The following is a 56,615-nucleotide window of genomic DNA, read 5'->3' on the forward strand; positions in this document are numbered from 1 at the left end:
CGGGCCGACCCAGGGCTTGAAGCTGTAACCGAAGGTATGGAGATCGCTGTCCGAGCGAATGCCGGGATAGCGATGCGTGCTCCACGTGCCGCCGAACGTCGCCTGCGTTTCCAGGATGACGTAGCTCGTGCCGGGAAGCTGCTTTTCGATGTGATAGGCGCTGCCGATGCCGGAGATGCCGGCACCGACGATCAGCACGTCGAAATGTTCAGAGGCCTGTTTGGTTGTGGCGTGACTGCGGACAGCGACATTCATTGTTGCTTCTGTGCCTTGCTTGTTTTTGTGGCCGTCCTTGACCGGACGGCGCGTTTCCTCCGCGACGGGCGTGGTCGCCCATCGCGCTTCCGCATTAAAATGACATAGATCAATTCGTGGTCAAACTATAACGCCGCACCCCAGCTCCGCGCGGTCTGCAAAATCCAGTCGCGATAGAGCGTGAGCGGTGTGACGCCGGTCAATCCGCCGCAGCCGGCGGCGCCGTTCGGCCCCGTGGACCAGCTGATGACGCCGACAAGCACCGGACCGTTCGGCTTGTCCTCGAACACCGGACCGCCGGAATCGCCGGTGCAGGCGCCAATTCCGTCGCGAACACCGTTGGTTACGGGATCGACCAGCCGGATCTGGAACGTGCCGGGCTGGCCCGTGGCCACGAGCCCGGCAACGCGCGTCGCGCCGCCGCTCTTGCCGTCGCCACGCACGGTGACGCCGATACCGGCGATGACAAAGCGGCTGCCGACCTGGATTGGAATGGTCGGCGCACCGACCGACACCGTCGATTTTCCCTTGAGTGGAATTTCCAGTTGCAGCAATGCCACGTCCGCGGTGGCGCGATGCGCCTGCATTGCCTGCATGTTGAAGTTCGGATGGATCGCGACGGTGCGCACATTCAGCAATTGCGGCGTACCGTCAGCGCCGCGATCGACGATCTTGTAGTCCGCGCCCGGCTGCACGCAGTGGGCGACAGTCAGCACGACCTTCGGGGCGATCAGGCTGCCGGTGCAGAAATTGCCACGCGAGCCGACGATGGTGACGACCGCGCGCGCGACACCATCGGCCTGCGGCGTGCCGCCGCCGACGATGGCGTGTGCGGGCGTGGCGAGCAGCAGCGCGGCTGCGATGAGGGTTGCAAGCTTCTTCATGGGAACACGCCTTGGCGTCAGCATCGGTGACGGCGGGGATTGCTTCGGACTGGCCCTTGCCGATAGCGCATGCTAGCGCTCTTGGGAAGGAATTGACGAGGGCGGGATCTTGACGATCGAGGCTGTGATCTTTGATTTTGGCGGCGTGCTGACGAGCTCGCCATTCGAGGCGTTCGCGCGCTACGAGGCCGAGCGCGGTCTGCCCGTCGACATCATCCGGCGCACCAACGCCGCCAATCATCTGGAAAACGCCTGGGCCAAGTTCGAGCGAGCCGAGGTCGATATCGACACCTTCGACAAGCTTTTCGCCGAGGAATCGCGCACGCTCGGCGCGGAGGTGCGCGGCCGCGACGTGCTGCCGCTGCTTCAGGGCGATCTGCGTCCCGAGATGGTCGAGGCCCTCAAGCGCATCAAGGCGCAGTTCAAGACCGGCTGCATCACCAACAATCTGCCCGCCAACGCGATCGGCAGCATGACCGGGCGCTCACTCTATATCGCCGAGGTGATGGTTCTGTTCGACCATGTCATCGAATCCGCCAAGATCGGCCTGCGCAAGCCCGACCCGCGCATCTACAAGCTGATGGTCGAGACGCTGAAGGTCGACCCGAAGAAGTGCGTCTATCTCGACGATCTCGGCGTCAACCTGAAGCCCGCGCGCGAGATGGGCATGACGACGATCAAGGTGACGAGCGGCGCGCAGGCGATTGCGGAGCTTGAGGCGGCGACGGGGCTGAAGTTGGGGTAGCTGGCGCGTCATTCTCCGTCATTGCGAGCGCAGCGAAGCAATCCAGACTGTCTCCGCGGAGGCATTCTGGATTGCTTCGCTGCGCAATGACTGCGCTGCACGGTCTTGCCTGGCTGACTGACTACTCCGCCGCGGCTACAATCCGCTCCGGAAATGCCGCCGCGAGCGAGGCACGGTCGGGCTTCAGCACGCCGCGTTCGGTGATGAGGCCGGTGACGAGACGTGCCGGCGTCACGTCGAACGCGTAATTCGCGACCGGCGAGCCCTCCGGCACGATGCGCACCGTCTCCAGCCGGCCGTCCGCCGTGCGGCCGGTCATGTCGGTCACCTCCGCGCCGCTGCGCTGCTCGATCGGAATGTCGCGGATACCGTCATCAACAGCGAAATCGATCGTCGGCGACGGCAACGCGACATAGAACGGCACGCCGTTGTCGTGCGCTGCAAGCGCCTTCAAATATGTGCCGATCTTGTTGCAGACATCGCCATTAGCGGCGACGCGGTCGGTGCCGACGATGGCGAGATCGACCATGCCGTGCTGCATCAGATGTCCGCCGGTGTTGTCGGGGATGACCGTGTGCGGCACGCCGTGATGACCGAGCTCCCAGGCCGTGAGCGAGGCGCCCTGGTTGCGCGGACGGGTCTCATCGACCCAGACATGGACCTTGATGCCACGCTCATGCGCCAGATAGATCGGCGCCGTTGCGGTGCCCCAGTCGACGGTCGCAAGCCAGCCCGCATTGCAATGAGTCAGCAAATTGACCGTCTCGCCCGGCTTCTTCTTTGCGACGATCGCCTCGATCAGCTTCAGCCCGTTGCCGGCGATGCCGCGGTTGATCTCGACGTCCTGCTCGACGATCTCGTCGGCGCGCGCGTAGGCCGCCTCCGCCCGCTCGACCGGATCGACCGGCGCGAGCGCCGTGCGCATCTCGTCCAGCGCCCATTTCAGATTGATCGCGGTCGGCCGCGCCACGACCAGCGTGTCATAGGCGCGCTTGAGGCCGGCGTCGGATGAGTCCTCGCGCATGGCGAGCGCCATGCCATAGGCCGCGGTTGCACCGATCAGCGGTGCGCCGCGCACCAGCATGTCGCGGATCGCGACCGCTGCGTCTTCGCATGACGTCAGCTTCGCAACGATGAACTCATGCGGCAGCCGGCGCTGGTCGATCGCACCAACCGACCAGCCACCGCGTTCGCGCCAGATGCTGCGGAAATGCTTGCCGTCAACCTTCATGGCATTCTGCCTTTCGTATCACGCCCGCAGGATGCGCCCGGCCACCGCATCGAGCTTCTTCAAGAGCTCGGGATCGCGCGCCTCGGGCGCCGTGATCAGCGCGGTGTCGAGCGCCCGGTCCGAACCGATCGGGCACGGCTCGTGCTCGCGCGGAAAGTCTTTCGCGAGCCGCGCCACCAGCGCCTTGGCCTTGTCGGCGTTCGAGCTCAGCACGCGGATGATGTCCTGGACGGTGACGGCGTCGTGGTCGGGATGCCAGCAGTCGAAATCCGTCACCATCGCGACCGTGGCGTAGCAGATCTCGGCCTCACGCGCGAGCTTTGCCTCGGGCATGTTGGTCATGCCGATCACGGAATAGCCAAGAGTCTTGTAGGTCATGCTTTCCGCGTAGGTGGAGAATTGCGGCCCCTCCATGCAGACATAGGTGCCGCCACGCGCAAACGCGATGGCCTCGGCTTCAGCTGCCGCCGCAAGATGGATGCGCAGCCGCGGCGAGACCGGATGCGCCATCGACACATGCGCGACGCAGCCCCTGCCGAAGAACGAGCTCTCGCGCTTGTGGGTGCGATCGACGAACTGGTCGACGAGAACGAAGGTGCCAGGTGGCAGCTCCTCCCTGAACGAGCCGCAGGCCGAGAGCGAGATCAGGTCGGTGACGCCGGCCCGCTTCAGAACATCGATGTTGGCGCGATAGTTGATGTCGGAGGGCGACAGCCGGTGCCCCTTGTCGTGCCGCGGCAGGAACACGATCGGCAGGCCGGCAATGGAGCCGCGCCGCAGGGGGGCCGATGGCTCGCCCCAGGGGCTCTTGATCACCTCTTCGCGCGCGCCCTCAAGACCCGGCAGATCGTAGATGCCGGAACCACCGATGATGCCCAATACCGCCTGCGTCATGCCTGCTCCACCCGCTCGCCATATGCGACATGGTTAAGCTATGCCAGTTTTGCGGCGGTTTTGGAACGGGGGCGGTGGGGCGATGCCGGTGCTGTGAGGGGCCTGGAGTGCTCGCCTCACTCTCAGTGTCATCCCCGCGAAAGCGGGGACCCATAGCCACAGGGCGCAGTTTGGCGAGGATTCGTCGTTCTGTACCGCGACCTTCAACGATCGATAGATTCCGCGGTATGGGTCCCTGCGTTCGCAGGGACGACCCGGGGAGAGATAGGTACGTCTAATTAAGCCGCCGTCGCCAGCTGCAGCTGGGTCGCGACCATCCGCTGCAGCGTCTCGACCGACTGGAAATTCTCGGGCGTGATCTCGGATTGCGGGATAGTGAAGTCGAACTCGGCTTCGACGCCGAGCATCAGATTGACCATGTCCATCGAGGTCAGGCCCGCATCGACGAGCTTCGCCTGTGGCGTGATATCCGCGGCGAGCGAGTTCTGCTCGAGGATGCCCTTCACCAGCTTGATGATGCGATCGCGCAATTCGGTATCGAAGGCCTGCATCGGTAAATTCCCATCTGTCTATTCAACGGTCGGACCGGCTGCCGGCTACGATGGGCACGACGGGCCGATCCCACAATGGGCGCCACCATTACTTCGCCTTTCTTAGTAAACGATGACTCAGATTGTCTGGAATTCCGGGTTCTTCCAGATCCCTAACGCGATCGCGGAAATTCCGGCGATGCAAACAACCCGACCTTAACTGTTCGTTCGGAATTGGGCTTTGTTTACCCTCTATTTCATCGACGAATTTGAATTAAATCCGTAGCCTCGTCTCACAACTAAAGATGGTCGGAGGATCGCTTCAGCGGCATCGCGAATGATGCTGGCGATCCTGAACGGCAAACCGGAGGCGGACGAGTATGAACGTGCGTGAAGCAGTCCTCACTGTCGACGAAACGCAAACGAGCTTTCTCGAACACGGCCCCTCCCTCATCGAACGCGCCACCCGGACAGCCGCTGCGGCGGCGGCCGACGCGGACGGGGTCGATCGCGACGCCCGCTTCCCCCACAAGGCTTTCGAGGTCGCGCGCGAGCAGAAACTGCTCGGCGTCATGATCCCGGTCGAGTTCGGCGGCCTTGGCGCTTCGATCTACGACGTCACCGACATCTGCTACACGCTCGGGCGCGCCTGCGCCTCGACCGCGATGATCTATGCGATGCACATCACCAAGGTCGCCTGTGTCATCAGGCACGGCCATGGCATCCCCTGGATGGAAACGATGATGCGCCGGGTCGCCCGCGACCAGTGGCTGCTCGCCTCCTCCACCACCGAAGGCCAGAACGGCGGCAACATTCGCGCCAGCGCAGCAGCAGTCGACCACGCCGGCGACGCAGTCTCGCTGGTGCGCGACGCCACCGTGATCTCCTACGGTGCGGAGGCCGACGGCCTCGTCACCATCGCCCGCCGCGCCACCGAGGCCGCCGCCTCCGACCAGGTTCTGCTGGCCCTCGCCAAGGACGATTATTCGCTGAAGCAGACGCAGGGCTGGGAGACGCTCGGCATGCGCGGCACCTGCTCGACCGGCTTCGAGCTCAAGGTCGATTGCCCGGCCGACCGCATCTTCCCGGAATCCTATGACAAGATCCATGCCCAGACCATGACGCCGTTCGCGCATCTGTGCTGGTCCTCGGCCTGGGCCGGCATCGCCGCTGCGGCCGTGACCCGTGCGCAGGCTTTCGTTCGCAAGGCGGCCCGCAGCTCGGGCGGCCAGATGCCGCCGGCCGCGGCGCATTTCACGGCCGCGAAGATGTCGCTGGCCAAGCTGCGCGCGCTGATCGCAGCCAATGCCGACACCTTTGCCCGCGCCGAGCATGACGAGCGCGCGCTGAGCTCGCTCGATTTCCAGTCCTCGATCACGCTGTTGAAGGTGCAGGCCTCCGAGCTCGCGGTCGAGACCGTGATGCATGCGATGCGCACCGCGGGCCTCTCCGGCTACCGCAACGACGGCGAATTCACCATGGGCCGGCACCTGCGCGACGTGCTGTCCTCGCCGATCATGATCAACAACGACCGCATTCTCGCCAACGCCGCCACTGCGACGCTGATGAGCGGCATTCCGGCAAGCCTTCGAGACTAGAAAGCCTTCGCGACTGACGTGCCTTTCGGCCAAAAAGAACAATTTCAGATAGCAGGAAGTCGAACATGAACATTGCTGTTCTCCCCAGCTCGCCCGAGACCGCGCCGCAAATCGCGGATCCGCTCGATCATCTCGCCGACAAGCTGTTCCACCCCATGGGCTCGGACGGCGTATACGCCCGCACCGCGCTCTACGAGGGCGTCGTCGAGCGTCTTACCGCCCTGATCACGAGCCATCGCGAGACCGGCACCGAGGTCATGCGCTTTCCGCCGGTGATGAGCCGGGCACAGCTCGAAAAATCCGGCTATCTCAAGAGCTTTCCCAACCTGCTCGGCTGCGTCTGCGGCCTGCACGGCACCGAACGCGAGATCGACGCGGCGGTCAGCCGCTTCGATGCCGGCGGCGACTGGACTTCATCGCTCTCGCCGGCCGACCTCGTGCTGTCGCCCGCCGCCTGCTACCCGGTCTATCCGATCGCGGCGAGCCGCGGAGCTTTGCCGAAGGGCGGCCTGCGCTTCGACGTCGCCGCCGACTGCTTCCGCCGTGAGCCGTCGAAACATCTCGACCGGCTGCAATCGTTCCGGATGCGCGAATATGTCTGCATCGGCAGCCCCGACGACGTCGCCGATTTCCGCGAGCGCTGGATGGTGCGCGCGCAGGCGATCGCCCGCGACCTCGGCCTGACCTTCCGCGTCGACTATGCCAGCGACCCCTTCTTCGGCCGCGTCGGCCAGATCAAGGCGGTGAGCCAGAAGCAGCAGCAGCTCAAATTCGAGCTCCTGATCCCGCTCCGCTCGGAGGATCAGCCGACCGCCTGCATGAGCTTCAACTATCACCGCGAGCATTTTGGCACGACCTGGGGCATCCAGGACGCCAATGGCGAACCCGCGCACACCGGCTGCGTCGCCTTCGGCATGGACCGCCTGGCCGTCGCCATGTTCCACACCCACGGCACCGATCTCGCCACCTGGCCCGCCAAGGTGCGGGAGATCATGGGCATGCAGCCGTTAGCCACGGCCGACGCCCATGGTGAAGGCTGGCGCTAGAGCATGATCCGGAAAAGTGCGGGACGGTTTTCCGAAAAGATCATGCCGAAACGATAGAGCGAACGAGGCCTCCCATTTCCACGGGTAAAACCAGCGTGATCCACACCAAGGTTCGATGCCGCGAGATCACCGAGGCCGACGTCGATGCGGTCGCGGACCTGCTGACGCGCGGCTTCGTCGGCCGCTCGCGCAACTACTGGATCCAGGGCCTGCGCCGGCAGGCCTTCCGGCCCGTGCCGGAGGGCTATCCGCGCTTCGGCTACATGCTCGACAATGACGGCGCGCCCGTCGGCGTGCTGCTGCTGATCTACACGGCGCGAAAGCACGGCGAAGAGACCGCCATCCAGTGCAATTTGTCGAGCTGGTATGTCGATCCGGCCTACCGCAACTACGCCCCGTTGCTGACCAAGATCGCGCAGCGGCACAAGGATGTCACCTATCTCAACATCAGCCCGGCGCCGTGGACCTGGCCGATCATCGAGACGCAAGGCTTTCGTGCCTATTGCCACGGCATCTTCTTCTCCGTGCCCGCACTCGCGCGCCCTCCGCGCTGGAGCAAGATCGAGGTCATCTCGCAGCACGCCAAGACGATCGATGGGCTGACCGACGACGAGACGCAGCTCCTCACGCGGCATGCCCGCTACAATTGCCTCAGCCTCGTCTGCCGCACGCCGAAGGGAACGTTCCCCTTCATCCTGCAGCCGGTGCGCATCCGCCGCGGCTTCATCGCACCGCCCGCGATGAAGCTGATCTATTGCCGCAGCGCCGCCGAATACGCCGCCTGCGCAGGCCGCATCGGCCGGCTGCTGCTGCGACTCGGCAAGATCTCGGTGGCGATCGATTCCAATGGCCCGATTCGCGGCCTCCCCGGCATCTACACCGAGCGGCGCGGCCGTAAATATTTCAAGGGTCCGCACCGGCCGCAGCTCGGCGACCTCACGGACACGGAACTCGTGCTGTACGGGCCGTAGGGGATCGGCTCAGAGCCCGCACCTTAGTCCCGTCATTCTGAGGTGCTCGTCGTGCGCAGCGCGGCGAGCCTCGAAGGATGAACGGCCGGGATGCAGCCGGGCCGTCGCCCTTCGAGGCCTCCGCTTCGCTCCGGCACCTCAGGATGACGGCGGTAGGTCGGTGCTCGCGGTACGACCTCGCCATTCAGATGCCGAACGCGTCTTCGAACGTCTCCCCGGCACACACTCTACGCATCGCCGGTCACCCTCCGTAAACTACGGCGCTTAAGGGAATTTTCCCGCCTCTTCGCTACCCTCCGCGGTTGAATTACGTTGCGTTAGGTCTATTGCCCGGCGAGACCCTGTCGATCCCATGACGTCGCCCCGCGACAACGAACTTGGAGCACGCCGCGAACAGGGCCCGCAGGCCCTGGTCTCGCTGAGCCAGCTCGCGCTCGACCGCATGGAGCAGGGTGTCTGCGTCTACGATGCCGACAACCGGATCGTGCTGGTCAACCAGCGCTATCTATCGCTGTTCGACATGTCGGCCGACATCGTGCATGTCGGCACGAGCTACCGCGAGGTGCTCGCGCACAGCGCGGCGCGCGGGAACTTTCCGCAAGACGAGGTCGACGCGCTGTATACGAAGCGGATCGCGCAGATCGCAGGCGGGAAGCCGTTCCGCACCGAACAGACACTCGCGAGCGGACTCGTCATGGCGCTCGAGCTGAAGCCGCTTCCCGGCGGCGGCTGGATGACGATCTGCGATGACGTCAGCCGCCTCGCCCGGCTCGAGGCGGAATTGCGCGTGCAGACGGAGCGCAGCCAGCACGCGCTCGCCAACATGTCGCATGGCCTCATCATGTACGATGCCGACAGCCGTGTCGTCGTCTGCAACGAGCGGTTCCTGAACCTCTACGATCTCGATTCCGACATTGTGAAGCCGGGCGTCGCGCATTGCTCAGTGATCGAACACTGGATGTCGCGTGGCAACCTGCCGGGCATGCCGAGTGACGAGTTCCGCCACACACGCCTGGAGGACGCGCGCGCTCGTAAGGCGAAGACCCTGCTGGTGATGCGCTATGACGGCCGGATGGTGCAGGCGGTGTCCCGCTTCCTGCCCGACGGCGGCTGGGTGACGGTGCATGAGGACGTCACCGAGCGGTTGCAGTACGAAGAAGCGCTGCGGCAACAGAACTTCATCCTCGATGCGGCGCTGGAGAACATGGCGCACGGGCTCGCCTTCTACGACAGCGACATGCGCTTGCGCGTCTGCAACACCACCTACCGCAAGATCTACCGGCTGTCGCCGGAGGAAACCAGGCCTGGCACCCATCTCGGCGAGCTGATCGAGCGGTCGATGGTGAACGGGGCGTTCGCCTCCGAATACAGTCCGCGACAGCTGCTGGAAGCCGCCAGCGCGAGGATCGCGAACCACGATTCCTCGCCGATGCGGCGGCGCATGTCGAACGACACCGTGATCTCGGTGCGCTACTGCGCGCTGCCCGAGGGCGGCTTCGTCGCCACCTACGAGGACATCACCGACCGCGAGCGCGCGATCGAAGAGCTGAGCGAGCAGTACCGCCGCTTCGACGCGGCGCTGAACAACATGAGCCAGGGCCTGTGCATGCTCGATGCGAGCCTGCGCGTCATCGTCTGCAATCGCCGCTACATCGAGATGTATGGGCTGTCGCCCGAGATCGTGAAGCCCGGCGTCTCGATGCGCGAGATCATGCAGCACAGCTGCGATCTCGGCATCCACCCGAACACGACCGCCGCGAAGATCTATGCCGACTATGTCGAGAGGCTGCGCGAGGGCGAACACACGCTGCACCGCCACCTGAACGACGGCCGCATCATCAAGCTCAATCACAAGCGGATGGAGCATGGCGGCTGGGTCGTCACCTATGAGGACGTCACCGAGCGCCACAAGGCCCAGGCCCGCGTGGCGCACATGGCGCAGCACGATTCACTGACCGACCTGCCCAACCGCACGCTGTTCCGCGAGAAAATGGGCGAGGGACTGAACCAGGTCGCGATCGCCGGCGGTGCGATGGCCGTGCTGTGCTTCGACCTTGATAATTTCAAGATCGTCAACGACCGCCTCGGCCACGCCGCCGGTGATCGGCTTCTGCGCTGGGTCGCGGCACGGCTGAAGGAGAATGTCGGCGAGCATGACACCGTCGCCCGCCTCGGCGGCGACGAGTTCGCCGTTCTCCAGCGCGGACCGCAGCCGCAATCGGCGGAACGGCTCGCTCGCCGCCTGGTCGAGATCATCGGCCACCCGCCGCCGCTGGAAAGCCAGTCGATCCATGTCGGCGTTTCCGTCGGCATCGCGATCGCGCCGGATCACGGGCTCGATGCCGACGAGCTGATGAAATGCGCCGACCTCGCACTGTACCAGGCCAAGGCCAAGGGGCGCGGCGCCTACCAGCTGTTCGAGCCCGAGATGGAGGAAGAGGCGCGCAGCCGGCACGCGCTGGAGCACGATCTGCGCAGCGCGCTTGAAGCACGCGAATTTCACCTCGTGTTTCAGCCGCAGGTGCGGCTCGACACCACCGAGCTCACCGGTTTCGAGGCGCTGCTGCGCTGGAAGCACCCCTCGCGCGGCTTCGTCTCCCCCGCCGAATTCATTCCGCTCGCGGAAGAGAATGGGCTGATCGTCCCGATCGGCGAATGGGTGCTGCGCACGGCCTGCGCGACCGCGGCATCCTGGCCCGATGTCACTGTCGCGGTCAATTTGTCGCCGGTGCAGTTCCGCGCGCGCGGACTGGTGGCGATGGTCACGAGCGCGCTTGCGGAAGCCGGCCTGCCGCCGCGGCGGCTCGAGCTCGAGGTCACCGAGACGGCGCTGCTCGACGACAGCGAGGCGACGATCGAGATCCTGCATCAGCTCCGCGCGCTCGGCGTACGCGTCAGCCTCGACGATTTCGGCGTCGGCTATTCCTCGCTGAGCTATTTGCGCAAATTTCCGTTCGACCGCATCAAGATCGACCGCTCGTTCGTCGGCACGCTCGGCGAAAGCCCGGAGAGCGTCGCCATCGTCCGCACCATCGCCAGCCTCGGCTCCGTGCTCGGCGTCGAGACCACGGCGGAAGGCGTCGAGACCATCGAGCAGCTCGACTTCGTCCGCGAATGCGGGTGCACCGCAGTCCAGGGCTATTATTTCGGCAGGCCGTGCCCGGCAGCCGAGGTCGGCCACGCGATCGAGCGACTGAACGCGGTCAGGCGCGTGGCGTGACGCTCCGCTTCACCTCGCCGCTCTCTCTATCGTTACGCCCGACACGACCTCAGGCGATTGAGCGTGGCACGATCGGCCGATGCGAGCGCATTGCTCCACTCCCGTTCGGAGAGGTCTCCGACCAGGCTGGAAAGGCTGATGGCAAGCGCACGAAGCCGCGCATTCTCCTCAAGAAGCAAGAAAACGTCGTTCGACGGGGATTCATCGTCAGAAAAGCTAGCGCCTTCGCAGAGCTGCTGCGACAAGAGTTCGAAAGACTCATCACGCACGATATCTTCGGCAGTGGAAATCAGCTTCTGTCTCTTATGACGCACTAAATCTTCATCACTCATGGCAAATTCCCCAACTCAGGACATGCCTCCAACCGCATTTGGATACATCGATTGAGTCGGCGGCGGATTTGAGTCCGAAATGGGCTCGCAGGGTGTGCGCCTCGTGTCCCCCGCCGCCTCACTTGCTCATTCGTTCGCTTCACCGGCGTCTTTCAGACCGGCTCGCAGTGCGGTCACGACGCGATGGGCCACGTCGATATCCCTGACCGACAATCCATCCGCAAGGCCGTTGACCCACGGGACCTGCAAACGGCCGGCGGCATCGTAGACCTGCCTGCCGTTGTCGGTGAGGACCACGAGCTGCGCCCGGCGGTGATGCGGGTTGACCTCGAACACAACGAGACCATCGCGCGCGAGGTCGTTGACGATGCGCTGCACGTTCTGGCGATTGGCGCCGAGATTGCGGGCGAGCCAGGCGACCGGCTCCGGCCGCTCGGCGTCGGCGATCGCCCCCAGTATCTGCCAGCGCGCGCTGGTGAGACCAAGCGACGTCACCAGCCGGTCGCCGGCGGTCAGAAGCAGGCTGTTGGCACGGAACAGGTCGAGGATGAGGCCGGTCAGGGCTTCGCCCGCCGGGGTCCGCTTGGCCTTGTTCATTTGGCACTATTGCTCCGTATTGACACCATGATGTCAAATACCTATATCCGGGACTGTCGAATTGACATTATGACACCAAATTGACCGGAGCAATGTCATGCCTCACATGCGTCCCCTCGACCCTGCCTTCCCGATCGACCGTCAGATCGCGCTCGAAACCGGCCCCGTGGTGCTCATCAACGTGTTCACGCTCGACGCCGAGGATGAGCAGGGCTTCCTCAAGACGTGGCAGGACGACGCCACCTTCATGAAACGCCAGCCCGGTTTCATCTCCACCCAGCTTCACCGCGCCGTCGGCGACAGCCCGACCTATCTGAATTACGCGGTGTGGGAATCCAACGCGGATTTCCGCGCCGCTTTCACCCACCCGGAATTCCGCGCAAAGATCGCCGCCTACCCCGCATCTGCCGTCGCGAGCCCGCATCTGTTCCAGAAGGTCGCGGTGCCCGGTATTTGCGTGGGGTAGCGGCCACATCGTCATTGTCCGCGCAGCGAAGCAATCCAGACTGCCGCGGGGGAAAGATTCTGGATTGCTTCGCTGCGCTCGCAATGACGGAGGAGAGAGTCGAGCCCACAAGCGCAATCGTACGGTCGGCAAAGGCGCGCTTGCGCCGTGCCCTCCATCTCTCTCGCCGTGTGGTGTCGATGGTGGGCACGCTTCGCTTTGCCCACCCTACGATATCTCAGCTCGCCGCAGGCAGCACGTTATCCGGCGGCGTGCCCCATGGGCGGTCGGCTGAGGCGAGCCCGATCAGGCGGCCCTGGATGTAGTCGCAGCCCCAGTCGCGCAGCATGGCGGCGGCCTCTCCGTCCTGCACCCACTCGGCGACCGTCTTGATGTCGAGGCGGCGGGCGAGGTCGATCAGGGTCTGCACGAAGGCGCGGTCATCGGCCGAACGGGTGATGTTCTGCACGAAGGCGCCGTCGATCTTGACGATATCGACGCCGAGCTTGCGCAGGTTTCGGAACGAAGTGTAGCCGGCGCCGAAATCGTCGATGGCGATGCGGCTGCCGAAATTCTTCAGCCGCGTGACGAAGCCGCGCACGTCATCGATGTCCTGGATCGCGACCGTCTCGGTGATCTCGACGATCAGCCGCTCGGCGACGCCGGGGTGGGCCAGCATCAGCGACTCGATTCCCGCCCACCAGTCCGGATCCATCGTCGTATCAGGCGAGATGTTGAGGCTGAGGCAGATGTCGGGCGCGGCCGCGAGCTCGGCGACCACAAGCTCGAGCACGCGGTGATCGACCAGGCGGATCAGGCCGAGCCGTTCGGCAACCGGCACGATGTCGGGAGCCAGCAGCACCTGGCCGTCGCCCTGGTCCATCCGCACCAGGCATTCGTGGAACGCGCGCTCGTGCGAGACGGCCGAGACAACCGGCTCATAGGCGAGCTTGATGCGGCGCTCGTTCAGCGCGGTGACGATCTCGTCGGTGACACGGATGTTGACGCGGCGCTGTGCGTCACGCGCGGCATCCGGGCGCCACGCCGCGAACGAACCGACGCGGCGTTGTTTTGCCGCGTCCAGCGTCTCATGGGCGCGATTGACGGCCTCGTCGGTGTTGCGGGCGTAGCGCGGCACGCTGACCGCGCCGATCGACGCCGTGACCGAGACCGGGCCGGATTTGGTCGGCACCACCTCGTCGCGGATGCCGGCAAGGAAGCGCTCGGCGGCGACGTTCATGTCATCGACGGTGCAGTTCTTCAGGATCAGGCCGAACTTGTTGCCGGAGAAACGGCCGAGCACGTCGCCGCCGCGCAGGCGGGCGCGGATGCGCTTGGCCACGTCGAGGATCACGGCGTCCGCGACATCGAAGCCGAAAGCGTCGTTGACGCGGGCGAGATGATCGATGCCGACCAGCATGAAGGCTGCGGTCGAGCGGAAGCGGGTGGTCTCCTCGATCGCCTCGGCCAGCGCCGCGATCAGGTGGGAACGATTGAGCTCGCCGGTCAGGGGATCAAGCCGAGCCAGCTTGGTCAATTCCTCGTCGCGGGCGTGGCGCTCATTGTTGATGCGGATGGAGCCGATCGCGCGCACCGGGCGGCCATCGGGGCCGGCGAACCAGCGGCCGGTCTCCTCGATCCAGACCACGGGATCGGCGGCGCTCATGCGCACGCCGTATTCGACCCGGTAGGGCGTGCCGTCGGCGCCGTGCACCGGCGAGGTCTGCGCCAGCGCGGCGGTCCGCAGCGTCTGCGCGGGCTCGATCAGCTTGGCGAATTCGGCGCCAGTCGCGAGCCGCTCGGGCGGGATGCCGGGAAAGACGCTGGCGACCTGCTCACCCCACACGATGGAATCGCTGGCGATGTCCCAGGCGAAAACGGCCTGACCAAGAGCGGCCAGGATGTCGGAGGCTTGCGGCAATGCAGGGGTCAAAATCGCCTCGTTTCGGGACAGCGGGGAGTCCTGAGTCGGCACAGAATACGGCCAGATTCGACTCCGACTCTAGGCAAAGTTCATAAACAATTTGGAAACCATGTTTCGCAGGCCCGCGGAACCAAACCGGCCCGGCCGGCATAGGCCTTGCGAGTACATGACACGCACCGGCGCCGGCGTCTCGAAACGCGACAGGCCTCGCCGGATCAACGGTGATTGCGATGTTAAGTACTGATCGATCGGACGGCGCGGACAACGGCACGGGCACGGCCCTGGTGACGCTGCTGCCGACGTTGCAGTGGGTCCACAAGGCGCCGCTGCCCCGTCCCGATCCGAGCTTCGTCACCCAACTCATCGCCAACGCCGAGCACCTGCCCCAGGCGAGCCGGCTCCGCCGCGCCTCTTCCGAGGATGCGCAGATGGCCTATGGCGACAAGCGCCCGCTTCCGAGCGTCACCGCGCGCACGCGGCAGGTGGCTTGAAGTAGAGGTGGCTTGAAGCAGATCAGCGCGGCGCGTCGGGAGACGGCGGCGTGCCGTTGCCCGGCTGCAAGTCCGGCGATGGGATTTCCGGCGAGGGCGGGTTCACCGGCTTCGGCGCGGGGTGATCCTTCAGCACGGATTCGGCGACCGACTGCGCGGAAGGCGCGGGTGGCACCGCCGGCGCAGACACCGGCTCGAACTTGGATTCGGACGCCGCATCGTCCGTTGCCGCTTCGGCCTGGCGCTTGGCCTTGCGCGGCGCCGGCACTGCCGTCTCCGCGACATAGGTGACGCGGCGGCGCGTGCGCTGGGCGATACCGCCGAGGAAATCGGCCATCGCGAGCAGCACCAGCAGGAAATAGGTGGAGTTGCCGAATTTGGGCCACATCACGAATTCGGCCGCGGCAGCACCGAACACGATCAGCGACAGCAGATGATCCATCAGGAATTTCGAGCCGGGCCGCGCGCCTTTGACCACCTCTAACAGCAGCAACACGATACCGAGCGCGAGCATCACGTCGGCAAGCGTGACCGCCCAGGTCTCGCCCGTGATCATCGGCACCTTGAACAGCACGTCCGTAAAGGACACGGTCGGCATCAGGAAGGCGATGATGTTGTAGACCGCGAGCGGGATCAGGAGCAGCGGGAAACCGACCATCGGCGAAATGCCTTCTCGATCAAGATATCCGGACAGAACAATGCGGCCGCGAAGCATTAGCTCCGCCGCCGTCACTGTCATATCTCATTGGGTGGCCGAAATCAGGCAGGCGAAATGATCCTGCCCGGAGAAAGGTCCTAAATTCAGGACTCTTTCTTCTTCAGGACCTGACGGCCCTTGTACATGCCGGTCTTGAGGTCGAGATGGTGCGGACGACGGAGCTCGCCGGAGTCCTTGTCTTCCACATAGGTCGGCTTCTTGATGGCGTCTGCCGAGCGGCGCATGCCACGACGCGACGGCGAGGTTTTTCTTCTCGGAACGGCCATTTCAATATCCTCTAGGGATTGGTGTTGTCAGGGCATCGTCCGCGAGGGGACGGCTCAGCACCCGCAAACCGAGGCGAGCTGAATGCCGATCAAGGCCGGGCTTATAGAGGAAGGCTGGCCGTAAATCTAGGCTTTTGGACCGGAAAATACGTCCGGAAAGGGCCCAGAATCAGCGATTTTCCCGCCAACAGGTCAAAAGCGAGTTCGCCTGCGCCCTCGCCACATAGGTCCCTGCCAGCCGGCGGACGCCAGGCCCGGGGGTCCGGGCGCTCCGTTTGACCGGATTGGGCAGGATCGAGGCCAGAAGTGCCGCCTCCCGGGGCGAGAGGTTGGCCGCCGATTTGCCAAAGGCATAGGCGCTGGCCGCCTCGACCCCAAACTGGCCCTGCGGGCCGAGCTCGGCGATGTTGACGTAAATCTCGAGGATTCGCGCCTTGGGCAGGACGAAATCGATCCACAGCGCCAGCGGGAATTCCAGCGCCTTGCGGACGAAATCCCGCCCCTGCCAGAGGAACAGGTTCTTTGCCACCTGCTGGGTGATGGTGGAGGCGCCCCGGAAGGGCGTACCGTCCTCCTTCGCATCGTCGATCGCCTCGCGCAGCGCGCCCCAGTCGATGCCGTGATGCTTGCAGAAATGGGCGTCCTCGGCCGCCACCACCGATCGCGGCAGTGAGGGCGACATCGCGGCCAGATCGATCCACTCCCGATGCATCGGCGCGCCCCGGAGCGACCGCCAGGCCATCAGCGTCGAAACCGGATGGCCGGTGCGGTAGAACGGCGCGATCACGTAGGGCGCGAGAGCCACGACCAAGAGCGCTACCAGCAGGATCTTGACGATGCGCAAATCGACCTTTCCGGCGCAAAATGAAACGCGGCCACGGATCCCGCCATTAAGTCTGTGATAATTCGGGCCTTTTCCAGCACTTTTTAGGCCTTCCAAACGATTGACTGGGGCGGGCGCATAAAGGATTGTCCCGCCGAATTTTAGTTCTGGAGCCCTTCTTGATGACCGGCACGTCCCCGTCCGATTTCGCCAAACGCCTGGACAAGACCGCTGATGACACCGAAGCCCTGCTTGGACGCCTGCTGGCGGACGACATCCTGCACGATGAGATCGCCCGTCCCAAGCGACTGATGGACGCAATGCGTTATTCGAGCCTCAACGGCGGCAAGCGTCTGCGGCCGTTCCTGGTGGTCGAGAGCGCCGCCGTGTTCGGCGTTCCCCGCGAGGCCGCCCTGCTCGCCGGCGCCGCGCTCGAATGCATCCACTGCTATTCGCTGATCCATGACGATTTGCCTGCGATGGACAATTCGGACCTGCGCCGCGGCCGCCCCACCCTGCACAAGAAGACCGATGACGCCACCGCGATCCTCGCCGGCGACGGCCTGTTGACGCTCGCCTTCGACATCATCACCCGCGATGAGATCCACCGCGACGCCAATGTGCGCCTCCTGCTGACGCGCGCGCTGGCGCGCTGCGCCGGCATCGGCGGCATGGTCGGCGGCCAGATTCTCGATCTCGCCGGCGAAGGCCGTTTTGGCGGCAACGAGCCGATCGATGTCGCCCGCATTCAGCAGATGAAGACCGGTGCGCTGCTGCGCTACGGCTGCATCGCGGGCGCTATCCTCGGCCAGGCCTCGCAAAAGGAATATCAGGCACTCGACGATTACGGCCGCGCGCTCGGCGAGGCCTTCCAGATCGCCGACGATCTGCTCGACGTCGAAGGCGATGCGGCGGCCCTCGGCAAGCCGGCCGGCGCCGACGCCGCACTCGGCAAGACCACCTTCGTCACCCAGCTCGGCATCGAAGGCGCCAAGCAGCGCGTGCGCGACCTGCTCGCGCGGGCCGACGGCGCCGTGTCGATCTTCGGCGACCGCGCCGCCGTTCTGCAGGCCGCCGCGCGCTTCGTCGCCGAGCGGAAGAACTGATGTAGCGCACCTCTCCCCGCAAGCGGGGCGAGGGAGCAGGCCGCCGCTGCGGCGACAGCGAGAGTTGAGCGAGAGGGCCGGAGCCATCATGGCCACCGACAAAGACGATCCCGTCCTCGTCCGCTTCCGCAAGATGTCGCGGCCGATGCGGCTGATTTACGCGCGGCCGCGCACCTTTATCGCGCTCGCTGCCGGCATCCTGGTCTGCTTGCTGCTGCCGGGATCGCACCGGCTGGTGACGCGGCTGCTGTTCGGCTGGGATGCGTTGATCGCGGTTTATCTCGTGCTGGTCTACGCGATGATGCTGTGCAACGACCAGCAGCACATCCGCCGTAGTGCCGCGATGCAAGACGACGGCCGCTTCGTGATCCTGCTGGTGACGGCGATCGGCGCCTTCGCCAGCATCGCTGCGATCGTGTCCGAGCTCGGCACGCCGCATCGCGGCGCGTGGGAGTTGACCATCGCGATCACGACCATCGCACTGTCATGGGCCGCCGTGCACACGACCTTCGCGCTGCATTACGCCCATGATTATTACCGGCACCCGCCGGGCGGGCTGCAATTCCCGAGCGGCGACAAGGAAGATCACGCCGACTATTGGGACTTCGTCTATTTCTCGTTCGTGATCGGCATGACCGCGCAGGTCTCCGACGTCGGCATCACCGACAAGACCATCCGCCGCACCGCGACGGCGCATGGCATCGTGTCGTTCATCTACAACACGGCGCTGCTGGCGCTGACAGTGAACATCGCGGCGAGCGCAATCTCGAACTGACGTCGTCCCGGCAAGCGCCGAGACGACGGCGTCGATGGCGCGATCCTAGTTGCACACCTCGGCATTGGCGTCGTTGCCGGGGCCGCCGCCGCCGCGATATTCGAGATGACAGCCGCGGTTGACCGGGCGGCAGCTGCCGCCATTGCAGAAAATCTGCCCGCCACCCGCGGCGCGGCCGGCGCCGGCGGCAGCCGCAATGCCCGCAGCGGCACCATAGCCGCCCGCCGCGCCACCAGCCTGACGGCGCTGCCGTGCGGGACGCTCATCGCCGTCGTCGCGCTTGGCGGTTGTACGCTTGCCGGATGCGGGCTTGGCCGTCGCAGGCTTGGCGATGCGCTCCTTCTGGCACTCATTGTCGTCGTTGATCGCATAGCCCTCACGGCAAACGATCTTCGTGCACTTGTCGCCGTCGGCCTTGAAGCCGTGCTCGCAGACCAGCGGGCAGACGCGTGACGGCTTTGACTTGACCGTATCGAGCGCATCTGTGCTCGCCACTTTCACGTCGAGCTTGGTGCCGGCATAGCGGTTGAACTGCGACAGCGACCGCTGCGAGGTCGTATTCCAGTTGCCGTCGGCTTGCCCTGAGAAGCAACCGACGCGGCCGAGCTCGGTCTGCACCGAGCGGCTGAGATCGGCCGGCGCGGTCGCGGGCGTCAGCGAAGCGACGCTGGTGCCAACGGGGCCCGCCGTGCTGGCGGGTGCAGCACCTGGCGCCGCGGCGGCGAGGTTGACGCGCTGCTGCTCGGCCGCGGCCGCCTGCTGCTGCGCCTGCTCCTTGGCCTTCTGCGCGGCGAGCTGCGCCTGCTCGGCGGCTTTCGCGTCGGCAGCGGCCTTGACCTGCGCATCGTTCTGCGCGCCGAGGGCGGCAAGACGATCGCGTTCGGCCTCGGCCTGCTTCGCCTTCTCGGTGGCCGCCGCATGGGCCTGCTCGGCCCCGATTTTTTCGACCTGAAGCTTGGCGAGATTCGCATAGAAGCCGTCAGGATGCTGGGCCAGGAATGCTTCCCAGGCCGGCTTGTTGCCAACCTGGAGGGCGAGCTCGTAGTCGCGGCGGATATCGGCCTGCGGATTCACGACAGGCGCCACCGGAGCGGCCGCCACCACCTTGACCGGTACCAGCGGCACGTCCTCGCCGCCGAGCGAGCCGTACACGAACGGCTCCTGCTTGTTGCCGGTCGACTTGAGCACGTCGTCACGCACGAAGCCGAAGGCGCGGCGGACGTCGAGGCCCGGCGTCGTCAGATGCTTCGACAGTGCCATGGTAAAGGGGCTGTTGGCGCCGTCGCCGTCCTGCGCCGTGAAGCCGGCCTTGGCCGAATAGGCGATCAGCGTGTTGGGGCTGTTCGGCTCGACCTGGGCCAGGCCGCGGCCAATGCCGCGCGAGACAACCGTGCGCTTCATGGTCTTGCCGAACGGATTATCGCGGCAGGCGTCGAGGATCACAAGGCGAAGCTGCTTTGCGGGCTCGACCGCAACCAGGACGCGGTCGAGCGACAGCCCCTGGTCGTAGACATCGGTGTCGCGTTCGAGCTTGGCGTCAACAGGGATCAGATAGTTCGAGCCTTCGACCTCGATGCCGTGGCCGGCATAGTAGACCACGGCGATGTCGGCATCGCGCGTCGCATCGGCAAAATCGCGCAGCAGGCGCCGCGTCTCCAACGCGGACAGATCATGCCGGGATTCCACGACGTCGAAGCCGGCGTCCTTCAGCGTCTTCGCCATCACTGCACCGTCATTGACGGGGTTCGCGAGCGACGGCGCGTACTGATACGACGAATTGGCAAGGACCAGCGCCACGCGCTTTCCGGCGAGAGCGGGCACAGCGCCGAACAAGAGAGCCAGAAAAAGCGGACAAAGTCCGAGCAGGCTACGCATGACAGAACTTCCAGAGATCGGGAGCAACTCGGTCGCCCTTTGGGGATTGCCTTAGCAGAATCCGCCATCGCACGTGTGATGGAGATCACGAAGACAATGCCTGCAAACTGCCATGGAACTCTTTAGTCTCGCCAGAGCGATAGCGGTTCGCTGGCGCAGGCCAAGTATGCGCTCAGTCACCCCCGATATGCCCCCGGTATTGCGGCAGCTCGTCGGTGATCTCATGCCAGGGCGCCTTCGAGCCCACGAAAATGTGGGCGCTCGGCCGGATCGAGGGGGCGTCAACCAGGGTTCCCATGGCGACGTGGACCCATTTCCCCTCGCGCACCCGGGAATAAAGCAGCGAGCCGCAATGGGCGCAGTGCGCGTCGTGGGTTGTGTCGTCGCCGAAGATGAGGCGCTGGTCCTCGCCACGGACGATGCGGAGCTTGTCCTGCACGATCCCGGCGAACGGCTTGAAGGCGGAGCCGGTGGTGCGGCGGCAATTCGAACAGTGGCAGTTCAGCGCGTAAGAGAACGCGTCCGCGACCTCGTAGCGCACGGCACGGCAATAGCATTCACCGGTGAGGATACGAGCGTTCGAATTTTCTGATCCGGTCATTCCAGCGTCCTCGCGCAATTGGCGCAGACACCCATAGCGCATTTTGATGTGTACGACTAAGTTTGCCCCGAGCCATCATTCAAAGGGGTGACCCATGAACCAGAACCGTTCGAGCGTCGAAGCCGTCGTGCAATCCTATTTCGACGGACTTTACGAGGGCGATGCCGAAAAACTCGGCGCGATCTTCCATCCCTCGGCCGATTTGCGCTGGGTCGAGAAGGGCGAGCTTCAGGTGTTGACCGTGCCCGACTGGCTCGACCGCGTCCGCAAGCGCCCCTCCGGCAAGGCCGAAGGCAAGCCGCGCGAGGATTTCATCGTCACCATCGACCGCTCGGATGACAAGACCGCCTTCATCAAGGTCAGGTGCCAGCTGCCGCCGCGCTTTTTCACGGATTATCTGGTGGCGATGAAGCTTGCCGACGGCTGGCAGATCGTGTCGAAGTCGTACCGGTATGACCTGAGGGAGTGAGGGCACCCTCGCACTGCCCGAAATCCGGCACACTCGCCCCGCATTCTCCGTCATTGCGAGCGCAGCGAAGCAATCCAGTCTGTCTCAGCGGAAAGATTCTGGATTGCTTCGCTGCGTTCGCAATGGCGATGTCTGAAAGTCCCCTATGCCTCTCGACCGCCGTACTCTGCTCGCCTCGCTCGCCTGGATCGCCGCCTCCCCCGCGCTCGCCACAGACGCACCGCCTGAGCTCGAATCCTACGAGCGCGAGAGCGGCGGGCGGATCGGGGTCTATGCCGAGAACCTCGCGACCGGCGTGAAGCTCACATGGCGCGCCGACGAGCGCTTCGTCATGTGCTCGACATTCAAGGCTTCGCTCGCCGCCTGCGTGCTGGCGCGGGCCGACCGCGGCGAGGAGCAGCTTGCGGCCATGATCCCCTACGGCAAGGCCGACCTGCTCGACTACGCACCGGTCGCCAAACAAAATCTCGCCGCCGGCACGATGTCGGTCACGGACATGTGCAAGGCGATCGTCGAGCTCAGCGACAACACCTGCGCCAACCTGCTCTTGGCGCGGATCGGCGGCCCCGCCGCGCTCACGGCCTTCTGGCGATCGCTCGGCGACACCACCTCGCGGCTCGACCACAACGAGCCCGAGCTCAACCGCTCGCCGCCCGGCGATCCCCGGGACACCACGACGCCGGCGGCGATGGCCGGCAATCTGAAGCGGCTGGTGGTGGGCGAAGCACTATCGCCGGCCTCGCGGACCCAGCTCACCGAATGGATGGTGGGCTGCAAGACCGGCGCCAACCGGCTGCGCGGCGGCCTGCCGGCGGGCTGGAAGATCGGCGACAAGACCGGCAACAACGGCAAGGATGCGTCGGGCGATATCGCGGTCGTCTGGCCCAAGCTCGACAACAAGGCGGATGCGCCGATCCTGATCGCGGCCTATACCCAGGGCGGCACGCCCAACGCCGCGCAGATCGAAGCCGTGTTCGCGCGCGTCGGGCGCATGGTGGCCGAACGGCTGGCGTGAGCCGCGACGCATTGACCTTTTGGCCGCTTCCGGGCCAAGACAGGCCATGATCGCAGCGAAATTTCAGACCTTTCTCATCCTGCTCACGGTGCTGGCCGGTACCGCGCTGGTCGCCCGCCGCTTCAACATCGCGCCCGCCATTCTCCTGATGCTCTCCGGCGTCGGCCTCGCCTTCGTGCCGGGCATGCCGCCGGTGGAACTGCCGCCGGAACTGGTGCTGCTGATGGTGCTGCCGCCGCTGATCTACTCGGCGAGCGTCGCGATGAGCTGGCGCGAGTTCAGGAACAATCTGCGGCCGATCGTGCTGCTCGCGGTCGGCGCGGTGATCTTCACCGCGGCGCTGGTGGCCGCGGCCACGCATTATGTGATCGGCCTGCCCTGGACCATTGGCTTCCTGCTGGGGGCCATCGTCGCGCCGCCCGACGTGGTGGCGCCGCTCGCGATCGCGCGCCGGCTGAACATGCCGCGCCGGATCCTGGTCGTCCTCGAAGGCGAAGGGCTCGCCAATGACGCGACCGCCCTGATCCTCTATCGTTTCGCGCTTGCGGCCATCATGGTCGGCCATTTCTCGCTGCCGCTGGCGGCCGGCGAGTTTCTCCTCATCGTCGCCAGCGAGATCGCCTTCGGCATCGGCATTGGCTGGCTCTCCCTGCGCTTCCGCAAATGGTCCAGGGATCCGCAGGTCGAGCTGACACTGTCACTGCTCACGCCCTACGTGTCCTACTGGCTGCCCGAGCATGTCGGCGGCTCCGGCGTGATCGCGACCGTCGCCTGCGGCCTCTATGTGAGCTGGAACGGCCCGCTCCTGATCTCGGCGTCGACGCGCCTGCAAGGCATCTTCTTCTGGGACCTCATCATCTACATGATCGAGGGCCTGCTGTTCCTGCTGACCGGCTTCCAGATGCGCGCGCTCTACGAGAAGTCGAAGGCGTTTCCACTCGACGATATCATGATCGCGACCGCCGTGGTTTTGACGGTCATCGTCATCGCACGCTTCGCTTGGCTCTATCCTGCGATCTATCTGCCGCGGATCTTGAGCAAGAGCTTGCGCAAGCGTGATCCGTCGCCCCCCTGGCAATGGGCGTTCACGCTCGCCTTCACCGGCGTGCGCGGCGCAGTGTCGCTGGCGGCCGCGCTGGCGCTGCCGTTCACGTTGCCTGATGGCAACCCCTTCCCGTATCGCGACCTGATCCTGTTCGTCGCCTTCGGCGTCATCTTCGTGACGCTGATCGGCGTCGGCCTGACGCTGCCGCCGGTGGTGCGCTGGCTGGGTGTCGCCGAGGCCGGCCGCAACGAGCATGTCGCCGAGCACGAGGCCGAGATCGCGGCGCGCCGCCAGGCCCTCGAGGCGGCGCTGAAGTCGCTCGACGCAATGACCGAAGAGAAGGATGTATCGGACGAGGTGATGCGGCTCCTGCGCGCGCGTCACGAGATTCGTGTCAACCAGCTTCCGGATTCACTCGACCCCAATCATCACGACGTCTCCGCCGCCGGCACCGCCCTGACCCGCGACCTGATCGTCGCCGAGCGAAAGTTCATCCACGACCTGCTGCGCGACGGCCAGATCACCGACGAGACACGGCGCCGGATCGAGCGCGACCTGGACCTGGAAGAGGCAAGCCTGGCGAACAGGGAGTATCGGGGGGTGCCGTTGTAGCTTCTTCGCCATTGCGAGCGAAGCGAAGCAATCCAGACTGCTGCCGTGGAAAGACTCTGGATTGCTTCGCTTCGCTCGCAATGACGGCAGCGCCAACTATCGCCTCTCGCAAAATTCTCCCACCGCCGCCGCGACGGCGCCCGCAATCATCTCCTGCCGCTCCGACGAGTTCATCGCCATCTCCTCGTCGCGGTTGATGATCGAGCCGGCTTCGAGCAGCACTGCCGCGCTTCTCGTTCGCGACAGCACGATGAGCCCGTCATAGCGGTAGACGCCGACATCCTTGTCGAGCAGCTGGCGCCGGTAGCGGCCCATCACCGGCAGGGTGTATTGGCTGGCATAGTGCAGGCCCTGCTCCTTCAACTGTCTGCCGATCATCCGGGCCAGCTTCAGGCTGGTGGTGAAGTGCGGATTGCGCTCGGACACGAACAGCGAGTGACCCGAGAAGCGGTCGCTGAAATAGCTCTTTGCGCCGTCGAATTCCCAGGTCTCGAGCAGCTTGTCCGGTACTGAGTCGTGATGGATCGACAGCACGAGATCGGCCCGGCCGTCATTCGCGGCACCCACGCGCTTGAACAGGCTCGGCCGCGCCTTGCCGTCCGTGACGAGCAACCGGGTTGCGGTAAAGCCTTCGGATTTGAGTTTTGCCGTGACCAGCCTTGCGAGCCGAAAGTTGAAGCCGAACTCCGGATCATTGCGCGCGCTCAACGCGCCGTAGGAGTCCGGGGTGTGCCCGACGTCGACGACGATCCGGAATTTTCGCGGCTCGCATTTCTCTGGTGCCAACGCCCTGGGCTTGGCCTTTGCAGCCTTCCGCGTCCCGGCCGCCTGGCTATGGTCAGGTGACCATGACCAAAACGCGATCAGCGAAAGAGCAATAGCGGCGATAGCGCGCCACGGCCTCCTCACACCGGCCTTTCCCCCTTCACCGTCACGCGCGTGCCCGAACGCGTGTGCGGCCAGTAGTCCCACAACGCGCGGTGCTGAGTGCAGCGGTTGTCCCAGAACGCGATGGCGTTCTCGGTCCAGCGGAAGCGGCACTGGAACAGCGGGTTCTCGGCGTGCTGGTACAGATAGGCCAGCATCGCATCGCTCTCGTCGCGCGGGATGTCGTTGATGTGGCGGGTGAAGCCGCGGTTGACGTAGAGCGCCTTCCTGCCCGTCACCGGATGCGTGCGCACCACGGGATGCTCGGCGCTCGGATAGGACGGACGATCGGCGACGCCGTAATTGGCATAAAGCCCGCGATAGATCGGCTCGCCGTCATGCAGCGCGGTCAGCCCGTCGAGATAGGCCTTCATCCGATCCGACAGCGCCTCATAGGCCGCGTACATGTTGGCGAACAGCGTGTCGCCGCCGCGCGGCGGGCACTGCTTGATGTAGAGGATCGAGCCCATCGGCGGCTCGAGATCGCAGGACACGTCCGAATGCCAGCCCTCGCCGTTCGCCCGCGGCGAGTTCTTGTCGGCGTAGATCTTCATCAGCGCCGGATCCTCGTCCTCGTGCGGCGCGGCAGGATGGAAATGCAGCTCGCCGAACTTGCGGCCGAACGCGAGATGCTGTTTGGGCGTGATGTCTTGATCGCGGAAGAAGATGACGAGGTTTTCGGCAAGCGCGCGGTGGATCTCGTCCATCTGCCGGTTGGAGCGGGCATCGCCATCGACGAGGCTGCCGATATCGACGCCGGATATTTCCGCGCCAATGATGGGGGTGAGCTTTTCGACCGCGATGGTCTCGTAAGCCGCGCCGTCTTCGGCCGTGTGGCGGTAGCGCGGACCCTGCTTGCCGGCGAGTGAGCTCATGGCATGTCTCCCGATCGTTTGATTGGAGACATCGTAGCCCGGATGGAGCGAAGCGCAATCCGGGAACGGTTGCTCAGCCTGCGAGAGGCCCCGGATTTCGCTGCGCTCCATCCGGGCTACGACCTCGCAAAAAATTAAGGCGGGTTACGCCTTGCTAACCCGCCTTCCGATTCGATTTTTGGAGACGCTTACTCCGCCGCGGTCACCGGGACCTTGGCGCCCTGGCCGTAGCGCTGCTCGATGTAGTCGATCACCAGCGCCTTGAAGTCGGCCGAGATCGTGGGCCCACGCAGCGTCCGGAACTTCTTGCCGTCGACGAACACTGGCGCGGCCGGCGCTTCGCCGGTGCCGGGCAGCGAGATGCCGATATTGGCGTGCTTGGATTCGCCGGGGCCGTTGACGATGCAGCCCATCACGGCGACGTTGAGCTCTTCGACGCCGGGATATTTCGTCTTCCAGCTCGGCATCTCGTCGCGGATGAAACCCTGGATCGAACTTGCCAGCTCCTGGAACGTGGTCGAGGTGGTGCGGCCGCAGCCGGGGCATGCCGCCACCAGCGGCACGAAGGTGCGGAAGCCCATGGTCTGGAGCAGCTCCTGGCCGACCTGCACCTCGCGGGTGCGGTCGCCGCCGGGCTCGGGCGTCAGCGAGATGCGGATGGTGTCGCCGATGCCCTGCTGCAGCAGGATGCCGAGCGCGGCCGAGGACGCGACGATGCCCTTCGAGCCCATGCCGGCTTCGGTCAGGCCGAGATGAATCGCGTAGTCGGAACGGCTGGCGAGATCCTGATAGACCGCGATCAGATCCTGCACCGCCGAGACCTTTGCGGACAGGATGATGCGATCCTTGGGCATGCCGAGTTCTTCGGCGCGGGCGGCCGAGAGCAGCGCCGATTGCACCATCGCCTCGCGCGTCACCGCGCGCACGTCGCGCGGATTGGCGGACGCGGCGTTCTCGTCCATCAGCTTGGTCAGCAGCTCCTGGTCGAGCGAGCCCCAATTGGCGCCGATGCGGACCGGCTTGCTGTTCTTGTTCGCGATCTCGATGATGTCGGCGAACTGGGTGTCGCGCTTATCCTTGAAGCCGACATTGCCCGGATTGATGCGATATTTGGCGAGCGCTTCGGCGCAGGCCGGATAGGCCGCGAGCAGCTTGTGGCCGATATAATGGAAGTCGCCGATCAAGGGCGTGGTGATGCCGCGCTTGGCGAGGCCGTCGCGGATGTGCGGAACGGCAGCGGCAGCCTCCTCGCGGTCCACGGTGATGCGGACCATTTCGGAGCCGGCGCGCGCGAGCGCTGCGACCTGGGCGATGGTGCCGTCGATGTCGGCGGTGTCGGTGTTGGTCATCGACTGCACGACGATCGGCGCGCCGCCGCCAACGGCGACGTCGCCGACCTTGACCTGGGTGGTCTTGTGCCGGGGCGCCGGGCCCGCGATGTCGGAATCGAGAGGGTTTTCGAGCTTGTTCATGGGGTCCAAATATCAGGTTTTGGTGACGTTGAGCAATGCATCGCGCGGCGCCGCAGCCGTTGAGCTGGGACGGTTAACCAGAAAAAGCCCAGCAATTACAAGGATCGCAGCGGCCCCGAATGTCAGGCTCAAGGTGTCGTGCATGATGAAATAGCTACCCACCACGCCAAACAAAGGGGTGATGAAGGTAAAAGCCGACAATTTGCTGGCCGAATAGGTCTTCACCAGCGCGAACCAAAGCGTGAACGTGGTTCCAACCACCCAGATCGCCTGGAAGGCCATCAGGCCGAGCGACAGCGGCGACGGGGTGTGGGTGATGGTCTCCCCAAACAGCCAGGCGGCGGTGCCCAGGATCGGGATCGAGGTCGCGACCTGATAGCCGAGGGCCTTTTCCGGCGCCGCGAAGCGCAGCCTTGTGCCCTTGGCGACCAGCGTGGTCGCCGCCCAAAGCCCTGCGCCGGCCACGATCAGGAGGTCGCCGAGCAGGATGTGCGAATCCACATTGGGCTGCGGCACGCCGATCGCGAGCGCAACTCCGGCAAAGCTCACAGCCAAGCCCAGCCATTGGGTGCCGCCGAGCCGCTCGCCGAGAACCTGGTAGGACCCGAGCGCGACGAAGAACGGCGCCGTGTAGAGGAACACCACCGCGCGCGAGGCCGAGGTCAGGCGCAGGCCCTGGAAAATCAGCACGAACTCGACGCCGAACATCAGCCCGGCGGCGAGGCCCGCCTTCCAGGTGCCGTCGCGCTCGAAGAATTTGACGCCGCGCAAGCTGCCGACGATGAACAGCACCGGCAGCGCCCCCATCGAGCGGATCATCGCCTGGAGCATCGGCGGCACCTCCGGCAGCACCAGCTTCACCGCGATCTGATTGAAGCCCCAGGTCAGGCACAGCATCAGCATCAGGGCGATGGCGCCGGCACTGAGGGGGCGACCGGCGGACGGTATGGCTTGTGGTGCGGACATTTCTTCCCGAATACCGGCTTGCGCCGTTGTTGCTTTATGCAGCTTTCTGACAATGGGCGCAGACGCCCGTGATCTCCACCACGGACAGTTTTGGTGCGAAGCCTGAGCTGCGCGCGGCGGCATTGAGGTCCTTGGCGAAGGACGCCGACGGGATCTCGCCGACCAGGCCGCAGCGCTCGCAGATCAGGAACGCCACCGCCGAGGTCGCGTCGTGGTCGTGGGCGGCGCAGGCGAGATAGGCGTTGCGGCTTTCGATGCGGTGCACGAGGCCGTTGGCCATCAGGAAATCGAGCGCACGGTAGACCGTGATCGGCGCCGGCCGCGGCATCGATTTGGCCAGCTCGTCGATGATCTCATAGGCGCCGAGCGGGCGGTGACTGGAGAGCAGCGCCCCCAGCACCTGGCGGCGGATCGGCGTGAATTTCTGCGCGCGCTGCTCGCAAACCGCCTCGGCATGCGCCAGCGCGTCCGCGGTGCAGCGGCCGTGATCGTGGTCGGGCGTCGGAAATGCCGGCTTTGCGAGGGTCATGTGGCCTGCCTTCTAGCATTTCGGCCGTGGAACCCAAAGCGCGACCAGGAATGCGCCTGTCAGCCATGCTCTTGCTGCGGGACAGCGTCCCGTTAATCCGCCACGAAATAATCATAAGCTTGCTTATTATAGTCAAGCTCATTGGAGACAACGTTATGACCCGCGGGTCCGTCGACCAGAACTTCCTGTTCACGCTCGGTGAACTCTACCGCCTCTTGCGGGTCTATGCCGACAAGGAGGCCTCGCGCTTCGGCATCACCCGCGCCCAATGGGCGGTGCTATCCAAGGTCGAGCGCAGCGAAGGCATGAAGCAGTCGGAACTCGCCGAGTTGCTGGAGATGCAGCCGATCACGCTGACGCGCTTGATCGACAAGCTCTGCGATAGCGACTGGATCGAGCGCCGCAGCGACGCCTCGGACCGCCGCGTCAAGCGCCTCTATCTCAAGAAGGCCGGCCGTGCGCTGCTTGGCAAGATGAGCGGCCTGAAATCGGAACTCACGGCGAACGCACTCGACGGCATCAGCCCGGCGGACGCCCACCGTCTCCTCACCCAACTCGAAACCATGAAGGAAAACGTGCGTAACGCGATCCAGACATCCGGCGCGGAACAAGCGCGTAAGGAGCAGCGCTATGGCTGATCAGGTCCTCAAGTTCCAGCCCGAGCAGAAGAGCGACAGCGGCAAGCCCACCAAGAAAGCCGGCACCGATCCGCGCCGCCGCCTGGTGGCGGGCCTGCGCCGCTATCGCCGCTTCCTGCTTCTGGTCGTGCTGCCGCTCGTCGTCGCCGTCGGCGGCCTCACCTTCTATCTCAACGGCGGCCGCTATGTCGGCACTGACGATGCCTATGTCGGCGCGCAGAAGGTCCTGGTGACGCCCGACATCTCCGGCAAGATCCAGAAGGTCGTCGTGAGGGAAGGCCAGACCGTCAAGCAAGGCGACGAGCTGTTCGAGATCGATCCCGTGCCGTTCCGCCTCGCGGTGGACGAGGCCAGGGCGCAGCTGATGCAGGCGCAGTCGACCTATGACAATCTCCGCGCCAACATCAAGATCTACGGCGACATGCTCAGCCTTGCGCAACAGGGCGTCGATCTGAAGCAGCGCGACGTCGAGCGCAAGCAGGCGCTGGTGAAGAACAGCTACGGCTCGCAGCTCGACCTCGACAACGCCGCGAACGCGCTGGTCACGTCAGGTTCGATCGCGCAATACGTCAAGCAGCAGATCTCGACGGCCAAGACGCAGCTGCTCGGCGACACCGACCTGCCGCTGGAGAAATTCCCGCCTTACGCGCAGGCCAAGTCCAAGCTCGACAATGCCGAGCGCAATCTCGACCACGCCGTGGTGCGGGCATCGATGGGCGGCGTTGCGACGCAGGTCGAGCAGATTCAGCTCGGGCGCTACGTCACCGCCGGCACGCCGGTGTTCTCCATCATCGACGTCGCCCACCCCTGGGTCGACGCCAATCCGAAGGAGAGCGACCTCACCCACGTCACCGAGGGACAGCCTGTCACGCTCGAGGTCGATGCGTTCCCGAACCACGTCTTCAAGGGCAAGATCGGTTCGCTTTCGCCCGGCACCGGCGCGCAATTCGCGATCCTGCCGCCGCAGAACGCCACCGGCAATTTCGTCAAGGTGGTGCAGCGCGTGCCGATCAGGATCTATTTCGACGAGACCGACAAATACGTGCGGAAGCTGAAGGCCGGCATGAGCGTCTATGCCACCATCGACACCGGCCACAAGCGCTCGCTCGCCGGCCTGTTCGGATTGTCGGCGACGGCGAACCAGGACAAAGATTGAGACAAGGACTGATCCGATGTCCGGCCCCAATGCCAGCCTGATGGTCCCCGGCCTGCGCCGGAACATGGTGACGATCTGCGCCATGACCGCGACCATCATGCAGGCGCTGGACACCACCATCGCCAACGTCGCCTTGCCCTACATGCAGGGCACGCTGTCGGCCTCGCAGGACCAGATCAACTGGGTCTTGACCTCCTACATCGTCGCCGCCGCGATCATGACGGCGCCGGTCGGCTGGATCGCCAACCGCTTCGGCCGCAAGCGCATCTTCATCATCTGCGCGGCCGGCTTCACCTTCGCGTCCGTGCTGTGCGGGCTGGCGCAGGACATCAACCAGATGGTGCTGTTTCGTCTGCTGCAAGGCGTGTTCGGCGCAGCCCTGGTGCCGTTGTCGCAGTCGGTCATGCTCGACTATTACACGCTCCAGGAACGCGCCAAGGCGATGTCGATCTGGGGCATGGGCGTGATGATGGGCCCGATCATGGGACCCTCGCTCGGTGCCTGGTTGACCGAGACCTATTCCTGGCACTGGGTGTTCTTCGTCAATTTGCCGTTCGGCGCCATCACCGTGCTCGGCCTGATCGTCTTCATGGACGAGACCAAAAAGGATATCAGCCTCAAATTCGACTGGTTCGGCTTCGCCGCGCTGGCGATCGCGATCGGCTCGCTTCAACTGGCGCTGGACAGGGGCGAGCAACTGGGCTGGCTCGAATCCAATGAAATCATCGCGGAGTTCATCGTCTCGGCCGTCGCCTTCTACTTCTTCCTCGCGCACTCCTTCACGACCTCGACGCCGTTCATCCGCTTCGCGCTGTTCAAGGACCGTAACTTCGTCACCGGCTGCATGTTCATGGTCGTGATGGGGCTCGTGCTGTTCTCGACCATGGCGCTGGCCTCGCCCTACATGCAGAACGTAATCGGCTATCCCATCATTACCGCCGGCCTGCTGCTGGCGAGCCGCGGCTTCGGCACCTTCTTCGCCATGATGCTGGTCGGCCGCATGATGCGCTATATCGAGGCGCGCACGCTGATCATCACCGGCCTGACGCTGACCGCGGGCTCGCTGTTCCAGATGACCGGGTGGACCGACCTGACCCAGGTGCCGGAGATCGTCACCGTCAGCGTCATCCAGGGCTTCGGCTTCGGCCTCGTCTTCGTGCCGCTCTCGACGGTGGCGTTCCTGACCTTGTCGAACGAGCTGCGCACCGACGGCACCGCGATGCTGACCCTGATGCGCAACGTCGCGAGCTCGGTCGGCATCTCCGTCGTCATCGCCGAGCTGACGCAGGGAACGCGGCGGACCTACGCGATCCTGTCCGAATACATCAACCCGTTCAACCACGCGCTCCAGATGCCCAGCGTCAGCGGCATGATCGATCTTTCCACCAACACTGGCCGCGCCATGGCCGACAGGATGGTCAGCGTACAGGCGCAGATCATCGCGTTCGCGCACGACTATATGCTGGTGATGATCTTCATCCTCTGCACCATCCCGCTCGCCTTGTTGATCGGCTCGACCAAGGCCACGCTGCGCAAGCAGGCGGCCGGGCCGGAACATGCGGTGATGGAGTAGGCACAGGTGTCATGCCCCGGCTTGACCGGGGCATCCAGTACGCCGCAGCGTCTCCGAATCCCACAAACGTCTCTGGAATACTGGGTCGCCCGGTCAAGCCGGGCGACGACAGCGAGCGGGCGGCACGAGCTTCTACAACAACTCCTCGCAGCCCAAATCCTCGACCGCCATCATCACCCGTTCCAGATTGTTCCACCAGATCACCGGCGGGATGTTGACGCTCCACTGCCAAACCGGCTTGGTGATGTGCCAGAGCACCGACAGACGATAATCCTGATCGAGCGCCCCGCGCGTGTAACCGCTGACGCCGTTGGCTATCAGCGTCTCGTGGTAACGATTGAGCAGCGCCCGCTCGAGCGCCTGCCTGCGATCTGGATACCATTGCATCGCCATCATGTAGGCGAGGTCGGTGGTCGGCACGTTGATGCCCCAGAGGTCGAAATCGAAGATGCGCACGCTATCCGCGACGCTGGCGCGCGGCAGCAGAAAATTCCAGGTATGCGCGTCGCCGTGAGTGATCGTAGCGTGGCGGCGAGAGTGGTAACGCTGGGATAGCCGGACCGACTGATCGATGAGGCGGCGGTAGAGGATGCGGCGCTCTTCGCTGAGGCGGTCGCCGAGCAGGTCGGCGAAGCGATCGTAATGGCCGGCGAAAGTCTCCATGTGGCTTGCGCTGTCCTCAGTGCTCGCCCAGGTGCCGGCAGTCTCGCCGAGACCGGGATGGTCCCACCACGCTGCATGCATGCGGGCCAGCGTGGTGGCGATCGCCATCGCCGGCGCGCGCGAGGGCGGCAGCGGCCATTGCGTCGCGATCTCATGGCTGTCGGTGAGGTCCTCGAGCAGCAGATGCCAGGTCTGGCTCTCTTCGTCGAAATGACCGTCGAAACAGCGCGGCACGAGCCCCGGCGGCATCTGCGGCGCAAGCTTCGTGTAGAAGGTCACTTCGTGCCGGCCGCCATTTGCAAGCGTCTTCGCGAAGGCGGAATGCGCGGTCTTCAGGATCAGGGATTGCGGCGCACCCGCAGACTCCCCGACATAGCGCAAGCCGAGTCGCACGATGTGCGACAGAATCGTGTCACGCTCATGCAGCACCTTCACTTCGCGGACAGCGCCACGATCCAGCGCGCCAGCCTTGCGTAACGCAGCTGTAAGCTGAGCAGGCTCAGTGATCCCCGTCAGTTGCGGATTGGTCATGAAAGCCACGATGCCCCCGTCCCGCGCCATACTGCACGATCACGACCCCGGGCACCAGCCGCAGACCTCGCGCCCGACTCAAGCCGCAGCGGTCGAGTCGCGCACGGTCCTCACCACGACCGACCGCAGCGATTCCAGGTTGGCCGCCATGCCCGCAATCGCCTGCCTCACCTCCGTGGCGCGCTCGTCCACCGAGGCGGCGTCGCGGCTGACATTGGCGATCTTGGCCGAGACCTCCTTCGCAGCGGATGCCGATTCGGAAATCGACCGCGCGATCTCCCGCGTCGCGGAGTCCTGCTCTTCCATCGCCGCCGCGACCGAGGTCGCCACGCCGTCGATCTCGACGATGTGGCCTCCCATCGTCTCGACGGCATCGACCGCGGCCTGGGTCGAGGCCTGAACCTCGGCGATCAGGCGCCCGATCTCTTCGGTGGATTTGGCGGTCTGGTCGGACAGGGATTTCACTTCGGCCGCAACCACCGCAAAGCCGCGGCCGGCCTCTCCGGCCCGCGCGGCCTCGATCGTGGCATTGAGCGCCAGGAGGTTGGTCTGGCCGGCGATGCCGCCAATCAGGTCGGAGACCTCCGCAATCTTCTTCACCGCGCCCGCCAGCGCCTGGATGGTCGAACGCGCCTGCTCGCGGCCCGCGACCGCCGATTTCGTGACCGTGCTGGTCCGCGCCACCTGCGTTGCGATGTCCCGGATCGAGGCGCTCAGTTCTTCGGCCGCGGCCGAGACGGTCTGCGAACTGCCCAGGGCCTGGGTGGACGCCGAGGCCACCGCCTGCGACTCCGCGGACAGCGACCGGGCGATCTCGGACAGGCTGGAGGCGGCCCGTTCGACGCCCTGGCTCGCCACGCTCGCAGAATCGACCGAGCGGCCGGTCTCGCGCTCGACGGTCTCGGCCATCTGGTGCAGGGCACCGCGCTTGGCCGTCGCGGCCTCCTGTTCCTTCCGCAACTGCTCCTCGCGCAGGCGCGAATTCTCGATCGCCCCTTGCTTGAACACCTGAAGCGCCCCCGCCATCGAGCCGACCTCGTCCTGGCGATGCGCGAAGGGGATCACGGCAGCGAGATCGCCGGTCGCGAGCTTCTGCATCGTGTCCGTCATGCGCACGATCGGGCGCACCACGCCAAGCGCGACGCTGAGCAGGCCCGCGGCAATGAGGGCCAGGACGGCCGCGGAGACGCCGAGGAGAATATAGAGGATCGAGCTGTCGCGTTCGGCGGCCAGCTTCTCCATGTCGGCATTCTGCTTGTTGGCGCTCTCGACGATGCTGTCGATGACGGCGCGGTGTGCGGTATAGGCGCCCTTGAGCTGTGCATAGGCGCGTTCGGCGCCGGCCACGTCCTTGGCTTTGAGGGCCGGCAGGAGCTGGTCGGACAGAAGCCTCCAGAACTTCTGCACCTCGGCGTCGGATTTCGACACCAGCGCCGTCTTCAGATCGGTGGAGAGGCTCGAGGTGGTCCAGAATGCCTTGCGCTCGTCGTAATCCTTGCGGAGCTGGACTAGGCGTTCGCCATGGGCCGCCAGTTGGTCCGGCTCGCGCATGGCGAGCGTGGCCTCGAGATAGGCTTCGATCACATATTCGGGCGGCGGCAGGATGTCCGCGATGAGGTCGTTGCCGAGCTTGATGTCGGAATAAAGCGGACCGCCGACCTTGAGCTCGCGCAGGGCGTAAAGGCTGGTCGAGACGACGGCAGTAAAGCCGATGGCGAGAACGATCCCGAATGCAATGACCGCAGAAGAAAGCGAGAGACGAATTTTCATGGAGCAATCCAATGGCGCAGGTCGAAATCCGAACGGACCCTAAACAACTGCGGTAAACACGGGATTGCTTCGCGCGGAAATTGTATCCCGCGGGCACCGGAAAATTACGGAAACAGGACGTCAAACAGTCGGTTTTGAGTCAGCGAGACTGGCTCACGGCACGGAGAGAAACCTCCCAGCCCCGATTCAACGCGGCAACCAGCTCAGTTGCGCTGGATGAGAAACGCGTGGCGGCCGCCGATATCGCCGTCACGCGTTGCTGCCTCACATGTCGAAGAAGACCGTCTCGTCGTCGCCCTGAAGCCGCAGGTCGAGCCGATAGACCGCCTTCCCCGCCTCGCGCGTCGCGACCAGCGTCGCGCGTCGATCGGCCGGCACCAGTCCCAGCACGGGATCGGCGGCGTTACCGGCCTCGTCGCTGAAATAGATGCGGGTGTAGAGATGCCGCAGCATGCCGCGGCCGAACACCGCAAGCACGATGTGCGGCGCCTGTGGCTTGCCGTCGGGATCGGGCACCGCGCCCGGCTTGACGGTGTCGAAGGAATAATTGCCGTCCTTGTCGGTGCCGCAGCGGGCAAAGCCGCGGAAGCTGGCATTGGGCAGCGCGCGCTTGTCCTGGGGGTCGGCGAAGCGGCCCTGCGCATCCGCCTGCCAGATCTCCAGCATGACGTCGGGCACCACGACGCCGTCGCCGTCGAACACGCGGCCTTCGATGCGGACGCGATCCCCGGTGACGTCGGGCGTCAGCGTCGAGTTGGTGAACGCGTCGTTCCAGGCGTATTCGCCGGTCGGCGTCAGGCCGTATTTGAAGAACGGACCGACGGTCTGCGACGGGGTGATCCCGTCTGGCTTCACAGAATCCTGCACCTTAGTGGTTCTCCATGGGCGTGGCGTTCTTGCCGCGCAGCACGATGTCAAAGCGGTAGCACAGCGCCCATTCGGGCTGGGTGTTCTCGAGGTCGAATGACGACACCATCCGCGCCCGCGCCTTTTCGTCCGGCACCGAATTGAAGATCGGGTCGAACGGGAACAGCGGGTCGGCAGGGAAATACATCTGCGTCACGAGGCGCGTGACGAAGGAATGCCCGAACACCGACAGATGGATATGCGCGGGACGCCAGGCGTTGTGGTGATTGCCCCAGGGATAGGCGCCGGGCTTGATGGTGACGAAACGGTAGTAGCCGTCGGCATCGCTCACGGTGCGGCCCGCGCCGGTGAAATTCGGATCGAGCGGCGCCGGATGCTGGTCGCGGACGTGAACGTAGCGGCCGCAGGAATTGGCCTGCCAGATCTCGACCAGCGAGTTCGGCACGCCGCGGCCGTCCTCGTCGCGGACATGGCCATGCACGATGATGCGCTCGCCGATCGGCTCGCCGGTATGCTGGGTGGTGAGATCGGCATCGCCCTCGCGCACGGTCTCGTGGCCGTAGACCGGGCCGGTCAATTCCGACAGCGTGTGGCGCATCGGGATCAAGGGCTTGTTCGGCGCGCGCTTGATCGAGCTCTTGTATTCGGGCGACAGCGGCAGCGGATGCGCCTTGTTGCTGTCGACGGGGTAGATGAATGTCATTGGCGAACTCCTCCCCGGCCATTTTGCTCCGGCCGGTCAACGCTTCCCCCGATCATTATAGAACATAACTAATCTAGGGAAGCGGGTTTGGCAGGCGTCCTGCGCCCGGCAGGACCGCCCTATTTGATCGGCGGACGCGGCAGCACGGCCTCACCGGCCTCCAGCCGGTAGGTGTGGTCGAGCGAATACCAGGGCGTCGCGACGTCGAGCGCGGTCGGATGCGGCGTGTCATGGCGTTGGAACTTGCCGATCAGCGCCTGCGTCACCCCGAACTGCACGTCGCTGTCGATATGCGGGTCGGCGGGGTCGTAGACCTGCGAGATCAGCACCTTGAATCCGGGCTTGAAGACCAGCGCGTGCAGATGCGCGGGCCGATAGGGATGCCGGCTCTGCGCCTCGAGCAGGCGGCCGACCACGCCATTGGTCGGGATGGGATAGCCGACCATCATCACCGAGCGGAAGGCGAAGCGCCCATCCTGGTCGGTCGTGAACTTGCCGCGCAGGTTCATGTCGGCCTGATCAGGGTCCTGGTTCTCGTAGAGACCGACCGGCGAGGCGTGCCAGACATCGACCTCCGCACCGGCGACGGGACGGCCGTCTTTGTCGACGACGCGGCCGCTGACGAACAGCGGCGCGCCCGGCGTCTCCGAGCGCACGATCGAGCCGCCATTCTCGACCCGCGGCGAGTTCAACCGCCAGAACGGGCCGAGCAGCGACTGATCGGTTTCGGTATTACCCTGATCGCCGTTGTTGAGCAGGCACACCAGCGGCGAGACGCCGAGCGAGCCCGCCATCAGCACGACTTCGTTGTGCGTATCGGTCGTGAGCTTGCCGAGCTCGGCGATGACAGCGGTCGCGTCCCGGAACTCCTTCTCAGTCAGGCGGACATCGCGGACGAAGGCGTGCAGATGCTTGACCAGGGAGACCATGATCTGGCGCAGCCGCGGATCGGACGTCCGCTCCATCACCGCCAGTGCCGCGGCCGTGACGTCCTGCTCGCGCTCGATGATCATGGGGCAATCTCCAACCATCCGGTCGTTCCGGGCGCAAGTGGCAGGAGCGGCCCGGACTCTTCGCCTCTCCCCGCCTATGGGGAGAGAGGCCGGAATTTGCGACAGCAAATTCCGGGTGAGGGGGACTCTCCGCGAATCCGACTGACACCGTCCTTGCGGAGACTCCCCCTCACCCCAACCCTCTCCCCGCAAGCGGGGAGAGGGAGAGGAGAGAGTTCAGTTCAACTTCTCGATCGCGACCGCAACACCCTGGCCGACGCCGACGCACATGGTGGCTAGCGCGAGCTTGCCGCCGCGCTTTTCCATGCCGTGGACGGCGGTGAGCGCGAGGCGCGCGCCGCTCATGCCGAGGGGATGGCCGAGCGCGATGGCGCCGCCATGCGGATTGACGAAATCGGCATCGTCGGCAACGCCGAGCTGGCGCATGCAGGCGATGCCTTGCGAGGCGAAGGCCTCGTTGAGCTCGATCAGGTCAAAATCGCTGATCTTCTTGCCGAGACGCTCCATCAGCTTGCGGGTCGCCGGCACCGGGCCGATGCCCATGATGCGCGGCGGCACGCCAGCCGAGGCGAGGCCGAGGATGCGGGCGCGCGGGGTGAGGCCATGCTTCTTCACGGCGGCTTCAGAGGCCAGGATCATCGCGGCGGCGCCGTCATTGACGCCGGAGGCGTTGCCGGCGGTCACAGTGCCGGGATTGCGCACGATCGGCTTCAGTTTTGCCAGGCCTTCCAGCGTGGTTTCCGGGCGCGGATGCTCGTCCTTGTCGACCGTAATCGGGCCGGCCTTGCCGCCGGGGATGGTGATCGGCGTGATCTCCTCGGCGAAATAACCCGCCGCGATCGCCGCGCCCGCGCGCTGCTGCGAACGGATGGCGAAGGCGTCCTGGTCAGCGCGCGAGACCTGGAATTCCTCGGCGACGTTCTCGCCGGTCTCCGGCATGGCGTCGACGCCATACTGCGCCTTCAACAGCGGATTGATGAAACGCCAGCCGATGGTGGTGTCAAAAATCTCGGCGGAGCGCGAGAAGGCTTCCTGCGCCTTGCCCATCACGAAGGGCGCGCGGGTCATGGATTCAACGCCGCCCGCGATCGCAAGCTCGATCTCGCCGGAACGGATGGCGCGGCCGGCCGCACCGACCGCGTCCAGGCCGGAGGCACAGAGCCGGTTCAGGGTCTGGCCGGGAACCGAATCCGGCAGGCCCGCAAGCAGCAGTGCCATGCGCGCGACGTTGCGGTTGTCCTCGCCGGCCTGGTTGGCGCAGCCGAAGAAGACTTCATCGACCTGTGCCCAGTCGAGATTGGGATGCTTGGCCATCAGCGCCTTGATCGGGGCCGCCGCGAGGTCGTCGGCGCGTACCTTGGCGAGCGAGCCGCCGAAACGGCCGATCGGGGTCCGCACGGCATCGCAGATAAAGACGTCACGCATCGTTGTTCTCCCTGAATGCCGCGGTCCGGCCCAAATTCTTCAATGTCCGCGGAGTTTTAGGAGGGCGCCCGCGGCAGGTCAATTGACGGTTTCTTGCGTGTTCCGAGGGGTGCGCACGCTGCCAATGCATGCCGCGGTGCGGACAACGTGGAAAACCTCCCCTCGCCGGCCAAACCGGTAGGAGCAGGAGGCGAAATTTTGTAGGTTGCGCCGCCCATGACAATGCAACAGCCGATACCTGTGCCGCCCCCTGACGAAGCGCCCACGCTGCCGGCGGAAGCCATCGCGCGCGTCACGCCGATGATGGAACAGTACCTTGAAATCAAGGCGGCTCATCAGGGCCTGCTGCTGTTCTACCGGATGGGCGACTTTTACGAGCTGTTCTTCGAGGACGCCGAGATCGCGTCGAAAACGCTCGGCATCGTCTTGACCAAGCGCGGCAAGCATCAGGGCGCCGACATCCCGATGTGCGGCGTGCCGGTCGAACGTTCCGAGGATTATCTGCATCGCCTGATCAGCGCCGGCCACCGGGTCGCGGTGTGCGAGCAGACCGAGGATCCCGCCGCGGCGAAAGCGCGCGGCAACAAGAGCGTGGTGCGCCGTGGCGTGGTGCGGCTGGTCACGCCGGGGACGCTGACCGAGGACACGCTGCTCGATGCGCGCGCCAATAATTATCTGCTGGCGATCGCGCGCGCCCGCGCCTCCGGTGGCGGCGACCGCTTTGGGCTCGCCTGGATCGACATCTCGACCGCCGAATTCACGGTGATGGAATGCTCTAGCGGCGAACTCGTCGCGACGCTGGCGCGCATCAATCCGAACGAGGCGATCGTCACCGACGCGCTCTACAATGACAGCGAGCTCGGACAGACCTTGCGCGAGCTGCCGGCGGTGACACCGCTGACCCGCGACGTCTTCGACGGCGCCACCGCGGAAAAACGCCTGTGCGATTATTTCGCCGTCGCGACCATGGACGGGCTGGCGCAACTGACGCGGCTGGAGGCTACGGCAGCAGCAGCAGCCGTCACCTATGTCGACCGCACCCAAGTCGGCAAGCATCCGCCGCTGTCGCCACCCGCGCGCGAGGCCTCGGGCGCGACCATGGCGATCGATCCGGCCACCCGCGCCAATCTCGAACTGACGCGAACGCTCGCCGGCGAACGCCGCGGCTCGCTGCTCGACGCCATCGACTGCACGGTGACCTCGGCCGGCTCGCGCCTGCTGGCGCAGCGGCTCGCGGCGCCGCTGACGGACGCGCCCGCAATCGCGCGGCGGCTCGATGCCGTCAGCGCCTTCGTTGCGGACTCCGCTGCGCGTGAAGACATCCGCAGCATCCTGCGCGGCGCGCCCGACATGTCGCGGGCGCTGGCCCGTCTTTCAGTCGGCCGCGGCGGACCGCGCGACCTTGCCGGCCTGCGCGACGGCATCATCGCCGCCGACCAGGTGCTGGCGCGGCTTTCCGAGCTCGACCAGCCGCCGCAGGAGATCGCGGTGGTGATGGCGGCCTTGCAGCGTCCGTCGCGCGAGCTCGCATCCGAATTTGCCAGCGCGCTGGACGAGCAGCTGCCGCTGATCAAGCGCGACGGCGGCTTCGTGCGCCAGGGCTACGAGCCCGCGCTCGACGAAACCCGAAGCCTGCGTGACGCCTCGCGCCTCGTGGTGGCCTCGATGCAGGCGCGCTACGCCGATCATACCGGCGTCAAGGGCCTCAAGATCCGGCACAACAACGTGCTCGGCTATTTCGTCGAGGTCACCGCGCAGCACGGCGACAAGCTGATGTCGGCGCCGCTGAATGCGACCTTCATCCATCGCCAGACGCTGGCCGGACAGGTGCGCTTCACGACCTCGGAGCTCGGCGAGATCGAAGCCAAGATCGCCAATGCCGGCGACCGCGCGCTCGGACTCGAGCTCGAGATCTTCGAGCGGCTGTCCGCGAAGGCGCTTGATATCAGCGACGATCTGCGCGCCGCCGCCCATGCCTTCGCGCTGCTCGACGTTGCGACCTCGCTGGCCAAGCTCGCGATCGACGACAATTACGTGCGGCCTGACGTGGATGACTCCCTCGGCTTTGCGATCGAGGCCGGCCGCCATCCCGTGGTCGAGCAGGCCTTGAAGCGCAATGGCGAGCCATTCATTGCCAATGCCTGCGATCTCTCGCCAACACCCGCGCAAAAGTCCGGCCAGCTCTGGCTGCTCACCGGTCCCAACATGGCCGGTAAATCGACCTTCCTGCGCCAGAACGCGCTGATCGCGCTCCTGGCGCAGATCGGCAGCTTCGTGCCGGCGACGCGCGCGCGGATCGGCATCATCGACCGCCTGTTCTCGCGCGTCGGCGCCGCCGACGATCTCGCGCGCGGCCGTTCCACCTTCATGGTGGAGATGGTCGAGACCGCAGCAATCCTGAACCAGGCCGGCGAGCGTGCGCTCGTGATCCTCGACGAGATCGGCCGCGGCACCGCAACGTTCGACGGCCTCTCCATCGCCTGGGCCGCGATCGAGCATCTGCACGAGAGCAACCGCTGCCGCACGCTGTTCGCCACGCATTATCACGAGCTGACCGCGCTCTCGGCAAAGCTCCCGCGGATGTTCAACGCGACGGTGCGGGTGAAGGAATGGCAGGGCAATGTCGTGTTCCTGCACGAGGTGCTGCCGGGCTCGGCCGACCGCTCCTACGGCATCCAGGTCGCCAAGCTCGCCGGCCTGCCGCCGGCGGTGATCACGCGCGCCAAATCGGTGCTGGCAAAACTCGAGGCCCAGGATCGCGGCCAGACCGCCCGGGCGCTGGCCGACGATCTGCCGCTGTTCGCCGTGCCCTCGCGCGCCGCCGCGGAAGCCGCGCCGCCAAGCGAAGCCGAGCTCCTGATGGAAGCGGTGAAGGGCCTGCACCCCGACGAGATGTCCCCGCGCGAGGCGCTGGACGCGCTCTATGCGCTGAAGGCCAAGCTGCCGAAGTAGTTCCCGCGACGTGTTCGCCGGCGTACTGGCCGTCAGCGGCCCGCCCTGGCGAACGGCTCGATCAGCTTCAAGGTGGCGGCGAGGCGGATGCTGCGCTTGCCGGCAAGCGCGGTCGCTTCCATTTCGGCGCCCTTGTCATCGCAGCGGCCGGAGAAGCCGATCCCCACCTCATAGCCACCGAACAAGGGATGCTCGCTCTTCGCCGGCGTGTGTTCCTGATTGACGAATTCGCCCTTCCAGCGACCGTTCGCCGACGAATAGGCGCCGAGATAATAGAAGAAGGCATCGCCGCCGAGGATGCGGCCGTCGCGCAGCAACATCACGCCGGTATGGCCACCGGTAATTCCATCAAGCATCCGGGTGTCGATCGAATAGAGTCCGCTGACGATGCCGCCGTCGCCCACCGCACCGGGCGGCGGAACGTCATCGTCGCCGAGCGGCGTCATCACGGCGCGAAACACCGAGGCGTCCTCGACCACTTCTCCCTCGAAGCGGTAGAGCTTGCCCAGCTGTCGACCGCGAAAGCTGATTGTGACGGCGTCGGAACTAACCAGCGACCTGTGCTGCGGCGATCGGCTGTGGCGCTTCGTCCGAAGCCTGGCGACGATTTCGCCGTCCACAATCTCGTAGGTGCCGAAGTGCGCGAAGGCCGTGTTGCCGCCAAGCATTTTCCCGGCATGGGCGTACAGCACGCTGCGGCCGGAGCCGTCGTTGATATCGTATTCGACCTTGTACAATCCCTCCACCACACGCCCCGATCTTGCTCTGTTGCCAGTTTAGCGGGTCTGCCCGCCCCGGTAACTAACTATCCTGACGCAGGGCTGAGGTCCCAAGCGTAGCGTACCTCGCCCTACGACGCGCGGCGCGGCTGATGCATCGCCCTCTTCCGCCGTCCCATCCGCCACAGCGTCAGGTTCCAGCCGATGCAGGTGGCGAGCGCGCAACTCAAGCCGATCGCCGAGCCGAACTGCGTGACGGCGACGTGCAGCACCGCAATTGCCAGACCGAAGCCGAGCAGGCCCCAGGCGGAGTTGGCGAGGACGGCGGCGGTCGGCGGTCCGCCGATGCGCGGGTGCAGGATCACCATCATGCTGGTGAACACGATCGGATAGAGCGCGATGACGCCGCTCACCCGCGGGCCGACCCAGCCCGAGGTCGAGACCACGATCGCAACCAGCGTCGCGACCAGCGAGGCGCGGAACGGGATGTCGTACCATCGGCGTGTCACCAGCGGCATCTTCACATGGCGATATTTTGCGAGCAGCGGAATGCAGATGCCGAAGGCGACCAGATTCACGGCAAGTCCCGCCGTCAAGGTCCAGTCGAACAGACGGATGATGGAGGCCAGCACGATCCACACCGCGACCGCACTGCCGACGCTCGCCGGAAAACTGTGCCGCTGCGCCTGTACGACATAGGTGAGCCCCATGAAGATCGTCGCCGCGTTGACCGGAAGGCTCGACAGCGCGCCTTGCGCGATGAAGGCGGCGTCGTGGTCGAGCGCGAGGAAGACGTAGGAAGGACCGGCCGAGATCGGCAAGGTCGCCACCAGTCCGCCGATCACCGGACCGGTGCGCTCGGCAATGAACGACGCTGACACGACGAATGCCGCGGCGATCGCCATGCGCAGGACGAGGAGGATGATGAAGTGGAGCTCGGGGGGCATTCCGCGCGGTGCTCTTTACCCTCCCCTGGAGGGGGAGGGTCGGTTCGCAGCGCGTCAGCGGTGCGAGACGGGGTGGGGTGATCTCTCAACACGGGCAGTGTGCGACGTTGAGAGACCGTCACCCCACCCCGCTCGCGCTGCGCGCGATCGACCCTCCCCCTCCAGGGGAGGGTAAGAACCTTAGATCCGCTGCATCGACACCGAAACCTTCGGGCCGTTCTTGATGGTCTGGTAGACCACGCAATAGCGCTCGGTGAGTTTGAGCAGGAGATCGAGCTTGTCCTGCGGTGCGTCGGTGTCGACCTCGAAGCGCAGGCGGATCTCGGCGAAGCCGACCGGGGTCTCCTTGTCGACGCCGAGCGTGCCGCGGAAATCGAGATCGCCTTCGGCATAGACGTTGCCGGTCTTGAGCGGGATCTCGATGGCGGTCGCGACCGATTTCAGCGTGACGCCGGCGCAGGCGACCAAGGCTTCGAGCAGCATGTCGCCGGAGCAGAGTTCGAGGCCGGAGCCGCCGGTCGCGGGATGCAGGCCCGCCATCGCGATGGCGCGACCGGTCTCGACCTTGCAGGCGATGCCTTCGCTGTCGGTCGAGCCCTTGGCCTTCAGCGTGATCATCGCCGTCTTGGGATCGGTCTTGTAGCGTTCCTTGATCGGGGCCTGCATCTGGCGCAGTGCTGCGGCGTCCATCTTGTTCTCTCCCGGAAAAATCGTCCCTCGATGTACCGGCTCAGAGAGAAAATGTCACCACCACATGGCCTGACCGGGACCCTGGGTTGCGTCACGGTCAGGCACGTTGCGATCGAGCGAACGGTCGAGTGACGTCAGCACACTTCGCTTGAAATTCTCGAACAGCGGCGAATTGCGGTCGCGCGGCCGGCCGAGATTGATCTCGATCTGGTCGAACAGCCGGCCCGGCCGCGGCCGCATCACCAAAACGCGATCGGCCAGCACCACGGCCTCGTCGACGTCATGTGTGACGAGGATGAGCGTCGGCCGCGTGTCGGCCCAGAGGTCGAGCAGATGATCCTGGAGATCCCTGCGGGTGAAGGCGTCGAGCGCCGAGAACGGCTCGTCGAGCAGCAGCACTTCCGGCTGCGGCACCAGCGCACGTGCAATCGCGACACGCTGCGCCTGCCCGCCCGAGAGCTCGCGCGGCCAGGCCTGCGCCTTGTCGGCGAGGCCGACGCGAGCGAGCGCGCGCGCCACCTTCTCGCGCCGCTCGGCCGCGGGCAGGTCGGCAAGGCCGAAGCCGATATTGTCGGCGACGCTGAGCCAGGGCAAAAGCCGCGGCTCCTGGAAGATGATGCCGATTTTTGCGTGCGGCGAACCGATTGCCTCGCTGTCGAGCGTCACCGTGCCTGCGCTCGCGCTGTCGAGGCCGGCAATGGCGCGCAAGAGCGTGGACTTGCCGCAGCCGGAGCCGCCGATGATGGCGACGATCTCGCCCTGTTTGATCTCGGCGGAGAAGCGCGCCAGCGCCTGCACGCCGTTGGGATAGGTCTTGCTGACCCGGTCGAGCGCCAGCATCACGTTACGCTCCCTTCGCGCGCCCAAAGGCGTCCTGCCAGCGCAGGAACGGCGCGGCCGCGACCTCGATCAGCCAGTCGGTGAGCTTGCCGAGGATGGCGAAGATCACGATCGCGGCCAAAATCTGCGCGGGCTTGCCGAGCTGCTGGCCGTCGAGCAGGAGATAGCCGAGGCCTTCGGAAGCGCCGATCAGCTCGGCCGCCACCACGAACATCCAGCCCAGGCCAAGGCCGACACGCAAGGACACCACATAGGCCGGCAGCACCGCAGGCAGCAGGATGCGGCGGATCATGGCGAACCCGGAGAGGCGGAAGGTGCGACCGACCTCGACGATCTTGCGATCGACGGAAAGGATCGCGCCCATCACGCCGAGATAGACCGGGAAGAACACGCCGACCGCGATCAGCGCGATCTTGGAGGTCTCGAAGATGCCGAGCCAGAGGATGAACAGCGGCACCCAGGCCAGCGAAGGGATTGCACGTAGCGCCTGCACGGTCGGATCGAGCAGCCGCCGCGCCAACGACCAATAGCCGGAGATGGCACCGAGCACGGTGCCCGCGATCACGCCGAAGGCGAAGCCGAGACCGACGCGCCACAGCGTTGCGGCGATGTGGGGGACCAGCTCGCCGGAGCGCGCAAGCTCGGTGATGGTCGCAAACACGCGCGAGGGCGGCGGCACCAGACGGCCGTTGGACCAGCCGAGCCAGACCACGAGCTCCCAGGCGAGCGCGAGGATGAGCGGCAGCAAGATCCCCAACATCGGCCGCGCATAGCGCGCGAGCCGCGAGGGTGCGGCGCTTTCGGCCGGTTCCGAGGTCTGTTGCAGCACTGGCGCGTCGGAGATCATGGCCGGTAGGAAGCGCGTCTGGTCGGGGAATGCAAGGGCGCCTCTTACCCTCCCCTGGAGGGGGAGGGTCGGCTCATGTTGAGCGAAGCGAGACATGAGACGGGGTGGGGTGACGGTCTCTCCGCGTCGAACAGTATCCGTGTGGAGAGATCACCCCACCCCGCTCGCGCTACGCGCGATCGACCCTCCCCCTCCAGGGGAGGGTAAGAAGATCAATTCGTTGGCAGCGGGACCTGGTCGTCAATCAGGGCATCCAGCGTCGCCTTCACGTCGACCTTGGCATCGACGACGCCGGCCTGCTGGAGGGCAAGGCCGGCGGCGAGGATCGACTCGCGCTGGGGTGCGCCGATGCGGCTGTGGGTGAGCTCGGTGCGCTCCTTGAGCTGCTTGTCGACGACGGCGTCCGGCAGCTTGGTCACGGCGATGAAAGTCTTCTTGAGATCATCGTAATTCGCCAGCGAATATTTGCGCGCCTCTTCATACACCGCGAGCACGCGGCGGGCGGCGTCCGGGTAGTCTTTCAAAAACTGCTCGCGCACATTGAGGATACCCCAGGTGTTGGCATCCGCCTTGCGATAGAACAGTTTTGCACCTTCCTCGACCTCGGCCTGCGCCATCATCGGATCGAGGCCGGCCCAGGCGTCGACGTCACCGCGGATCAGCGCGGTCTTGCCGTCGGCGTGCTGGAGCAGCACCGGCGTGATATCCTTTTCAGTCAGGCCTGCACCGAGCAGCGCGCGCACCAGGAAGATGTGCGGATCGGTGCCGCGCGTCACCGCGACGCGCTTGCCCTTGAGATCGGCAACGCTCGCGATCTTGGAGTCCTTGGCCGTCACCAGCGCGGTCCACTCAGGGCGCGAATAGACGTAGATCGACTTGATCGGGTTCCCGTTGATCTTCGCCACCAGCGCCGCCGAGCCCGCGGTCGAGCCGAAATCGATCGAGCCGGCGTTGAGGAATTCTAGCGCCTTGTTGGAGCCGGCCGACTGCACCCAAATGATGCTGATGCCGTCCTTGGCGAATTCCTTCTCCAGCAGACCCTTCTGCTTCAGGACCATCGACACTGGATTGTAGGTCGCCCAGTCGATGCGGATTTCCTTGAGCGGATCCGCCGCCCGTGCCGCAGGGGTCATGGCGAGCGCAACAGCCCCCGCCAACAGAATGCGTCGCGTAATCCCGGTCATGCCCAGCCTCCTCAAAAACTTCATTGTTTTTCAATGAGTTATTTCTAGAGGTCAACGAGAAAATCGCTATCCCGAAAGCCCGTCGGCTGAGAACAGATTTGCTCAAAGCGGGGCTTTTCCAGCATGGAACGACTATTGCCAGAGAATGGCGGGTGACAGCGCCTGTCACCTCTTATATCCGGTGAGACATGGACAGCGTCACGACTGAGCACAAGCCAGAGGTGGACGATCGCTTCGACACCGCGCGGATCACCGCCGCGGTCGATGCGCTTGCCGAGAAGCATCAGGGACGTGAGGACACGTTCCGCACGGCCATGGCGCAATTGCTCAAGGCCGAGCTGATCGCGGCGCGCGCCGCGGCGCAGGCGATCCTGCTGAAGGACCGTCATGGAAGGCGCTGCGCCGAGCGGCTGTGCCACGTGCAGGACGAGATCATCCGCATCCTGTATTCGGCGGCGACCCGCCATCTCTACCGCTCGCCGATCCCGAGCGGCGCGGAGCGCATGGCGGTGGTCGCGACCGGCGGCTATGGCCGCGGCCTGATGGCGCCGGAATCCGACATCGATCTCTTGTTCATCCTGCCCTACAAGCAGACCGCCTGGGGCGAGCAGGTGGCTGAGGCCATTCTCTACTGTCTCTGGGACATGGGGCTGAAGGTCGGACACGCCACGCGCTCGGTCGATGAATCGATCCGGCAGGCGCGCGGCGACATGACCATCCGCACCGCGATCCTGGAAACGCGCTTCCTGACCGGCGACCAGCCGCTCTATGACGAATTGGTCGCGCGCTTCGACAAGGACGTGGTGCAGGGCACGGCATCCGAATTCGTCACCGCAAAGCTCGCCGAGCGCGAGGAGCGCCATCGCCGCGGCGGCCAGTCGCGCTACCTGGTCGAGCCCAACGTCAAGGACGGCAAGGGCGCCCTGCGCGACCTGCACACGCTGTTCTGGATCGCCAAATACGTCTACCGCGTCCGTGATACCGACGAGCTGGTCGAGCGCGGCGTGTTCGACGCGCAGGAATACCGCACGTTTCGCCGCTGCGCCGACTTCCTCTGGTCGGTGCGCTGCAATCTGCACTTCTACTCCGGCCGCGCGGAGGAGCGCCTCTCCTTCGATCTCCAGCGCGAGATCGCGGTCCGGCTCGGCTACACCTCGCATCCCGGCATGCAGGACGTCGAGCGCTTCATGAAGCACTACTTCCTGGTCGCCAAGGAAGTGGGCAACCTCACCGCCATCCTCTGCGCCAAGCTCGAGGACCAGCAGGCCAAGCCCGCGCCGGTGCTGAGCCGGATGATGGCGCGGCTGCGCCCCGCCCCCGCGAAGCGCCGCGTCCCCGACAGCGACGACTTCCTCGTCGACAACAACCGCATCAACGTCGCCGCGCCCGACGTGTTCAAGCACGATCCGGTCAATTTGATCCGGATCTTCCGCCTGGCGCAGAAGAACAACCTCGCCTTCCATCCGGACGCGATGCGCGACGTGACGCGCTCGCTCGGACTGATCAACGCGCAGCTGCGCGAGAACCCGGAAGCCAACCGGCTGTTCATGGAGATCCTGACCTCGGACAACGCCGAGATCGTGCTGCGGCGGATGAACGAGACCGGCGTGCTCGGCCATTTCATCCGCGCCTTTGGCAAGATCGTCTCGATGATGCAGTTCAACATGTATCATCACTACACCGTCGACGAGCATCTGATCCGCTGCGTCGGCTTCCTGCAGGACATCGAGCGCGGCGGCTTCGAGGAGTTCACGCTCGCCAGCGATCTCTTCCGCAAGATCCGGCCCGAGCACCGTGCGGTGATCTACATCACGACGCTGCTGCACGACATCGCCAAGGGACGGCCGGAGGATCACTCGATCGCGGGCGCCAAGGTGGCGCGCCGGCTGTGCCCGCGGCTCGGCTTCAGCGCGGCCGACACCGAGCTCGTGGCCTGGCTGATCGAGGAGCATCTGACGATGTCCACGGTCGCGCAGTCACGCGACCTCTCCGACCGCAAGACCATCGAGAACTTCGCCGCCGTGGTGCAGTCGGTCGAGCAGATGAAATTGCTCACGATCCTGACCACCGCCGATATCCGCGGCGTCGGCCCGGGCGTGTGGAACGGCTGGAAGGCGCAGCTGCTGCGCTCTCTGTATTATGAGACCGAACCGGTGCTGACCGGCGGCTTCTCGGAAGTCGACCGCGGCAAGCGCCTGACGGCCGCCTACGCCGAATTCCGCATGGCCTTCGCCGAGTGGCCGGCGGACGAGCTCGATGCCTATATCGGCCGGCACTATCCCGCCTATTGGCTCAAGGTCGAGCTGCCGCGAAAGATTCGCCATGCCCGCTTCGTCCGCTCCAGCGAACAGGCCGGCCACAAGCTCGCGATCAATGTCGGTTTCGACGAGGTGCGCGGCGTCACCGAGCTGACGATCTTCGCCGCCGACCATCCCTGGCTGCTCTCGATCATCGCCGGCGCCTGCGCCTCGGCCGGCGCCAACATCGTCGACGCGCAGATCTACACCACGACCGACGGCCGCGCGCTCGACACGATCTCGATCTCCAGGGAATACGACCGCGACGAGGACGAGGGCCGGCGCGCCACGCGCATCGGCGAGATGATCGAGGACGTGCTGGAAGGCAAGCTGCGTCTGCCCGAAGTGGTGGCGCGGCGCACCGTGCGCAGCAAGGCGCGGCCGTTCGTGATCGAGCCGGAAGTGACCATCAACAACCAGTGGTCCGACCGCTACACGGTGATCGAGGTCTCCGGCCTCGACCGCCCCGGCCTGCTCTACGAGCTGACCACAGCGATCTCGAAGCTCAATCTGAACATCGCCTCGGCCCATGTCGCGACCTTCGGCGAGCGCGCCCGCGACGTGTTCTACGTCACTGACCTCCTGGGCGCACAGATCAACGCGCCGACGCGCCAGTCCGCAATCAAGAGCGCGCTGACCCACGTGATGGCCGGCGACAAGGCGGTTGCTGCACCGGCGGCGTGAGGCCAATCTCTCGGTCCCAAAATGATTGTTGACCCATGGCTGATTTTCTTCCGGTCGAGTCTTTCATCATCCAACGACTCGAACAGGGCGGACGGCGCGCGATCGAACGTCGTGCCGACCTTACCGACATTCCGATCGCTGATTTCGTCTCGCTTCAAGACGCGGAAGAATGGGTTGCCTGGAAACAGGGAACTCCGAGGATCAACCCCAATAGTACGTGACGCTTCGGCTCAGACCTCAACCCCCTCATGTCTGAGCAGCCAGCGCTTGCGCTCGAGGCCACCGCCATATTTCACCAGCGAGCCGTCGGCGCCGATCAGGCGGTGACAGGGCAGCACCACGCTGATCGGGTTGGAGCCGTTGGCATGACCGACGGCGCGAATGGCTTTGGGCATATCGATCCTTGCGGCCAGCGTGCCATAGCTCATCGTGGTGCCGGCAGGGATCTTTGCCAACGCGGTCCAGACCTTCTGCTGGAACGGCGTGCCGGCGATGCGCCATGCGACGCCCGAGAGCTGGCCGAGATCGCCTTCGAAATATGCTGACAGCGCGGTCTTCATCGCCGCCGGCGCGGACCGATCAACCAGGTCCACGGCGCCGTAGTGCAGGCGCAACAGCTCGCGCATGCGGGGCTCGTAGTCTTCCCAGTCGAGCGCGCGCAGCGCACCCTCGGCATCGGTGACGAGCAACGCGATCCCGATCGGCGTCGTCAGGCGATCGAGGCCGAATCGTTCAGGCGGTTTGGTTGATCGAACGGGCATTGCGACACCAGGCCATCGAAACACGCCATCGCACTTGCCATGCCGGCCGTGCTAACGTCCACCCGAAAGCTGACGCTTTGGGGGGCTCAACTTGATTCTGATCACCAATATCCTGGTGGCGCTGGTCGCCGCACTTCACGCCTACTTCCTGATCCTGGAGATGTTTCTCTGGGACAAGCCGCTTGGCTTGAAGACATTCCGCAATACGCCTGAAAAGGCCGAGATCACGAAGGTGCTGGCGGCCAACCAAGGGCTCTATAACGGCTTCCTCGCCGCCGGCCTGATCTGGGGCCTCGTCCACGGCAACCCTGCCTTCGCGTTCCAGATCAAGGCATTCTTCCTGCTCTGCGTGATCGTGGCCGGCGCCTACGGCGCGGCGACCGTCAGCACCCGCATCCTGCTCGTGCAGGCGCTGCCGGCGGCGATCGCGCTGGTTGCGCTGCTTCTGACCTGATCCTCTTGACCTGAGACGCTACGGCGCAGCGTCGCGATCCTTGCGCGGCGCCGGACCTTCCTCCACACTCTCCGACAGCGATGGCGACCGTTGCAATCAACGGGAAAAGACCGTCGACCGGAAATTCCGTCAGGAGGAACAACCAAGATGAACAATCGCAGAGCCTTCATAGCTGCCACGGCGGCGCTCGCCTTCGCGTTCTCCGCCAGCCAAGCCCTCGCCCAGAAGAAATATGACACCGGCGCGACCGACACCGAGATCAAGATCGGCCAGACCGTGCCGTTCTCCGGCGCCTATTCCGTCTACGCCAATATCGGCAAGACCCAGGCCGCCTATTTCAAGATGATCAACGATCAGGGCGGTATCAACGGCCGCAAGATCAATTTGATCCAGTATGACGACGCCTATTCGCCGCCGAAGACGGTCGAGCAGGTGCGCAAGCTCGTCGAAGGCGACGAAGTGCTGTTCACCTTCCAGATCATCGGCACGGCCGCGAACGCCGCCGTGCAAAAATATCTTAACGGCAAGAAGATCCCGCAGCTGCTGGCCTCCACCGGCGCCGCACGCTTCAACGATCCGCAGAACTATCCCTGGACCATCGCCTATAATCCCAACTACGTGTCTGAGGGACGCATCTACGCCAAGTACATTCTCGCCAATCACCCCAATGCCAAGATCGGCGTGCTCTACCAGAACGACGACATGGGCCGCGACTATCTCGCCGGCCTCAAGAGCGGCCTCGGCGACAAGGCCGCCGGCATGATCGTCGGCGAGGTGTCCTACGAGGTCACCGACCCGACCGTCGACTCGCAGGTGGTCAAGCTGAAGTCGCTCGGCGCTGATCTTTTCTACGATGCGTCGACGCCGAAGTTCGCGGCGCAGGCCATCAAGAAGGTGGCCGAGCTCGGCTGGACGCCGGTGCACATCCTCGACATCAATGCGAGCCCGATCTCGGCGACGCTGAAGCCGGCCGGCCTCGACATCTCCAAGGGCATCATCTCGACCCAATACGGCAAGGAGCCGAGTGATCCGCAGTGGAAGGACGATCCGGGCGTGAAAGCGTTCTTCGCCTTCATGGACAAGTATTTCCCCGAAGGCGACAAGCTCAACACGGTCAACACCTATGCTTATTCGGTCGCCGAGTTGCTGACGCAGGTGCTGAAACAGTGCGGCGACGACCTGTCGCGTGAGAACGTGATGAAACAGGTCGCCAACATCAAGGACTTCACCCCGAGCTTCGCGCTGCCCGGCATCAAGATCAACACCGGGCCGAACGATTATCGCGTCAACAAGCAGATGCAGATGATGAAGTTCAACGGCGAGCGTTGGGAGCTATTCGGCCCGATCATCGAGGACAACGGCCCCGCGGGTTAGTAACTGCGTAGGGTGGATTAGCCCTGCAGATGCGCAAAGCGCATCTGCTCGGCGTAATCCACCCTTCGACATCCGTGGCAACAGAAGTGGTGGGTTACGCCTGGCGGACTGCGCTTCGCGCAGCCGCAAGACTGACCCACCCTACGAACTGCGCGTCTCCACCCACCTTGCGTTGCAGCAACGCCTCATCCACAATCGCCCTCAGCGGTGACGTCCTGTGCGCAAGCGCACCCGGGCAGATCATCGGCAATAACAAACTGAGGAAATTGCGAATGAGGAATGGAATGCTGCATCTGGCCACGGCAACGGCGCTGACCCTGGCGCTGTCGGTCACCGCGGCCAGTGCCCAGAAAAAATATGATCCGGGCGCCAGCGACACCGAGATCAAGGTCGGACAGACCATGCCGTTTTCGGGACCGGCGTCGGCCTATTCGTCGATCGGCAAGACCCAGGCCGCCTATTTCAAGATGATCAACGACCAGGGCGGCATCAATGGTCGCAAGATCAATTTGATCCAGTATGACGACGCCTATTCGCCGCCGAAAGCCGTGGAGCAGATCCGCAAGCTCGTCGAGAGCGACGAGGTGCTTCTGACTTTCCAAATCATCGGCACGCCCGTGAACGCGGCCGTCCAGAAATATCTCAATTCCAAGAAGGTGCCGCAGCTGTTCGCAGCGACCGGCGCCTCGCGGTTGACCGATCCGAAGAACTTTCCATGGACCATGGGCTACAATCCCAACTACTTCGTCGAAGGCCGAATCTACGGCCAGTACATTCTGAAGGAGCATCCGGCCGCCAAGATCGGCGTGCTCTATCAGAACGACGACCTCGGCAAGGACTATCTGAACGGCATCAAGGCCGGCCTCGGCGACAAGGCCGCCAAGATGATCGTGACCGAAGCGTCCTACGAGGTGTCCGATCCCACGGTCGACTCGCAGATCCTCAAGATCAAGGACGCCGGCGCCGATTTGTTCTTCAGCGCCACAACGCCGAAGCAGGCCGCACAGGCGATCAAGAAGATCGCCGAAATGGGCTGGCATCCGATCCAGATCGTCGACATCAACGCCACCTCGGTCGGTGCGGTGCTGAAGCCGGCAGGCCTTGATGCGGCCAAGGGCCTGATCAGCGTCAACTACGGCAAGGAACCGCTCGATCCGACCTGGAAGGACGACGCCGGCCTGAAGAAGTATTTTGACTTCATGGCGAAGTACTATCCGGACGGCGACAAGGACTCGAACTTCAACACCTACGGTTATGGCACAGCCCAGCTCCTGGTCCATGTGTTGAAGCAGTGCGGTGACGATCTGACGCGCGAGAACGTCATGAAGCAGGCAGCGTCGCTGAAGGACGTCACCAGCGACATCGCGCTGCCCGGTATCAAGGCCAACACCTCGGCGACCGACTACCGCGTCAACAAGCAGCTTCAGATGATGAAGTTCAACGGCGAACGCTGGGAGCTATTCGGCCCGATCCTGGAGGACGCGGGCCCGGCGGGTTAGTGGCTGCTTGAATTGCGCGATGTGATCGGCGGCCTTCTGGCCGCCGATTCTTTTGAGCTTGGCTCAATCCATCACCGTCACCCTGAGGTGGCCGCCTCTTCAGCGGCCCTCGAAGGGCGACGGCCCGGCTGGTCGCAGCGTAGAAGCATCGGGGCCTTTCATCCTTCGAGGCTCGCAAGAGCTCGCGCTTCAGGATGACGGATAGAGATTGGTGCCTACTCCGGTATTTCTCCAAAGTTCTTCCCGACCGGCAGCACCGCGTGCCGGATCAGCCGTGAATCCTCCACCGCGGCCTGGCGATGCTTCACCGCTTCGCGATAGACGGGATCGCGGATCATCTCGACGAAGGCGGCAACGCTTGGATATTCGGCGATGAAGCAATGGTCCCAGTGCTCCTCTTGCGGGCCGATCAGCATCAGCTCGAATTTGCCCTGCCAGACGATGCGGCCGCCGAGGCGCTCGAACACCGGGCCGCTCTCGCGGCCATAGGCTGCATAGGCTTCCGCGCCGCTCGCCTTGCGGCCGTCGGGATAGGCTGCCTCTTCGCGCAAACGCACCAGATTGAGCATGTGGATCGGGCCGGGGCGATCGTTGTCCCGGAACTGCGCAAAAATCTCCTTGCTCGGATCGATATGGCCCATGCCGGTTCCCTCTTGTTTATGTCGGCGATCCTAGCTCTGCCGCCTGGCGAGCGGAACTGCGGCAGGCGAATGCCGCACCTCCTAATCGCGCGTTAAGCTCTGGGTAACCGGGCCTTAAACAGCGACCGGTAGCGTGCGACGAGGCGGGCTGACCGGGCGTTTTGCGTATGGCGTGGGGAAAGAAAAAGGGTGGGCGGAAGGAGCCATTGTTCGGCTTGCCTGCTGCGCTCGCCGATCTGCGCCTGACCGCGGCCGACCGCGTCCCCGGCGGCGAGGACAAGCCGAAGAAATCAACGAAACCATCCGCCAAGCGCAAGAGCGAGGATGCCGGCGACGAGCCGTCGCGCGAGCGGAAGGCACCAGCCGGCCGCAGCGGCGCCAAGCGCCGGTCGAAATCGGGCGGAGGCTTCAGCCTCGGCCGCCTCGTCTATTGGGGTGCGGTGCTCGGCCTGTGGGGCGTGATCGCCGTGATCGGCGTCGTGATCTATGTCGGCGCCCATCTGCCGCCGATCCAGTCGCTGGAGATTCCCAAGCGGCCGCCGACGATCCAGATCGTCGGCATCGACGGCAGCATGCTGGCGCAGCGCGGCGAGATGGCCGGCGCCAACGTCTCGCTGCAGGACCTGCCGCCCTATCTGCCGAAGGCCTTCATCGCCATCGAGGACCGCCGTTTCTACTCGCATTTCGGCATCGACCCGATTGGCATCCTGCGCGCCCTCGTCACCAACGTGCTCCATCGCGGCGTCTCGCAGGGCGGCTCGACCTTGACGCAGCAGCTCGCGAAAAACCTGTTCCTTACCCAGGAACGGACCATGGCGCGCAAGCTCCAGGAGGCGGAGCTCGCGATCTGGCTGGAGCGCAAGCATTCCAAGAACGAGATTCTGGAGCTCTATCTCAACCGCGTCTATTTCGGCTCGGGCGCCTATGGCGTCGAGGCCGCGGCGCAGAAATATTTCGGCAAGTCGGCGAAGAACGTCACCGTCGCCGAGGCCGCGATGCTGGCCGGCCTCGTCAAATCGCCGTCGCGGCTGGCGCCGAACCGCAATCCCGAAGGCGCGGAAGCGCGCGCGCAAATCGTGCTCGCGGCGATGGCGGATGCCAAGTTCATCACCGACGCGCAGGCGCAGGCCTCGATCGGCCACCCCTCCTA

General features: G+C 65.0%; 54 protein-coding genes (2 of these 54 cut by a window edge). 22 read left to right on the plus strand and 32 right to left on the minus strand.

Going from position 1 to position 56,615, the window contains the following annotated elements; genetic code table 11:
• Positions 1-255, minus strand: partial view of an NAD(P)/FAD-dependent oxidoreductase gene (locus OWC48_RS25925; protein ID WP_282522504.1) — the beginning only. The gene continues 1,248 nt to the left of window position 1, outside the view; only the first 255 of its 1,503 coding nucleotides appear in the window; it begins with the start codon at positions 253-255; its stop codon lies beyond the left edge, outside the window.
• Between the two features lie 125 nt (positions 256-380).
• The gene (locus tag OWC48_RS25930; RefSeq protein WP_282522505.1) at positions 381-1,139 is read right to left on the minus strand and encodes a trypsin-like serine protease; all 759 of its coding nucleotides are present in this window, start codon (positions 1,137-1,139) and stop codon (positions 381-383) included.
• Positions 1,140-1,248: 109 nt separating this feature from the next.
• Between OWC48_RS25930 and OWC48_RS25935 the strand changes: the two genes are divergently transcribed.
• Entirely contained in the window at positions 1,249-1,884 is a 636-nt protein-coding gene (locus OWC48_RS25935) for an HAD-IA family hydrolase (RefSeq protein WP_282522506.1), read from the plus strand.
• 121 nt (positions 1,885-2,005) lie between these two features.
• On the opposite strand, the gene mtnA is transcribed toward OWC48_RS25935, so the two are convergent.
• From mtnA to OWC48_RS25950, 3 genes are all read right to left on the minus strand, one after another.
• Positions 2,006-3,115: an S-methyl-5-thioribose-1-phosphate isomerase gene (mtnA, locus tag OWC48_RS25940; RefSeq protein ID WP_282522507.1), complete on the minus strand. Its 1,110-nt coding sequence runs from the start codon at positions 3,113-3,115 to the stop codon at positions 2,006-2,008.
• Between the two features lie 18 nt (positions 3,116-3,133).
• Positions 3,134-4,009 (minus strand): S-methyl-5'-thioadenosine phosphorylase, encoded by an 876-nt coding sequence (locus OWC48_RS25945; protein WP_282522508.1) that lies wholly within the window; start codon positions 4,007-4,009, stop codon positions 3,134-3,136.
• A gap of 278 nt (positions 4,010-4,287) precedes the next feature.
• A complete protein-coding gene (locus tag OWC48_RS25950; RefSeq protein ID WP_282522509.1) occupies positions 4,288-4,560 on the minus strand; it encodes a phosphopantetheine-binding protein in 273 nt (90 codons plus the stop codon).
• Positions 4,561-4,919: 359 nt separating this feature from the next.
• Between OWC48_RS25950 and OWC48_RS25955 the strand changes: the two genes are divergently transcribed.
• The 4 genes from OWC48_RS25955 (at position 4,920) to OWC48_RS25970 (ending at position 11,374) form a co-directional block, all read left to right on the plus strand.
• Entirely contained in the window at positions 4,920-6,137 is a 1,218-nt protein-coding gene (locus OWC48_RS25955; protein ID WP_282522510.1) for an acyl-CoA dehydrogenase family protein, read from the plus strand.
• A 65-nt stretch (positions 6,138-6,202) separates the two neighbouring features.
• Complete coding sequence (locus OWC48_RS25960; RefSeq protein WP_282522511.1) at positions 6,203-7,183, plus strand: amino acid--[acyl-carrier-protein] ligase; 981 nt, start codon at positions 6,203-6,205, stop codon at positions 7,181-7,183.
• 95 nt (positions 7,184-7,278) lie between these two features.
• Entirely contained in the window at positions 7,279-8,154 is an 876-nt protein-coding gene (locus OWC48_RS25965; RefSeq protein WP_282522512.1) for an acyl-CoA acyltransferase, read from the plus strand.
• 352 nt (positions 8,155-8,506) lie between these two features.
• Entirely contained in the window at positions 8,507-11,374 is a 2,868-nt protein-coding gene (locus OWC48_RS25970) for a PAS-domain containing protein (protein ID WP_282522513.1), read from the plus strand.
• A gap of 32 nt (positions 11,375-11,406) precedes the next feature.
• On the opposite strand, the gene OWC48_RS25975 is transcribed toward OWC48_RS25970, so the two are convergent.
• Both OWC48_RS25975 and OWC48_RS25980 read right to left on the minus strand, forming a co-directional pair.
• Positions 11,407-11,706 carry a hypothetical protein gene (locus tag OWC48_RS25975; RefSeq protein WP_282522514.1) on the minus strand — a complete coding sequence of 100 codons (300 nt, stop codon included), beginning with the start codon at positions 11,704-11,706 and terminating at the stop codon, positions 11,407-11,409.
• A 126-nt stretch (positions 11,707-11,832) separates the two neighbouring features.
• Positions 11,833-12,303 (minus strand): MarR family winged helix-turn-helix transcriptional regulator, encoded by a 471-nt coding sequence (locus tag OWC48_RS25980; RefSeq protein WP_282522515.1) that lies wholly within the window; start codon positions 12,301-12,303, stop codon positions 11,833-11,835.
• Between the two features lie 97 nt (positions 12,304-12,400).
• Here OWC48_RS25980 and OWC48_RS25985 point away from each other — a divergent pair, with 97 nt between their 5' ends.
• Positions 12,401-12,769: an antibiotic biosynthesis monooxygenase gene (locus OWC48_RS25985; RefSeq protein ID WP_282522516.1), complete on the plus strand. Its 369-nt coding sequence runs from the start codon at positions 12,401-12,403 to the stop codon at positions 12,767-12,769.
• A gap of 217 nt (positions 12,770-12,986) precedes the next feature.
• Here the strand turns inward: OWC48_RS25985 and OWC48_RS25990 are convergent, their stop codons facing one another.
• The gene (locus tag OWC48_RS25990; RefSeq protein WP_282522517.1) at positions 12,987-14,681 is read right to left on the minus strand and encodes a bifunctional diguanylate cyclase/phosphodiesterase; all 1,695 of its coding nucleotides are present in this window, start codon (positions 14,679-14,681) and stop codon (positions 12,987-12,989) included.
• A 221-nt stretch (positions 14,682-14,902) separates the two neighbouring features.
• Between OWC48_RS25990 and OWC48_RS25995 the strand changes: the two genes are divergently transcribed.
• Positions 14,903-15,163, plus strand: coding sequence for a hypothetical protein (locus tag OWC48_RS25995; RefSeq protein ID WP_282522518.1), 261 nt, complete (start codon positions 14,903-14,905; stop codon positions 15,161-15,163).
• 22 nt (positions 15,164-15,185) lie between these two features.
• Here OWC48_RS25995 and OWC48_RS26000 read toward each other — a convergent pair whose 3' ends face one another.
• The 3 genes from OWC48_RS26000 to mtgA all read right to left on the minus strand — a co-directional run bounded on the left by OWC48_RS26000 (position 15,186) and on the right by mtgA (position 16,991).
• Positions 15,186-15,821, minus strand: a complete 636-nt coding sequence (locus tag OWC48_RS26000; protein ID WP_282522519.1) for a hypothetical protein — start codon at positions 15,819-15,821, stop codon at positions 15,186-15,188.
• 143 nt (positions 15,822-15,964) lie between these two features.
• Positions 15,965-16,147 carry a 50S ribosomal protein L32 gene (gene rpmF, locus OWC48_RS26005; protein ID WP_007598106.1) on the minus strand — a complete coding sequence of 61 codons (183 nt, stop codon included), beginning with the start codon at positions 16,145-16,147 and terminating at the stop codon, positions 15,965-15,967.
• A gap of 169 nt (positions 16,148-16,316) precedes the next feature.
• Positions 16,317-16,991 carry a monofunctional biosynthetic peptidoglycan transglycosylase gene (gene mtgA / locus OWC48_RS26010; RefSeq protein ID WP_282522520.1) on the minus strand — a complete coding sequence of 225 codons (675 nt, stop codon included), beginning with the start codon at positions 16,989-16,991 and terminating at the stop codon, positions 16,317-16,319.
• Positions 16,992-17,152: 161 nt separating this feature from the next.
• Between mtgA and OWC48_RS26015 the strand changes: the two genes are divergently transcribed.
• The gene (locus OWC48_RS26015) at positions 17,153-18,076 is read left to right on the plus strand and encodes a polyprenyl synthetase family protein (protein ID WP_028149141.1); all 924 of its coding nucleotides are present in this window, start codon (positions 17,153-17,155) and stop codon (positions 18,074-18,076) included.
• Positions 18,077-18,164: 88 nt separating this feature from the next.
• The gene (locus OWC48_RS26020; protein WP_282522521.1) at positions 18,165-18,851 is read left to right on the plus strand and encodes a DUF1345 domain-containing protein; all 687 of its coding nucleotides are present in this window, start codon (positions 18,165-18,167) and stop codon (positions 18,849-18,851) included.
• Positions 18,852-18,896: 45 nt separating this feature from the next.
• Here the strand turns inward: OWC48_RS26020 and OWC48_RS26025 are convergent, their stop codons facing one another.
• The gene (locus OWC48_RS26025) at positions 18,897-20,726 is read right to left on the minus strand and encodes a caspase family protein (RefSeq protein WP_282522522.1); all 1,830 of its coding nucleotides are present in this window, start codon (positions 20,724-20,726) and stop codon (positions 18,897-18,899) included.
• Between the two features lie 172 nt (positions 20,727-20,898).
• A complete protein-coding gene (locus OWC48_RS26030) occupies positions 20,899-21,327 on the minus strand; it encodes a GFA family protein (RefSeq protein ID WP_282522523.1) in 429 nt (142 codons plus the stop codon).
• Between the two features lie 94 nt (positions 21,328-21,421).
• Between OWC48_RS26030 and OWC48_RS26035 the strand changes: the two genes are divergently transcribed.
• The 3 genes from OWC48_RS26035 to OWC48_RS26045 all read left to right on the plus strand — a co-directional run bounded on the left by OWC48_RS26035 (position 21,422) and on the right by OWC48_RS26045 (position 24,468).
• The gene (locus tag OWC48_RS26035; RefSeq protein ID WP_282522524.1) at positions 21,422-21,796 is read left to right on the plus strand and encodes a nuclear transport factor 2 family protein; all 375 of its coding nucleotides are present in this window, start codon (positions 21,422-21,424) and stop codon (positions 21,794-21,796) included.
• A gap of 145 nt (positions 21,797-21,941) precedes the next feature.
• On the plus strand, positions 21,942-22,811 hold the full coding sequence (gene bla / locus OWC48_RS26040; RefSeq protein WP_282522525.1) for a class A beta-lactamase: 870 nt from the start codon (positions 21,942-21,944) through the stop codon (positions 22,809-22,811).
• A gap of 46 nt (positions 22,812-22,857) precedes the next feature.
• Positions 22,858-24,468, plus strand: a complete 1,611-nt coding sequence (locus OWC48_RS26045) for a Na+/H+ antiporter (RefSeq protein ID WP_282522526.1) — start codon at positions 22,858-22,860, stop codon at positions 24,466-24,468.
• A 96-nt stretch (positions 24,469-24,564) separates the two neighbouring features.
• Here OWC48_RS26045 and OWC48_RS26050 read toward each other — a convergent pair whose 3' ends face one another.
• The 5 genes from OWC48_RS26050 to OWC48_RS26070 all read right to left on the minus strand — a co-directional run bounded on the left by OWC48_RS26050 (position 24,565) and on the right by OWC48_RS26070 (position 29,237).
• Entirely contained in the window at positions 24,565-25,356 is a 792-nt protein-coding gene (locus tag OWC48_RS26050) for an N-acetylmuramoyl-L-alanine amidase (protein WP_282522641.1), read from the minus strand.
• A 17-nt stretch (positions 25,357-25,373) separates the two neighbouring features.
• On the minus strand, positions 25,374-26,270 hold the full coding sequence (locus tag OWC48_RS26055) for a TauD/TfdA family dioxygenase (protein ID WP_282522527.1): 897 nt from the start codon (positions 26,268-26,270) through the stop codon (positions 25,374-25,376).
• Between the two features lie 188 nt (positions 26,271-26,458).
• Complete coding sequence (ispG, locus tag OWC48_RS26060; RefSeq protein ID WP_282522528.1) at positions 26,459-27,742, minus strand: flavodoxin-dependent (E)-4-hydroxy-3-methylbut-2-enyl-diphosphate synthase; 1,284 nt, start codon at positions 27,740-27,742, stop codon at positions 26,459-26,461.
• Between the two features lie 12 nt (positions 27,743-27,754).
• Positions 27,755-28,708 carry a DMT family transporter gene (locus OWC48_RS26065; protein ID WP_282522529.1) on the minus strand — a complete coding sequence of 318 codons (954 nt, stop codon included), beginning with the start codon at positions 28,706-28,708 and terminating at the stop codon, positions 27,755-27,757.
• Between the two features lie 34 nt (positions 28,709-28,742).
• The gene (locus OWC48_RS26070) at positions 28,743-29,237 is read right to left on the minus strand and encodes a Fur family transcriptional regulator (protein ID WP_282522530.1); all 495 of its coding nucleotides are present in this window, start codon (positions 29,235-29,237) and stop codon (positions 28,743-28,745) included.
• Between the two features lie 155 nt (positions 29,238-29,392).
• Here OWC48_RS26070 and OWC48_RS26075 point away from each other — a divergent pair, with 155 nt between their 5' ends.
• Genes OWC48_RS26075 through OWC48_RS26085 form a run of 3 tightly spaced genes read left to right on the plus strand, consistent with a single transcriptional unit; the run spans position 29,393 to position 32,604 of the window.
• On the plus strand, positions 29,393-29,875 hold the full coding sequence (locus OWC48_RS26075) for a MarR family winged helix-turn-helix transcriptional regulator (RefSeq protein ID WP_282522531.1): 483 nt from the start codon (positions 29,393-29,395) through the stop codon (positions 29,873-29,875).
• Entirely contained in the window at positions 29,868-31,031 is a 1,164-nt protein-coding gene (locus OWC48_RS26080) for an HlyD family secretion protein (protein WP_282522532.1), read from the plus strand. The genes OWC48_RS26075 and OWC48_RS26080 overlap by 8 nt, the downstream gene beginning before the upstream one ends.
• A gap of 16 nt (positions 31,032-31,047) precedes the next feature.
• Positions 31,048-32,604 (plus strand): MDR family MFS transporter, encoded by a 1,557-nt coding sequence (locus tag OWC48_RS26085; RefSeq protein ID WP_282522533.1) that lies wholly within the window; start codon positions 31,048-31,050, stop codon positions 32,602-32,604.
• A gap of 132 nt (positions 32,605-32,736) precedes the next feature.
• Here OWC48_RS26085 and OWC48_RS26090 read toward each other — a convergent pair whose 3' ends face one another.
• The 6 genes from OWC48_RS26090 to pcaF form a co-directional block, all read right to left on the minus strand.
• Entirely contained in the window at positions 32,737-33,828 is a 1,092-nt protein-coding gene (locus OWC48_RS26090) for a phosphotransferase (RefSeq protein ID WP_282522534.1), read from the minus strand.
• 48 nt (positions 33,829-33,876) lie between these two features.
• Positions 33,877-35,568, minus strand: coding sequence for a methyl-accepting chemotaxis protein (locus tag OWC48_RS26095; RefSeq protein ID WP_282522535.1), 1,692 nt, complete (start codon positions 35,566-35,568; stop codon positions 33,877-33,879).
• Positions 35,569-35,832: 264 nt separating this feature from the next.
• A complete protein-coding gene (gene pcaG, locus OWC48_RS26100) occupies positions 35,833-36,435 on the minus strand; it encodes a protocatechuate 3,4-dioxygenase subunit alpha (RefSeq protein ID WP_282522536.1) in 603 nt (200 codons plus the stop codon).
• Between the two features lies 1 nt (position 36,436).
• Positions 36,437-37,138 (minus strand): protocatechuate 3,4-dioxygenase subunit beta, encoded by a 702-nt coding sequence (gene pcaH, locus OWC48_RS26105; RefSeq protein ID WP_282522537.1) that lies wholly within the window; start codon positions 37,136-37,138, stop codon positions 36,437-36,439.
• 119 nt (positions 37,139-37,257) lie between these two features.
• Positions 37,258-38,151 (minus strand): dioxygenase, encoded by an 894-nt coding sequence (locus OWC48_RS26110; protein ID WP_282522538.1) that lies wholly within the window; start codon positions 38,149-38,151, stop codon positions 37,258-37,260.
• Positions 38,152-38,367: 216 nt separating this feature from the next.
• A complete protein-coding gene (gene pcaF / locus OWC48_RS26115; protein ID WP_027542154.1) occupies positions 38,368-39,576 on the minus strand; it encodes a 3-oxoadipyl-CoA thiolase in 1,209 nt (402 codons plus the stop codon).
• Positions 39,577-39,792: 216 nt separating this feature from the next.
• Between pcaF and mutS the strand changes: the two genes are divergently transcribed.
• Positions 39,793-42,528, plus strand: a complete 2,736-nt coding sequence (mutS, locus tag OWC48_RS26120; RefSeq protein ID WP_282522539.1) for a DNA mismatch repair protein MutS — start codon at positions 39,793-39,795, stop codon at positions 42,526-42,528.
• Positions 42,529-42,560: 32 nt separating this feature from the next.
• Here the strand turns inward: mutS and OWC48_RS26125 are convergent, their stop codons facing one another.
• From OWC48_RS26125 to OWC48_RS26150, 6 genes are all read right to left on the minus strand, one after another.
• Positions 42,561-43,277 carry a hypothetical protein gene (locus tag OWC48_RS26125; protein WP_282522540.1) on the minus strand — a complete coding sequence of 239 codons (717 nt, stop codon included), beginning with the start codon at positions 43,275-43,277 and terminating at the stop codon, positions 42,561-42,563.
• A gap of 101 nt (positions 43,278-43,378) precedes the next feature.
• On the minus strand, positions 43,379-44,194 hold the full coding sequence (locus tag OWC48_RS26130; RefSeq protein ID WP_282522541.1) for a hypothetical protein: 816 nt from the start codon (positions 44,192-44,194) through the stop codon (positions 43,379-43,381).
• A 180-nt stretch (positions 44,195-44,374) separates the two neighbouring features.
• Positions 44,375-44,884 carry an OsmC family protein gene (locus OWC48_RS26135; protein ID WP_014491112.1) on the minus strand — a complete coding sequence of 170 codons (510 nt, stop codon included), beginning with the start codon at positions 44,882-44,884 and terminating at the stop codon, positions 44,375-44,377.
• A gap of 54 nt (positions 44,885-44,938) precedes the next feature.
• The gene (locus OWC48_RS26140; protein WP_282522542.1) at positions 44,939-45,724 is read right to left on the minus strand and encodes an ABC transporter ATP-binding protein; all 786 of its coding nucleotides are present in this window, start codon (positions 45,722-45,724) and stop codon (positions 44,939-44,941) included.
• A 4-nt stretch (positions 45,725-45,728) separates the two neighbouring features.
• Positions 45,729-46,571 carry an ABC transporter permease gene (locus tag OWC48_RS26145; RefSeq protein ID WP_282522543.1) on the minus strand — a complete coding sequence of 281 codons (843 nt, stop codon included), beginning with the start codon at positions 46,569-46,571 and terminating at the stop codon, positions 45,729-45,731.
• Positions 46,572-46,783: 212 nt separating this feature from the next.
• Positions 46,784-47,755 (minus strand): aliphatic sulfonate ABC transporter substrate-binding protein, encoded by a 972-nt coding sequence (locus tag OWC48_RS26150; RefSeq protein ID WP_282522544.1) that lies wholly within the window; start codon positions 47,753-47,755, stop codon positions 46,784-46,786.
• Between the two features lie 188 nt (positions 47,756-47,943).
• Here OWC48_RS26150 and OWC48_RS26155 point away from each other — a divergent pair, with 188 nt between their 5' ends.
• Both OWC48_RS26155 and OWC48_RS26160 read left to right on the plus strand, forming a co-directional pair.
• On the plus strand, positions 47,944-50,736 hold the full coding sequence (locus tag OWC48_RS26155; protein WP_282522545.1) for a [protein-PII] uridylyltransferase: 2,793 nt from the start codon (positions 47,944-47,946) through the stop codon (positions 50,734-50,736).
• Positions 50,737-50,771: 35 nt separating this feature from the next.
• Positions 50,772-50,957 carry a hypothetical protein gene (locus OWC48_RS26160; protein WP_282522546.1) on the plus strand — a complete coding sequence of 62 codons (186 nt, stop codon included), beginning with the start codon at positions 50,772-50,774 and terminating at the stop codon, positions 50,955-50,957.
• 9 nt (positions 50,958-50,966) lie between these two features.
• Here the strand turns inward: OWC48_RS26160 and OWC48_RS26165 are convergent, their stop codons facing one another.
• Positions 50,967-51,497, minus strand: coding sequence for a methylated-DNA--[protein]-cysteine S-methyltransferase (locus OWC48_RS26165; RefSeq protein ID WP_282522547.1), 531 nt, complete (start codon positions 51,495-51,497; stop codon positions 50,967-50,969).
• A gap of 97 nt (positions 51,498-51,594) precedes the next feature.
• Between OWC48_RS26165 and OWC48_RS26170 the strand changes: the two genes are divergently transcribed.
• From OWC48_RS26170 to OWC48_RS26180, 3 genes are all read left to right on the plus strand, one after another.
• Complete coding sequence (locus OWC48_RS26170) at positions 51,595-51,951, plus strand: DUF1304 domain-containing protein (protein WP_282522642.1); 357 nt, start codon at positions 51,595-51,597, stop codon at positions 51,949-51,951.
• 147 nt (positions 51,952-52,098) lie between these two features.
• Positions 52,099-53,325, plus strand: coding sequence for an ABC transporter substrate-binding protein (locus OWC48_RS26175; protein ID WP_282522548.1), 1,227 nt, complete (start codon positions 52,099-52,101; stop codon positions 53,323-53,325).
• Between the two features lie 272 nt (positions 53,326-53,597).
• A complete protein-coding gene (locus OWC48_RS26180; protein WP_282522549.1) occupies positions 53,598-54,824 on the plus strand; it encodes an ABC transporter substrate-binding protein in 1,227 nt (408 codons plus the stop codon).
• Between the two features lie 215 nt (positions 54,825-55,039).
• Here OWC48_RS26180 and OWC48_RS26185 read toward each other — a convergent pair whose 3' ends face one another.
• Positions 55,040-55,465, minus strand: coding sequence for a DUF1330 domain-containing protein (locus tag OWC48_RS26185; RefSeq protein WP_282522550.1), 426 nt, complete (start codon positions 55,463-55,465; stop codon positions 55,040-55,042).
• A 167-nt stretch (positions 55,466-55,632) separates the two neighbouring features.
• On the opposite strand from OWC48_RS26185, the gene OWC48_RS26190 reads away from it, so the two are divergent.
• A protein-coding gene (locus OWC48_RS26190) for a transglycosylase domain-containing protein (protein WP_282522551.1) crosses the window boundary here: on the plus strand, positions 55,633-56,615 show its 5' portion. It continues 1,234 nt past the right edge of the window; the window shows 983 of its 2,217 coding nt (coding positions 1-983); it begins with the start codon at positions 55,633-55,635; its stop codon lies off the right edge, out of view.

Source organism: Bradyrhizobium sp. Arg816, from assembly GCF_029989365.1.
Lineage (GTDB): Bacteria > Pseudomonadota > Alphaproteobacteria > Rhizobiales > Xanthobacteraceae > Bradyrhizobium.

Bases quoted from the DNA above. Each gene is read 5' to 3' on its own strand.
- OWC48_RS25930 (WP_282522505.1), bottom strand. From the start codon at position 1,139: ATGAAGAAGCTTGCAACCCTCATCGCAGCCGCGCTGCTGCTCGCCACG.
- mtnA (WP_282522507.1), bottom strand. From the start codon at position 3,115: ATGAAGGTTGACGGCAAGCATTTCCGCAGCATCTGGCGCGAACGCGGT.
- OWC48_RS25945 (WP_282522508.1), bottom strand. From the start codon at position 4,009: ATGACGCAGGCGGTATTGGGCATCATCGGTGGTTCCGGCATCTACGAT.
- OWC48_RS25950 (WP_282522509.1), bottom strand. From the start codon at position 4,560: ATGCAGGCCTTCGATACCGAATTGCGCGATCGCATCATCAAGCTGGTG.
- OWC48_RS25955 (WP_282522510.1), top strand. From the start codon at position 4,920: ATGAACGTGCGTGAAGCAGTCCTCACTGTCGACGAAACGCAAACGAGC.
- OWC48_RS25960 (WP_282522511.1), top strand. From the start codon at position 6,203: ATGAACATTGCTGTTCTCCCCAGCTCGCCCGAGACCGCGCCGCAAATC.
- OWC48_RS25970 (WP_282522513.1), top strand. From the start codon at position 8,507: ATGACGTCGCCCCGCGACAACGAACTTGGAGCACGCCGCGAACAGGGC.
- OWC48_RS25975 (WP_282522514.1), bottom strand. From the start codon at position 11,706: ATGAGTGATGAAGATTTAGTGCGTCATAAGAGACAGAAGCTGATTTCC.
- OWC48_RS25980 (WP_282522515.1), bottom strand. From the start codon at position 12,303: ATGAACAAGGCCAAGCGGACCCCGGCGGGCGAAGCCCTGACCGGCCTC.
- OWC48_RS25985 (WP_282522516.1), top strand. From the start codon at position 12,401: ATGCCTCACATGCGTCCCCTCGACCCTGCCTTCCCGATCGACCGTCAG.
- OWC48_RS25995 (WP_282522518.1), top strand. From the start codon at position 14,903: ATGTTAAGTACTGATCGATCGGACGGCGCGGACAACGGCACGGGCACG.
- OWC48_RS26000 (WP_282522519.1), bottom strand. From the start codon at position 15,821: ATGGTCGGTTTCCCGCTGCTCCTGATCCCGCTCGCGGTCTACAACATC.
- rpmF (WP_007598106.1), bottom strand. From the start codon at position 16,147: ATGGCCGTTCCGAGAAGAAAAACCTCGCCGTCGCGTCGTGGCATGCGC.
- OWC48_RS26015 (WP_028149141.1), top strand. From the start codon at position 17,153: ATGACCGGCACGTCCCCGTCCGATTTCGCCAAACGCCTGGACAAGACC.
- OWC48_RS26020 (WP_282522521.1), top strand. From the start codon at position 18,165: ATGGCCACCGACAAAGACGATCCCGTCCTCGTCCGCTTCCGCAAGATG.
- OWC48_RS26025 (WP_282522522.1), bottom strand. From the start codon at position 20,726: ATGCGTAGCCTGCTCGGACTTTGTCCGCTTTTTCTGGCTCTCTTGTTC.
- OWC48_RS26030 (WP_282522523.1), bottom strand. From the start codon at position 21,327: ATGACCGGATCAGAAAATTCGAACGCTCGTATCCTCACCGGTGAATGC.
- OWC48_RS26035 (WP_282522524.1), top strand. From the start codon at position 21,422: ATGAACCAGAACCGTTCGAGCGTCGAAGCCGTCGTGCAATCCTATTTC.
- bla (WP_282522525.1), top strand. From the start codon at position 21,942: ATGCCTCTCGACCGCCGTACTCTGCTCGCCTCGCTCGCCTGGATCGCC.
- OWC48_RS26045 (WP_282522526.1), top strand. From the start codon at position 22,858: ATGATCGCAGCGAAATTTCAGACCTTTCTCATCCTGCTCACGGTGCTG.
- OWC48_RS26055 (WP_282522527.1), bottom strand. From the start codon at position 26,270: ATGAGCTCACTCGCCGGCAAGCAGGGTCCGCGCTACCGCCACACGGCC.
- ispG (WP_282522528.1), bottom strand. From the start codon at position 27,742: ATGAACAAGCTCGAAAACCCTCTCGATTCCGACATCGCGGGCCCGGCG.
- OWC48_RS26065 (WP_282522529.1), bottom strand. From the start codon at position 28,708: ATGTCCGCACCACAAGCCATACCGTCCGCCGGTCGCCCCCTCAGTGCC.
- OWC48_RS26070 (WP_282522530.1), bottom strand. From the start codon at position 29,237: ATGACCCTCGCAAAGCCGGCATTTCCGACGCCCGACCACGATCACGGC.
- OWC48_RS26075 (WP_282522531.1), top strand. From the start codon at position 29,393: ATGACCCGCGGGTCCGTCGACCAGAACTTCCTGTTCACGCTCGGTGAA.
- OWC48_RS26080 (WP_282522532.1), top strand. From the start codon at position 29,868: ATGGCTGATCAGGTCCTCAAGTTCCAGCCCGAGCAGAAGAGCGACAGC.
- OWC48_RS26085 (WP_282522533.1), top strand. From the start codon at position 31,048: ATGTCCGGCCCCAATGCCAGCCTGATGGTCCCCGGCCTGCGCCGGAAC.
- OWC48_RS26090 (WP_282522534.1), bottom strand. From the start codon at position 33,828: ATGGCGCGGGACGGGGGCATCGTGGCTTTCATGACCAATCCGCAACTG.
- OWC48_RS26095 (WP_282522535.1), bottom strand. From the start codon at position 35,568: ATGAAAATTCGTCTCTCGCTTTCTTCTGCGGTCATTGCATTCGGGATC.
- pcaH (WP_282522537.1), bottom strand. From the start codon at position 37,138: ATGACATTCATCTACCCCGTCGACAGCAACAAGGCGCATCCGCTGCCG.
- OWC48_RS26110 (WP_282522538.1), bottom strand. From the start codon at position 38,151: ATGATCATCGAGCGCGAGCAGGACGTCACGGCCGCGGCACTGGCGGTG.
- pcaF (WP_027542154.1), bottom strand. From the start codon at position 39,576: ATGCGTGACGTCTTTATCTGCGATGCCGTGCGGACCCCGATCGGCCGT.
- mutS (WP_282522539.1), top strand. From the start codon at position 39,793: ATGACAATGCAACAGCCGATACCTGTGCCGCCCCCTGACGAAGCGCCC.
- OWC48_RS26130 (WP_282522541.1), bottom strand. From the start codon at position 44,194: ATGCCCCCCGAGCTCCACTTCATCATCCTCCTCGTCCTGCGCATGGCG.
- OWC48_RS26135 (WP_014491112.1), bottom strand. From the start codon at position 44,884: ATGGACGCCGCAGCACTGCGCCAGATGCAGGCCCCGATCAAGGAACGC.
- OWC48_RS26140 (WP_282522542.1), bottom strand. From the start codon at position 45,724: ATGCTGGCGCTCGACCGGGTCAGCAAGACCTATCCCAACGGCGTGCAG.
- OWC48_RS26145 (WP_282522543.1), bottom strand. From the start codon at position 46,571: ATGATCTCCGACGCGCCAGTGCTGCAACAGACCTCGGAACCGGCCGAA.
- OWC48_RS26150 (WP_282522544.1), bottom strand. From the start codon at position 47,755: ATGACCGGGATTACGCGACGCATTCTGTTGGCGGGGGCTGTTGCGCTC.
- OWC48_RS26155 (WP_282522545.1), top strand. From the start codon at position 47,944: ATGGACAGCGTCACGACTGAGCACAAGCCAGAGGTGGACGATCGCTTC.
- OWC48_RS26160 (WP_282522546.1), top strand. From the start codon at position 50,772: ATGGCTGATTTTCTTCCGGTCGAGTCTTTCATCATCCAACGACTCGAA.
- OWC48_RS26165 (WP_282522547.1), bottom strand. From the start codon at position 51,497: ATGCCCGTTCGATCAACCAAACCGCCTGAACGATTCGGCCTCGATCGC.
- OWC48_RS26175 (WP_282522548.1), top strand. From the start codon at position 52,099: ATGAACAATCGCAGAGCCTTCATAGCTGCCACGGCGGCGCTCGCCTTC.
- OWC48_RS26180 (WP_282522549.1), top strand. From the start codon at position 53,598: ATGAGGAATGGAATGCTGCATCTGGCCACGGCAACGGCGCTGACCCTG.
- OWC48_RS26185 (WP_282522550.1), bottom strand. From the start codon at position 55,465: ATGGGCCATATCGATCCGAGCAAGGAGATTTTTGCGCAGTTCCGGGAC.